This window comes from Leptospira stimsonii (assembly GCF_003545885.1).
Classification (GTDB): Bacteria; Spirochaetota; Leptospiria; order Leptospirales; family Leptospiraceae; genus Leptospira; species Leptospira stimsonii.
This window is the reverse complement of sequence record NZ_QHCT01000001.1, coordinates 1,152,029-1,209,699: the sequence shown is the minus strand read 5'-3', so window position 1 is coordinate 1,209,699 and position 57,671 is coordinate 1,152,029. Positions and strand designations below refer to the sequence as shown.

The window sequence follows — 57,671 nt, the reverse complement described above, 5'->3', positions numbered from 1 at the left end:
TCCGCTGTTGGAGTAAGTGCAATTCTACATTCTATCTAAACTCCGTTTCTTCGAATGGAACTTGTGCCTTTGATGCGGAAAAGGATTTTGAAAACGCAAAACGCTCCGGTTCCTCAAATAGCGGGAATCTTTGGAGACAATGTCAGTCTAATTGTAACACGGGCGCCGATCTCGCCTATCCAAAATTAAAAGGAATTTCTACTACGACAACGTACTGGCCCTACTTATGAAAACCCTAGACGAAATCACAAAAGCTCTCAAGAGCACGTATCTGGATCACGAAGTCGAGGCAAAACTTCCTTTGATTCAAGAAATTCAGAAATTAAAAAAAGAGAAGAATGCGGTTCTCCTCGGACACAACTACATGACCCCGGACGTTTTCCATGGAGTTTCCGATATTACCGGAGATTCTCTCTACCTGAGCAAGGTGGCCGCCGAGACCTCGGCGGAGATCATTCTTTTCAATGGAGTCCATTTTATGGCGGAGACCGCGAAACTTATGTCCCCTGAAAAGAAGGTTCTCATCGCGGACTTAAAAGCAGGTTGTTCGCTTGCGGAAAGTATTACTAGACAGGACGTGATCGATCTTAAGAAAAAATATCCCGGAGTCCCCGTCGTCACCTACGTAAATTGCACCGCCGATGTTAAGGCCGAGACGGATATCTGTTGCACTTCGGCTAACGCACTTCAGGTGGTAGAATCTTTAGAGAGCGATACGGTCATTTTTTTACCCGATCAATATTTGGCAGAGAACGTTCAGAATCTTACGAAGAAAAAAATCATCACACATCCGGGAAGTTGTATGGTTCACGAGATGTATTCCGCGGAGGATATCGAACTTACGAGAAGACAGTTTCCCGGAGTTACCGTAATTTCTCATCCAGAGTGTAAGACGGAAGTCGTGGATCATTCCGATTATTCGGGTTCCACTTCTCAGATGAGCGAGTTCATTCGAAAGTCGGGAGCGAAGGATATTTTTCTGATCACGGAATGTTCGATGGGAGACAATCTTCGTTCGGAATTTCCGGACAGACATTTTGTCTCCACATGTCAGGTCTGCCCTCACATGAAACGAATCACTTTGGAAAAAATCAGGGACGCGCTTCATTACGAACAGTTTGAAATTCATCTCGATCCGGAAGTGATCGAAAAGGGAAGAATGTCCGTTCAGAGAATGTTGGATCTTTCTTTTAAAAAGTAGGAACTCACATTTTACTTTCAAAAAAATAAGGAACTTTGTGAGAATCTTAAAAGTAGGAACTCACACTTTACTTTCAATAGATAAGTAAATTTGTGAAAATCTAAAAAGTAGGAGCTCATACTTTAATTTCAAAGAGATAAGGAACTTTGTGAGAATCTTAAAAGTAGGAATTCACACTTTACTTTCAAAAAAATAAGGAACTTTGTGAGAATTTTAAAAGTAGGAACTCATACTTTAATTTCAAAGAGATAAGGAACTTTGTGAGAATCTTAAAAGTAGGAATTCACACTTTACTTTCAAAAAAATAAGGAACTTTGTGAGAATTTTAAAAGTAGGAACTCATACTTTACGTTCAAAAGATGAGAACTTTGTAAGAATCTAAAAAGTAGGAACTCATACTTCCTATGACAAAAGCAACAATCCTCCGCTAAAGATTCTTCCGGGGATTTGTTTGTCGGAACAAATTTTGAGTGTCACAAAAAAGACTTGCCTTTCAAAAAACGAAAACTCTGAAAAATGAAAATCCACGCCATTTAGAATATTATGATTTAGGAATAAACAAATGTATCGAATCGGAAACGGAATCGATTTTCACAAATTGGAAATCAACGCAGAACGCCCTCTCGTTTTGGGAGGAATCGAATGCGAATCGGAATTCGCTCTCGTAGGCCACTCGGATGCCGACATCATTCTTCATGCAATCTCGGACGCTATCTTGGGAGCTCTGGCTCTCGGCGATATCGGGCAACATTTTCCGGACACCGATCCGAAAATAAAAAACATCGACAGTAAGATCATTCTCTCCAAGTGTTTGGAACTCATGCGTGAGAAAAAATTCGAACTGATCAACGTGGACTGCACCGTGATCGGTGAAAGACCGAAAATCGCACCGCTCAAAGAAAGGATTACAAAATCTTTAAGTAATCTTTTGTCCCTTCCTGCAGATTGTGTTTCTGTCAAGGCGACTACGACCGAAAAAATGGGAGCGCTCGGTCGTCAAGAGGGCCTGGGAACCTTTTGTACGATTCTTCTTGGAAAGAAGAATTCAGTTGAATAGAAACTTTCTTCGAATCCTCGGTGTCCACCGAGTTGTCCCATGACGATCCGCTTTTTTTCGCGAGAATCTATCGTAAAAAATCGAATCCCCTCGTTTCCCTGGTTCGAAAGAATATAAGAATCCTCGTTTTCTTTCGCAACAGATTCAAAAAACGGAAAACCACTAAGTAAGCTTTTCGAAACTTAGAGTCCACTGGAAAGTCGAGGAAGCCGGTCGGCTTTCTTTTGTTAGTCGCACCCGAATTCTTCGCAGAGAAACCCGATGATTATCTTTTCGTAGAATCTTCGAATGCGATCTTCGAAATATCTACCTTTAAAAGATTTCTTTTTTCTTTGATCGTTTTCGGAACCCTCATATCGATCTTATGCAGATTTGCCTTCTGAATGGTAATCTTTCTTCCTTCCAAATTCTCCATCTGAACTTCTTTGTCGTCCTGACCGATCTGCTTTCCGTCGATCGTGGAACCGTCTCTGAGGATCGCACGATCCGTAAACCCGCCGTTCGGATCGGGAACGACCGTTTCCACTTCGATGGAACTTTCGTCAAATCCGAGAATTCGAACCTGGGAAAAAGATTCTCCCGATTTTAAAAACAAAACTACCTTTCCGGTTACAGCCATCTGATACAGGGTCTGATCCACGGATTGTCTTTCCGGATTCCAACTACTCGCGAATAAATTCTCGTCACAGAATTCGATCGTCCTGGTTCTTCTCACGAGGGTGATTGCCCAACCGCCGACTAACGTGACCGCGTAGTCTTTCCAATTTGTGAATTCGGTGATTCTTAAGGTTTGACCGGCTGGAACGCTGGGCTCGGGTTTACGAAACACGGGGGCCAAACCGAACAAAAATGAATAGAGAGGTTCGACGGAAGCGACCTTACACGTTGCATCCGCGGACGCAAGGATCGTCCTGTGAGTTTTATCTTCGCTTAACCTTTGATCGATCTTACAATTCGAAAGAAAAACGAATAAGTAGAATGGCAAAACAATGCAGAATTTAATTTTCATAGGTCCTTTTTGTACTGTTATGATTTATTAATTTTTCGAATGATTAGAATCGGATCGCTAATTCACATTAAAAATATGAAATATTCTTTTTAACTCAAGTTTCTCCGAACACACCGAAGAGCTCTCTTGGATGCTGAGCTTACGAGATTCTTCACTGAAGCGTTAGCAAGCCCTGGTCCGAGCATTGAAATTTTTGCGGCCGTGGTAGCAGTGCAAGAAGTCGTTGTCCAATAGTCCCCGGAAAAAGTTTCCGAAAATAAAGTCGTATCAATTGCAATTCCGGTAAATCCAGGCGAACAGACAATTCCACCGGCGCCTCCCGCAAAACATGGATTTACCGTTTTAAAACCCGGGCAACCAGACATCAAAGACCCATTCGGACCGCTGTATAAATCTGCCGGAGGAGGAGCAATCGGTGAATAAACTCCGGACAACGATTGCATTGCAGGCAAATCGTTTTGCATATTTTGACATGCGGCCATTAAAGGTCCGGAAGTTAAGGAAAAGCCATCGTCACAACTCGCATCCGCAGTGGAACAATACGTGAGAGTATCGGTAATTGCTCCGTAATCATCACCTGCGCTTCCTTTTCCTTGACAGTCATTGAAACCAGGTCTGTAAACTTGACCGTAAGAACATTTCGTCCAATAATTATCCAGACCCGAAGAAAAAATAACTAAGACGCCGTTCACTCGATCTCCGTTCGTAGCTGGTACGACAGAAACAGTATAATCTTTTTTTAATCCGTTTTCGTCGGTGAACGAATAAGTAACGGGTTTGCTAAAATCATTTGCAGTTACGCCAGAGACCTGAGTTACACCGGCAACTTCCAGTTTGGAATTCTCCGGAATGGAAAAAGTCGCTACCAAATTACTTACAATAGCGCCATTCGGAACGGCGACCGTAACCGTGGAATTCGATTCAGCTTCCGTAATCCCGCCGGCACAAATTCCCGAGGCGCAAAAACTAGAAAAGGAAGAAGATAGATCGAACGCGAAGGCTTTGATTCCGTTGGCATTCGGTTTTATTACGGCGGCCAGAGCGATAAACTGTTGTTCAGTGCAATTGGGACAATTTTCTTTTGTTGGAAAAATCGCTTCCGTGACAAATTGAGAGAGAGGATTTAAAAAACAGTTTGTGGAAAAACCACAGAGCAAAATCAAAAAGAGAATACAAAAGATTCTTTTCATTTTATAATTATCCAATGAAAACAGTGTATCCCAGAAATGAGATCTTGCATCTAAAATTCAAAAAGTAGATCGGAAAGTTTATAAAAAATCGATTTTATCCTCCGGAATACGAAAAGACATCGGTGGAATTCTCTTTAGAAGGACGGCTTCTCACTCGTTTGAGTAGTATTTAGAGTGTCGAGTTTGGTCGCTTAACAGAAACGTCAAACCGAAGTCGAGAAACTGGTTCGTCTAACTCGGAACGTCGAAGCTGTAGTTTTCAAAATCATCCGCGGGGATTTTTTTGAAAACGAGCGCATCCGAACCGTCGTTATAGTAGTGTTTTCTTATATGAATTCTTTGAAAGCCGCAGGAAGTATAAAGACCGATCGCTGAAAGATTGTGGGCACTAACCTCTAAGAAAAAAGTCTTTCCCTTTTGTGCGTTTAGCAAAGATTCCAAAAGTCGCTTTGCTCTTCCCTCTCTTCTCTGGGAAGGATGAATGGCGACCTTAAAAATTTCGATTTCTTCTCCGATAATTTTGTAAAGAACGTAACCCAGATCCTTGACCCCGACCCCTTCCGATTCTAAAAAATGGGAAAGTATCATCTCTTCCGTCCAAGCATCCGCTCCAAAACAAGTGTTTTCGAGGAGATAGATCCAGTGCGAATCCGATTTATCGAGTTTTTTTATATCCAAAAGATTGAAACCATTTTCATTTTACCGTCAAATTCTGATTGCCGGAGTCCAATGTTCAATCAAGATTCAGCACCTATCTTATTCGGGAAGATTGAATTCTTCTTAGGAATCTTAAGAATTAAGGAGTTAGTATGAAAAAAATAGGTAAAATCGTATATGCGGTTCCCTTTGCGATTTTCGGATTGTTCCATTTCCTTTCCGCTCCGGCGATGTCCGGTATGGTTCCTCCCTACATTCCGTTTCCGGTGATCTGGGTTTATCTTCTCGGTTTGGCGCTGATCGCGGCGGCGGTCTCCATCATTACAGGAATCAAAACTCATCTCGCGACCATTCTTCTCGCGGTTCTTCTCGGGATTTTTATCGTTTTGGTTCACCTTCCGGGCGCGGCCGCGGGAAATCAAATGTCAACCGTATCCCTTCTCAAAGATCTTTCTTTGCTTGGAGCGGCTCTTTTGATCGCTGGTTCTACGAAAGACTAAGTTCTTTTGAAAAAAAGCGGGGTTTTCACTCCGCTTTTTTCGTTTTTCTTCTCCAACCCACCCTCTTCTTTCCAATCCGAGAACCGTAACATTTAGGGAGATGAGATTTTTTCGGTTAGCCGATAGGAATACTCAGGAAGTCTCACCCGTTTCGAGGAAGTTTCATGTCAAAAAACATTCTACGTGTTCTCATCATTCTTATCGTTTTTCTTTTCGTTTCCTGCGAAAGATCCAAAAACTTCGGTTTTCAAAATCGAGGCGAAAGGCCTCCCACAGTGGAAGATTTGGAAGCCTGGAAAGAAAGATTGGCTCTCAACGAAGCAGAAATCATCGAACTGGAAAAGAAAATATCAACGATGGTACAAAAGACAAGATCCGCGGGCGCCTTGAGTTGGAAAATCGCGCAGGGTTATATGAAAATCGGCGACTATGATATGGGAGTGAAATACTACAACCGCGCCCTCAAGGAAAATAACGAAGGAAAGAAGGTGGAAATCGTAGGAGCCGAACTTCATTTTTTCGAACCTGCGATTCCTTTTTTTGAAAAAGCACTTCTTCTCAAACCAATCGACCAACAGCTGTTATACGAAACGGCTCTCGCTTATGCAAACGCCTCGAAGGACAGGGGTTGGGAAACCGTACGAAGACAGATCGCGATCGATCTTTTTACGCACCTCGCGATCCAAGATCCGAGGGATTCCCGATTTCCGTTTCAATTGGCGTTGATTTATTTCGATTCTTCCATGCCCGATTCTTCTTGGGAAGGTGTGTCCGCCGGGTTCCACGATCAGGACAAGGCGTTGAGAATTCTGGACGATATTCTAAAAAAAGAATTTAGAAACGTTCCCGCTCGTTTTGCAAAAGCTAACTTCTTATACAGACTCGGAAAATCCGAAGACGCAAAGGAAGAATATCTGAAAATCAAAAAGACGATCGAAGAATTGAACGATGCCGGTTTGGTTCGAGAAGGTCTGGATAAGAACGATTCTTATCAAAACGTTCTTCAAAATTTAAAAAAGATCTCCGAGAATTCAGTGAAAGAAGAATGAATCTCCTAGTTTTAGCGGATCCGAAAGTTTCTCAAATTTGTTTTCGGACAAGAATATTCAAAAATTGGAATTCTTGGGGTCAAGCGGAAAACGATTTACGTTCTTCTCTTCCCGAATCGATTTTGAAGAACGCGATGGTTTCCGCAGGAAAAATCTCGGATGAAGTGCATGAACTCGGATTCGATTTTATTTCCTTTTTCGACGAGGAATATCCACCGCTCTTAAAAGAAATCTTTGATCCGCCTCTGATTCTTTTTATAAAGGGAAATCGAAACATTCTTAGAGAGAATTTCGCGGCAGTAGTGGGAACGAGAGAGCCGTCTCCTATTTCCTCTTTCGCTTCGACGTTGCTTCCTTCTTTTCTTAAAACCCAAGGTTTTTTCGGAATCGTTTCCGGTCTCGCGAAAGGTATCGACGCAGTTTCTATGCGTTATGCGCTCGATGAAGGTTTGGCGGTGATCGGAGTTCTTGGAACCGGACCAGAAACGGAATATCCTAACGAAAATAAAAATTTGTATCGGAGCATGAAAGAATCGGATCGCGCTTTGATTCTTACCGAATATCCTCCGGGCCATGTCCCATTAAAATATTCTTTTCCAAAACGAAATCGAATCATCACCGGAATCTGTTCTTCCGTTTTTATTATGGAGGCTCCGGAAAAATCGGGAGCCATTTCTTCCGCACACAACGCTATCGAACAGAATCGTCAGATCTTTATTTTTTCTCATCCGAGCCAAACCCGAAATCAGGGCGGAGAACTTTTGATTCGCGAAGGAGCGGACGTCTTGGATCTGAAAACCATCTCTTTGGGAATGGAAGAAGTCTTTCACTCGAACGAGCTTTTGCCCGATTCTCAATCGGAGATTCCAGGAATGCTTGCAGAACTTTCAAAGAAACGTTTTTCTGGCGAGTGGAATCACATCGGATCCGGTTATTATGCGAGAAAAACGAATTCCCAATCTTTACTCCCGGGCCTTTGATCCAGTTCCTGCCTGGTCGCTCGGTTTTTACAGAATCGTCTTCGGTTTTCTGCTTTTTATATTAGCGTTTCGTTATTTTGCAAACGGATGGATCTCGAGATACTTTTTGGATCCCGTTTTTCACTTTAAATTCTACGGTCTTTCTTGGGTTGGCGTTCTTCCTGCATGGATTTTATATCCGCTTTTTGTTTCGCTTCTTTTTTTCGCGATTTTCATTTCCCTCGGAATCTTCTACAGAATATCCGTTCTTTGTTTTTTTATCATCTTCACTTATATCAATCTTCTCGAAGTCGCGGTTTATTTAAATCATTACTATCTCATCTGCCTGATTCTCTTTTTATTGATTTGGATTCCCGCGGACAGGGGATTGAATATATTTCATATTTTTAGAATATTCAAAAACAAAGCGATTCAGGAAATTGAACCGATTCCCGCCTGGAATTTATATCTTCTTCGATTTCAGATCGGAGTCGTTTATTTTTTCGGTGGAATCGGCAAACTCGTCCCGGATTGGCTTATCGACGCACAACCGGTTCGGATCTGGCTTTTACGAAACTCGGATATCCCGATCTTCGGACCTACACTTTCGATGCCGGCGATGGGGTATCTTTTTAGTTACGCCGGTTTGATTTTCGACCTTACCGTTCCATTCTTACTTTTGAATCGAAAAACGAGAGCATTCGGATATTCATTAGTTCTTATATTTCATTTTTTAACTTGGAAGTTGTTTCCGATCGGAATGTTTCCGTGGGTGATGATTCTGAATGCGACACTTTTCTTTTCGCCGACTTGGCCTGTGGATCTGTTTCGTTTTCTCAAGAACAGAAGTATGCTCCCGAATCGGGAGAATATTCTTCTTTTCTTATGGACTCGTTTTCCGATTCATTTTAGAAAATCGGTTTTCTCTCTTATTGAATCGTTGTTGTTTTTTTTGGAAAAAAAGTCCTTCCAATCGGAGAATTTTCTTTTTTCCAAAGTTACGAATTTAAGAAATAAATTCGGTTTTCTTTTATCGGATCGTTCTTTTCGTTACTTTTGGATTCTTTATATTCTTTTACAGATTCTTTTACCGCTTCGACATTTTCTTTATCCGGGTTATCACCTCTGGACGGAACAAGGATTTCGATTCTCCTGGCAGATCATGCTCGTCCAAAAAAACGGGATCGCTTCCTTTCGCGTCGTAAATCAACAGACCGGTGAAACGACGGTTGTTCTTCCGGAATCCCATCTTAACGAGATCCAAAGGATTATGATGAGTTATCAACCGGATTTAATTCTTCAATTTGCTCATTGGATCGGTGAAAACGAAAAGGCAAGAACAGGCCAGGACGTTTCCGTCTATGCGGACGTGATGGTTTCTTTAAACGGCAGAAAGAGTCAGATTTTGATCGACCCGGAAAGAGACCTTATGAAAGTCACGAATTCCCTCACAAACAAAGAGTGGGTTCTTTCCGGAGACGAGGACTAACGTTAGACGCCAACGAAGGATCGCATCGAAACGGATCGATTTTGAAAACTGTGATGGATGAACTTGATTTTTTCTTCGGGCATCATCGCTCCTAATACGTAAAAGATCGGTTCGAAATGCTCCGTGGAAGGAGCCGCAAGTTTCGCAATGTCTCCCTTCTTTTGAAATTCTAAGATCGCCTTATCGTTTCTGGATTCGAGCGCTTGTCGCACGAATTCGTCAAACTCGATCGCCCAATCCGCAGGTGTGGCGTTCATATTGTGGAAGTCCGCTTTTCCCAGATTGTGAACGATGTTCCCGCTTCCGATGATTAAAGTCCCTTCTTCTCTCAATTGTCTCAACTCCTGCCCGATTCGGTATTGTTGTTCCGCGCTCAGATTAGCGTCGATACTCAATTGAACCACGGGAAGATTCGCTTTTTGAAAAAGAAAGTAAAGGACTCCCCAACTTCCATGATCGATTCCCCGTTCGGAAGTCGTCTGAACTGAAACGGTTTTTACGACTTCTTTCACACGATTCGCTAAGGAAGAATCGCCCTTGGGATGATATTCGATTGCATACAACGCATCCGGGAATCCGTAGAAATCGTAAATTTGCTCCGGTGGATCGGCGATTGTCACATAAGTCCCCCTCGTCTTCCAATGTGCGGAAACGATTAGGATATTCTTCACACCTTCCAAGGTAGAACCAAAGGCTTCCAAACTGCGGGAGAATTCGGTTGGGATGACTAGATTCATCGGAGAACCGTGACCTAAGAATAAAACTGGATTCATACTGTTGATTAGACGAGTTCCTATTTAAAAAGAAACTTACTTTTACCCGATTCAAAAAAATAGAATGTCTTCGTTTTAAATTCTAATATCGTAAAAACAATCTTGAATCGGTTTTCGATCATAATTTTTTTGTATATTCTATTTTGATTGTTTTTGTATAGGATCGACCCGAAATAAGGTTACAAACCTTTTCTTTCCGTTTGATCGATCCTTAGATTATTACTTCCTGAGTCACTTTATTGCATCGATTCAAAATCGACTTTCATCGTTCCAGCCTTCCGCCGGCGAAAACAAAATCCCGATGAACTCGCGGATGGCGTGCGCAACGTCTTTAGAAACAAGAATTACTTACGGACAATCTTGAAGTCGGAAATTCTTGGCGCCTTTAGGTTGCCCCGTATTGAGGAAAGGCGATCATATCCCTAGCGATCTTTTTATCAGAGGTCTTACACTCAGAGCGATCTTGATCTAAACATTTGAGACTCCCGACGATGTGAAAAGGATAAAAAGACTTCCTTCCTGTGTTACGAATCCAGTTGAATCCTATTCGATGTTATCAACGCCTGCCTTTGTGAGGATTCTTTCAGTCGCTCGGATCCGCCGAAACTCACAAGAGAGTCCGGAAGTTCTGACTCTTCGGCATCATCTTCCTCAAACGTGATCTGTAGATCAATCGGAGACTCCGAGGAAGAATTACCTTTGATCCATTTTTAGTTCGTGAGTTGAGTTCGCGGTCGCGTTTTCGAGAGAAGCTAATTCCGATTTTTCTCATTCGGGCCTTACAGTATAGTATGTCATCGTTCCTTCCACAACGAACTTCTTAAAGTCCATCTTTGAAAAAAACTATTTTTGTGAACAAGAGGAAATCTTTAAAGTTTATTGCGACGAGCGCGATTCATTTCGAATTTCATAAAGAAATTATTTTCAAAAAGAATTATGTAGTTCCGAAAAGAATTTATCACTCTAAAACGAAACTACATTTCATACGTTGAATCGAGAAGGGTCGTCGATTGTTCGTGATTTTTAAGGTGTATCCTCCGATTTTGGGCCGGGATAAAATATCGGATTCCATGCAACTTCCCAATAGTAACCTTCCGGATCTTCGAAATAACCGGAGTATCCTCCCCAGAAAACGTCTTGAGGTTGTTTTACGATCTTTGCACCGGCCTTCTGCGCTTGTGCAATCACTTCATCCACTTCTTTTTTTGAAGAACCGTTATAAGCAAGCGTGAATCCTCGAAAACCCGTTCCTTGCGACGGAACACCGATATCAGCGGCGAGTTCGTCCAAGGGAAAGAGTGTGAACCAAGTTCCGTTTAACGTAAAGAAGGCGATATCCCCTTGAAAATCCATCCGAGGAAATCCCAATCCTTCCTGATAAAAACGAACCGCTTTGTCGAAATTTTTTACTCCGAGAGTAATGATATTGATTCTAGGTTGCATAGGAAGAGATCTTTAAGAATTGGAAAGAATTAGAAAAGAAGAATTCGGATCAAAGAGAAGGATTTTTCGTTTTATTCTTATTTCGTTTTTTTTATCGAAGAATTCAGTTCGAAAAGAAAGAAGCGGATACTTCGAAAGGAATTGAAAATCTATTTTCTCAAACCGTATCTCGCCTTTACGAGATTGATTTTCTTTTCCATTTCAGCCCAGAGAGATTCTTTGTTCGGATGAAAAGAAGCGAAAACTCCCTGACGAATCAAGTCAACGATCTCGTCCAAAGAAAAATCCAAAAATCTCCAGAGTTTAAAATACTCATAGGTAAGGTTGACGTTGAAAATTTCAGGATCGTCCGTATTGATACTAAGAGGAAGTCCTTGATCGTAATAATATCGAACCGGGTGATTTTGTTCTTTTCTGACGTATTTTCCGGTGAACACGTTAGACGTCACACAAATCTCGATAGGAATATGTTTTTCCCTGAGGTAACGAACGAGTTCAGGATCTTGGATCGCCGAAGTTCCGTGTCCAATTCTTTCCGCTTTGAGAAGTTCTACGGCTTCCCAGATCGCCCAAGGTCCGTCGTCTTCTCCCGAGTGGGCGACTACACGAAGCCCGGCTTCTCTCGCTTTCTGAAAAACTCCCTGATAGTCTCTCGCCGGTCCCATAAGCTCTGCGCCTCCGAGTCCGATTCCGATAACTTCCGGATGTCTGAGTTTGAGAACACGGTTGAGATTATTCATCGCGTTTTCCGGACCGAAAGAACGCGAGACGTCGACTAACAAGCGTATTGTGATTCCGTCATTCTCTTTCTCCTCTCTGATTCGATTGACGAGATAGTCCACCATCTCGTCGAAGTCCAAGCCGTTCTGGATGAACTTAGAAGGAGCGAAGAATACTTCCGTATAAACGATGTTGTTTGCGCGCATGTATTCCGCAAGACTTCCCACAAAGTAGGAAAAGTCAGCGGGTTCTTTTACAAGAGATTGGATAAAGAAGAATACTTGGATAAATCCGTTGAGATCTTTGAAGTTGAACTTCGCTTCAAACTCTTCGTCGGAAACCGTGATTCCATTCTTCGCCATGAGCTGTTTCATCGTGTCTTTGTTCACGCAAGCTTCGAGGTGGAGATGGATTTCCGTCTTCGGAAGTTCTCTGAGGAAATTGATTACGTCTTGGTCGTCCGGTTTTTCCTTCGAAAGATCTCCGGAAGGAAAAAGTCCTTTGATCGGAACCGGTGTTTCGTGCGGAATCCCGACTGTAGGAGCTCCTAAAATCCAAGAAGGTGGATCCAAGACCTCGAGTTCCATGAGGCCGACTCTTTCGTTTAAGAGTTCGTTGATTTGTTTGTCGAAAGAAATCTGAAGGGAAGAAGAATAAGGACGATCTGCTGGAAGTCGGGACTTGAGACGATTGAGTTCGGTTACATCTCGATCGATGATCCGGATTCTTTCTAAGATCTCTCCAAATGTTAGAGCCACTAAGGCAAAATATATTTCCTATCAAAAGATTTCAATTCTGAATTGAACGCGGGAGTTCCCGCACTTTCTGGCTCTTACATTGTTTTCCGAGTTCCGGAAACGGTATTTTTCTGAAAGAAAAGAAGGAGTTCCTACTTTCAAAGAACTTCTTTGCGTTCCGTTCGAGCCTTTTTTGAAAATCGCGGGAGTTCCCGCATTCTTTGGTTCGATTGGGGATGCTCCTATCATTTTCTTCTTCGTCCGAAAAAGGGTAGGAAGCCCCCTTTCTCGGAGTCTCCCTTGAGTTCCGTTTTCGTTCTTCCGAAAACTTAGGGAGTTCCCGCATTTTTTGGTCTCAAAATTGAATCTCACGGATCGAAAGGGCTTCCAACAGAAGAATGGAGGAAGTTTTATCTCGTCTGACTAAACCGTTCGTTCGAGCAGGCGGTCCCTTCTTCGAAATATAAGGGAGTTCCCGCGCTCTTTCGGTCTTCAAGCATGGCTCCTATCTTTTTCAACCCGCAAGGGACATGCAGGGCTTGGTCCGCCAGGACCGAGCGGGAATCCGCGAGCCCGGAGTGGCCCGGTCCTGCGAATCGAAAGTAGGAACTCCTTCTTTTCCTTTCGGCAGATCCTCCTCTTTCCGCAGATCACGCAGGATGCGGCCGAAAAATTCTTGGGAGTTCCCGCACTTTTCCGATCTTCAAACCAATTTCGAGCTCAGGAAAATTCAAAATCTGCCGAAGTTTAAGAATGCACCGGGGGTTATGTCCGATATGATCACAGCTCGCAAAACCTTTCTTCCCTTCGCGCTCCCTTCCATCTCGGAAAGAGCGATCGAAGAAGTCTCCTCTGTCCTTCGCTCCGGCTGGATTACCTCCGGGCCCAAAGTCAAAGAATTCGAGGAAGAATTTGCCCGTTACACCGGTGCCGATTACGCCCTCGCTCTAAACTCTGCGACCGCGGGGCTCCATCTCGCTCTCGAGGCCATCGGGATGAGTCGTGGCGACGCGGCGATCTGTCCAGCCGTCACTTTCACGGCGACCGCCGAAGTGATCTGCTACTTCGACGCGGAGCCGATCCTCACCGACGTAGATCCCATCTTCAACCTCATGACTCCCGAAACTCTCCGCGCGACGATCGAGAGAGAATGCACGTATCAAAACGGATCCCTCCTTCATAAAAAAACGGGTAAAACCGTCAGAGCGATTCTTCCGGTTCATCTAGCAGGCGTTATCTGCGACATGGAAGGAATTTTAGAGATCGCAAAAGAATATCATCTTTATGTAATAGAAGACGCGGCTCACGCATTTCCCGCGGTTCACAAAGGAAGAAAGATCGGAACCTTCGGCGACTTTACCGTCTTTAGTTTTTATGCTACGAAGGGAATCACAACGGGTGAAGGTGGAATGGTCACTACCAATCATTCTCACTTCGCGGAAAGAATCAAACTCATGCGTCTCCACGGAATCAACCGTGAAACCTACGATCGCCCGGGCTGGTATTACGAAGTAGTTTCCCCCGGTTTTAAATACAACATGACCGACGTCGCCGCCGCTCTGGGAATCGTCCAACTTTCCGAAGCGGACGACCTCTGGAAAAGAAGAATCGAAATCGCGGAGTTATATAAAAAAGAATTCGCTGATCTTCCCTTTCTTCATCTTCCACTTTCCGCTCCGGACGGAGAACATTCCTGGCATCTCTTCCGTGTGGAAGTGGACCGTGCATCCTCCAAAATCGACAGGGATATCTTCGCTTCTGAATTAAAAAAACGGAATATAGGTTCTAGCCTTCACTTCATTCCTCTTTTCGAACATCCTTTCTACAGCGCCCGTTACGAATATAAGAAAGAAAACTTCCCGAATTCGAACGCGATGTATTCCAGATCTCTCTCCCTTCCCCTTTTCCCTGGAATGAAGGAAGAAGACATCCAAGACGTCGTCAAAGCGGTCAAAGAAATCTTCAACGGTATCTAATCCAGATACCGATTGATTTCCAAAGAAAGTTCGTCCGGCTTCTCCATGTGAATTGCGTGTTTTGCGCCGGGAATAAAAACCAGTTTACTCTTCTTTAAGTAAGAATGGAGTTTCTTAGTCATCGATGCGTCCGTGATCGGATCCTCTTTCCCCGATAGGATCAGCGCCGGAATCTTGATCTCCCCTAGTTTTTTTCCCAAGAAAATTTCCTCTTCCCTCTCCAAAGTATTGATCGTCAAAAATTGATTGGGAAGTTCGTTCCAAGATTGGATCAACGCCTTTCTCGCGAGCCTTCCCGGCAATTCGGGAGTTTCGTAGTAAAGGGCCTCTATGAGTTTTACCATATCTTTTTCCGTCTTTGGAAACAGAAGTTCTTTCATCTCGTCTCTTTTCGGATGTGGAATTCCCCCCGGTGCGATCAAAACCAACTTAGAGATTCTTTTCTCCCGATCTCTTAAAGCGATATGCATTGCAATCAATGCACCCATCGAATGACCGCCTAACACGAGATTTTCGAGATCCATCTTCCGGATCGCTTCGTAGATCAAATCCCCGAATACGTCCACTTGATAGAGATATTTCAGATCAGGTAATTTACTCTTTCCGAACCCGGGAATGTCGGGGATAAGAATCCTGTAGTCTTGTCGAATTTTGGGAGCAAGCCTTCTCAATCCGGTGGCGGAATCCAAAAGCCCGTGTATCAAAAGAATCGTCTTTGTTTTCTCCTGATTCTTCTCCAAAAAATAAACCGAGTTACCGCCGGTCTCCACTTCAAGTTCCCGAAAACCGAGAACCTCTTTCATGTATTTCCTTTTTTTCCAATTGTAATACGTGAGAAAGAAACTAAATAATGATTTCATAAAAGCCGATTCTTCATCTTAGAGTTGTGTTTTAATTCCGTCTCGATCCGATAATTTCAATCTACCGTTCGGAATGAATTTTTTGGACGACATTTAGAACAAAAATTCCATCCTCTTCCTCTTTGTAAATCCTTCCCTCACCAAGAATCGGAATTAGTTCTTGCAAAGAATCGGATTCGACCGAAATTCAAATTAGATTCGGAAACGACAAATATATTTGCATTTTTGTCTTACGACTCGAAGGTATCCTACCTATTGAACCGGAATCAGAATGCCTGAATCTCTACTCTCCGTTCTCCATTCTTTCTTCTATCCCGTGAAGGAAGGAATTCTCGCGTTGGATACGGAAACCGAAACCATTCTCTATCTCAATCCGGCATTAGAAAGACTTCTGAATTATTCCATCGATGAGCTCACAGGCAAGCCTCTGGATTTGATCCTCCCAAGTCCGACTCAACCTCGGGAAACGCTTACGGTCAAACGAAACGAACCTCTCAAAGTATACTGGCAACTCCGCGATAAAAACGGAGAAAGAAAATTAGTCAACTTCACGGTCAATACTTCCAATTTTTTAGGGAAGGACGTATTCTTATTTTATTTTACGGATCGATCCGAAATCCAGCAAACCGAACTTCGTCTCTACTACATGCAAAGTGTCTTAAGAACACTTCGACTTCTGAGACAGAATCTACGTTATCTGACATCGGAAAGCCTCGTCTTTCAAAAGCTCTGCGATACCTTGAAGGAGAACCCGCACTACTTTCTTGTCTGGGCTTTCTTTTTTAAGGACGGAGAACTTCAGGTCCTCGGACAAAAGGATCTCAATCCGGATCTAAAACAAAAGATTCATTCTTTTATAACGTCCGATTCTCCTTTCCCTATGCGAAATCTCATCGACTCGAAAGACAATTTTATCATTCACGAATTCGGTAACGGTAAATATCCGGAATGGGAATCCATCTTTTCCGATCATAAATTTCGAAGAAGTCTTTCCATCGGTATCAGAGACAAGGAAAATCTTTTGGGCGGAATCGAAATTCTTTCCCTCGAAGGAATGGCCTTCGACTCAGGAGAAAATTTCCTTTATGAAGAAATCATCTCCGACGTCCATACATCTCTTCAAAATGCGAAAACAGAAAGAACTCGAATCGAAAACTCCAAAAAGCTTCAGTTCCAAGGCGCGCTTCTGAACTCGATCGAAGTCCCGCTGATCTCGACGGACGATGAAGGTTATATCACTTACGGAAATAGAAGTTTGGAGAAAATATTAGGAGTTTATAAAGAAGATTTTATCGATTCCCATATCGGAGAATTTTTGAATCTCAGCCAAGAAGTGATCGATCGTTTTTCTAAAGAAGAATTCAGAACCGAAATTATTATGAAAATCTTTCCGGACATAGAAGCTCCGATGCTTCTTGCTTCCTCTCGAATTCGGGACGAATACGGAAACTCGATCGGAACGATTCTTCTTCTCTTGGATATCTCGGAGCAAAAGAAAAACGAAGAACTCATTCGTTCCTCCGAAATAAAACTTCGGAATCTTTTCTCGGCGATGAACAACGGGATCGTAATCTTAACGCCGAAGGGAATCATCTTGGAAGTGGCGCCGATTCTCAAATTTCTTCTTTTCCAAATCCTAAACGTGAATCCGGGCGAGGACTTCTTCTCTCTTTTCGTAAAATCCGTTTCCAACGAACTTAAAAAAGGAATCGAAAGTTGCCTCACCTCGCAACGTGCGGTCTTCTTGGATCTTCCAATTCAGTTCATCGAAGGCGAAGAAAACTTCTTCTCGATCAAAATTCTTCCTCTTAAAAAATACAGAGACGACGGAGAAGCCGTCATGCTCATCTTCTCAGACGTCACTCAGACAAAACTCTTGGACAAACAACTCTACGAAACCGCTCGTTTCGCTTCCATCGGGGAATTGGCGGCCGGGATCGCGCACGAAGTAAACAACCCTCTTCAAGCGAGTCTCCTTTATCTCGAAGATCTCATCGAAGCGGAAGAATCGGATCCCGCAGAAAGACTCAAGATCTACAAAAGAATCGAAGCCGCAAGCATTCGTATCCGGGACCTCATCAAGTCTCTTCTGGATTTGGGAAGAACCGTCGCAAGAGAAAAGGAATTGGTGTCTCCTTATTATATTCTTCTGAGGGCCTGCGAGCTGATCGAGGTCTCCTGTAAAAAAAACGGAATCGAATTAAAACGAATCGCGAGTCCGGATCTTCCAAAGATTCGAGTCGCTTGGCAAGAGATCGAACAAGTCCTGATCAATTGCCTTGTCAACGCGATCAATGCAATCTCCGAAATGGAAAATAAACCGGCTAACCCGAAAATTACGATCACCGCTCGCAAAGAATTTCATTTGAACCGAGACGGAATTCTTTTTATGATTTCGGATAACGGTCCCGGAATGAGTAAAGAAGTTCTTGATAAAGCGTTTTTACCCCTCTTTACTACGAGAAGAGGCAAACAAGGTACCGGTTTAGGTTTGGCCATTTCTCAGAGGATTATCTCGGAACATAATGGAACAATCTCTCTGGAGTCTTCTCTTGAGAACGGAACTAGGGTTTTGATTCGCCTTCCCATATAGAATGAATTTTTTGGTAAATTAAGGATCTTCTTCAAGGTAAGAATCTAAGTCCGATGGAATCTAAGTATACATCAGTACTCGTTATAGACGACGAATCGGATATCCGAACGGTTCTTGAAAGAGTCATCTCCAGAGAAGGTTATCAAGTATTCCTCGCCAAGGACTACGACTCCGCGATCGAGATCATCCGCAATTACGATATCGACGTCGTCATTTCCGATATCGTTATGAACGGTAAGAATGGAATCGAAGTCACTAAGGAAATTCGAAAGATCAACGAAAACATCCCGGTGATTCTGATGACAGGGAACCCGGATCTGACCACCGCCGAAGAAGCCGTAAGAAATAGAGCTTTCGATTATATTTCAAAACCCATCCGAAGAACGAATATTCTGGAAGTTCTGGAAAAAGCAAAAATCGAAAAGGAATCCAGAGATAGACATACGGAATCCCTGATTCAATCCACCACCGAAAACACAAAACTCGCCCAAAGAGCCAAAGACCTTTATTTACAAAATTATAATATTCTGAACGCCACGAGCGACTGCGTAATTACCCTCAATCAGGATTTGAAATTCTCAAGCCTAAACCAAGCGGCGCTCAACGCATTCGGCTATAAGGAAGAGGAAATCTTAGGAAAACATATCAGCATTCTGATTCCTCCCGGAAGAGAAAGCCTTTATATGGAAAAGGTTGCTTTGCTTCTAAAAAGAAAAGGGAAAAAGCAGATCGCAAGAATCAGCCATTCCGATCTCAAAAGCAAAAGTGGAGAGGTTAGGACTTTTGATATTTCTGTTTGTTATTACGACGTAGAAGGTCAGACCTATTACACTGGAATTGCAAGGGACATTACGAACAAACTCTTGATCTCAGAAAAGCTGATCGACGCTGAAAGAAGGGCATTTTTATCCACGCTTGCCTCGAGTATCGGACACGAAATCAATAATTCTCTTACTGCGATTCAAGGCCATATAGAAATCGCAAAACTTCCGGACTCCACGGATTCGGTTCGGCAAAAAGCGATCCAGATAACATGGGGTCAATTGATCAAATTGAAAACCCTTACCAACAATCTTCTTCAACTTGGAAAACCTGGAGAGAGTTTAAGAAAACATTCGGAACCGATCAACCTCAACGAGTCGGTCGAGAGCGTGATCGACGTGTTTCAAAAAACTTCGCGTCTCAAAAACTGTCAGATTCATTTTAGACCGGAGCCGACACCGGTTTTAGTGGAGTCGAATCAGGATCAACTTTCCCTTTTATTGTCTAATATCATGTTGAATTCCGCGGACGCGACTGGCAACCGAGGGAATATTACAATTTCAGTACGTATTAGAAACCACCATCCGATCGTCTCGATCTTGGACGATGGAATCGGAATGAACGAAGAAGTGATTCAAAAAATTTATCAACCGTATTTTACAACCAAAGGAATCGGAAAAGGAACCGGATTAGGAATGTTCGTTGCAAAAGAAATCGCAGATCAATACGGAATTAGAATCGAAATCGAATCGGAGCCAAACTCAGGAACCGAATTTCGTTTGGTATTTCCGGACAAGGTATAAAAAGAATCATGAACGCTTCCCTCTCTCTGACCGATACAGAACTTAAATTTTTACAATTTTCCGGAAAACTTCCTCAGAAGATAACTCCTATCACTTCGGAGGCATCGGACAGAAAATATTTCCGAGTCGAGTATTCGGATCAAAATCTGATTCTTTGCAAAGACGTTCGATTCCAACACGACTTTATTGAAATCGCTGATTTCTTAAGTCATGAAAATTTTATTGTTCCCGAAATTTACAAAAAAGACCTAATCCACTATTTGATCCTCATGTCCGACGGAGGAGAAAGGGATCTCACTTCCGTAACGGACGACGTAGAATACAGGGACTGGCTCGTCAAATCCTTGGAGCTTCTCGTAAAGCTTCAAAAAACGGATCCGATGCCTCCGGTGAGTTCGCGAGAATTCGACGTGGAAAAATTTCATTTTGAAAGTGAATTCACATATTTTAATTTTCTAAAATTTCGGAAACAGTTCCAGCTTGAAACTCAACTGAGGAGCGAAGTAAAGATTTTTATCGAAGAATGTTCCTCTTATCTGGCGGAATATCCGATTAAGGTTTTCTGTCACAGAGACTTTCATGGACGGAATCTTTTGATCAATTCTCAAAACGAAATTTGTATGATCGATTTTCAGGATGCAAGAATGGGAACTCCTTTCTACGATCTCGCAAGCATCCTTTACGACGCATACAGACCGATTCCTTTCGCTATGAGACAAGGACTCTATCAACTTTTTATTAAGTTGAGCGATCAGAGTTTTCCGCGGTCAAAAGAATGTTATTATCTTCAATGTCTGCAACGTTCTTATAAAGCTCTGGGTTCCTATTTTTATCTCGTTTCAGAAAAGAAGATGGATAAATACAGAGAAAGCGTTCTCGGATGTTTGGACAATCTGATAGAGATCGTTCAGGCCGGATTATTTCCGGATCAGCTTTTTGTTTTCTTTCATCTTCTCAGAGAAGAACTTTTGTCGAATTATTCTTTTATTAAAAATAAATAAGCGGGAACTCTTCTTTGAAATTTTTCATACCAGCCGCAGGCTTCGGAACCAGGATGAAGGAACTCACCCGAGAGATTCCGAAACCTTTGCTTCCGATTAACGGAATTCCGTTGATCTACTACGCGCTCTTTCAGGCTTGGATTCAAAATGCAGAAGGCGCCGTAATCAATCTTCATTACCACGGCGAAAAGATTCGGGAGGTTTTAAAAAAATTCTCTCTTTTCCCTTTGATTTTTTCCGAGGAAAAAAAAGAAATTCTTGGAACCGCAGGTGGGATTCGAACCGGCTTAGAAAAAGCAGGATGGATGGGTGGAACGATCGGGATCATCAACCCTGATTTTCTTTATTTTCCAAATTCCGATTTCTCGCTTCCGACTTCTCTGGAAAACGAAGATTGTCTTCTTTATTTGCTTCCTCAATCGGATTCAACAAGCTATACGGGGCTCGGCTTAGAGAACGGAAAGATCCGTTTCGGTTTTGGAAAATTTTTTTACATCGGAATTTCGATTTTGAATAGTTCCGTTTTAGAGGGAATTTCACCGGAATCGTTCGCGGATTTATCCCAGACTTTTAAAGAATTATCCGAAAAACAAAGATTAGGCGGCGATCTATTCCGCGGAGAAGCCCTGGACTTAGGAGAGAAAGAATATTATCTTTCTCTAAAGGACAGAGATTTTTCTCAAAAATTGGATTCTCGGTGGAAGGAATTTATAAAACTCTGCGATCTTTCTTAAAAACCCTTACAACACCGATAACCCCGAAATTTTAGCGCTGGAGTTCCCGCAAATTTGGTCGTCGAAAGGAAGATTGCCTTAAAAAAGCACGATTACGCGTTCGATTCTTATAGGAGTTCCTACATTCAGAGATTTTTAGGAAACCTTTCGCTAAAGATAGGAAGAAAGACACCAAGCACAGATTCCATTTCCAACCCGAATCGGTTCCGGGACATTCTTTAGTTGAATGTCTTTTGGAATTTCTGAAAAGAAAATTCGATCATCGACCGTTCTTCCACAATAACTGCAGTGACTCGTTTTCCAAGGTAACTCGGCATCCTCATGAACCTCTTTTGGGAAAGGAAGAATCTCTTCGTCGTTCAGAATCTTCTTTCGAATACTTCTATATCCTTCCGCAAAGGGAACCTCAAGACGAGAAGTCTGAATATCAGGGCCAGCACCGATTCGAAGTAGTTCCGGTTTTAATCCGGTTTCCCGGAGCATCAAAATGGAAAGCGCTAATCCGATGTCTCTTCCTTCGGAATCCTCCGGATAGAGATCGTAGTATTCCATGAGATTCTTAAATTCCATCGCCGCGGAGAGATACTTTCTCAGACGTTCTTCCACGAAAGGAATCACTTTAGAATTATGTAATACTTCAGCGGCTAAACCGGTATCATTATGATAAATGGTAACTTTTAGAAAAAGTCCTTTCTCTTTCAGGGATTCTCGAACGACTTTTGAATCAAATGTATATAAGAATTTTCTAAATTCTTCTTCACTGGATTCGTAGTGGTTTTGATCCATCAGATCCAATCCTTGTTCGGAAGAATAAAGCTCCCTGAGATTGGACATCGCCGATCGTAGGAGCATCTCTTGAATCACCGAATAAACGACCGGTGTAAGTTCGGTTTTGTTATAATTTTCGAGACAGAGTTTTAGAAACTTCTCAAGATTCAAACGAAAACAATCGTTGAGAATATATCCGGTTAATTCGATTCGTTTACCGGTCTCTATCGCTCTGAGGAGACGGGTCCATCTTTTAAATTCTTGATCCATTTCGCTTTCGGAAAAAATTCCATCGAAAAAGTATCCCAGTTTTTAAAGAAAGAAAACCTATTTTTAAATCAGTTCGGAAAAAGAATTTGGGAAGAGATTTCCCTTCCTGAGAGAAACAAACTTTTTTGGAAATTTCTTACCGATTCCTATTAAGATTGCCAAAAAAAAGAATGCCAACCCCAATCTTGAGAATGAGTAGTTTCCCAAGATCGGGATTGGCACAATTTGGAGATCCGTAAGTTGCAAACAGTAATAAGGACGAGATAGTTTATTCCCGAGGTTTTGGAGAAGGGCCTCGAGCTTTGCTTTGTATTTCAAAGTTGGAACTCTTAAGAGAGAGAATAACTTTGCTGAGGAAACGAGTGCGGGAACTGCCGCGTTTTTTCGTCTTTTCCCAAAGAACCATGATCCCAAGGCTTCGGGGCTTTTCTGAGAATTGTGCGGGAACTCCCCCGCTTTTCCAAAAGGTTTACGATTTTCTGAGGTTCCCCTTTTCGAGACTTCAAAAAAAAGAGTATTACGGAGAGGATTTGAAAGCTCCACCGCACTTTTCTGATAAAATCTCCGTGAAGAGACACTCTCTTCCATGAGAGATTCATAAGAAAAAGCAAGACTGGCGATAGCAGACGCAACCCGAACTTGATTGTAGGACATATTTCCCCCGTAAGGACAAAACTAGAAAGAAAAACTAGTTAAGAAAGGACGGGCGGAGGTAAATTCAACAGGTTTAGAGTTTGGATGTTACAGAAGTGGAATTGGAACCTATCCTGGAGGGAAGTGATTTTGCCCTTGAAAACGAATAGAATATTTTTATGGGTAAGAGAGAGAAAGCTGAAAAGGAATTCGGATTCCTCCTCTAACTGAACTAACTCTTTATATTCGGATTCAATCCCGTCTATTGTTTGTTTTTGGGTAGGCAACTTCCCAGGAAGATTGCTGGAAAAAGCAATGGAAAATAATAGAAACAAAAACGCCAAAGCGCAGGCGGTTAGAGGAGAACCGATTTTGTTTCTTTGCCCCTTCATAAACTTCATCGCGCTCTAAATTTTAAAAAGTGTCAAGCAGGAAATAAAAATTCAACAAAAAGATCGGAATCCATTCACTTATAAAGGAAAAACTAATACGATCTGATTAGGGAGAATTCACTAGTTTCCGAGAATTCTCTTTCGCAGAAATTCCCCTTCTCGTTCAAAGCCTTCTTTATTCAGGAGCGCGAACATATTCTTCTTATACGCCTCCACCCCGGGTTGATCGAAAGGATTCACTCCCAAGGCGTATCCGGAAATCGCACAAGAATATTCAAAAAAATACATAACTTCTCCCAAAGATTCGGGAGTTATATCCGGAAAAACCAATTCTAAACAAGGAACGCCACCAGCCGAATGTGCCAAGAGCGTTCCCAACCGCGCCTGTTCGTTTACATGCTCGATCGTATTTCCTGATAGAAAGTTCAAAGAATCCAGATTTTCCTTTGTCGAAGAAAGGATAAGGTCGGAATGAATTCGAGCAGGACTCAAGACCGTCTCGAATAGAATCCGTTTCCCTTCCTGAACATATTGACCCAAAGAATGAAGATCGGTCGTAAAATCCATCGATGCCGGAAAAATTCCTTTGTTCTCCTTTCCTTCGCTTTCCCCGAATAGTTGTTTCCACCATTCGGAAAGATAACGAAGAGAAGGATTAAAATTTGCTAATACTTCCACAAATCTTCCGGAGGATAAGAAATAATTCCTTAAGGCGGCATAATGCATCGCCGGATTTTTAAGCGGATCATTCTCGGAATGTAAAATATCCAGAATATTCTTAAATCCTAATATAAATTTTCGAATGGGAATCCCTGCAACCGCAAGTGGAAACAATCCTACGGGAGTTAAGACGGAATATCTTCCTCCTACGGAATCCGGAATCGCAAAACTATCGAAACCTTCCGCGTCCGCGAACGTTTTGAGAGCGCCCTTGCTGGAATCGGTCGTTGCGACCACTCTTGAAGAGGCGCCTTTTCCGTATTTCCGCACGAGGAGATCCCAAAAAAGGCGGAACGCGATCGCGGGCTCCGTCGTTGTTCCAGACTTGGAAATCACGTTGATGGAAAAATCCCGTCCTTCGAGATAATCAAGGAGTTCGGAAAGATATCTAGATTCTAAATGATGTCCCGCAAAGATGACTTCGGGACTTCCCTTTTTTGGGGAACGAAAAAAAGGAAGACTTGCCTCTAAGACCGCCCGAGATCCCAGATAAGAACCTCCGATTCCGATCACAACGACAACTTCCGAAGAAGAACGGATTCTCTCAGAGGTTTGTATGATTCTTTCTATTTCCGAATTTTGGATTTCACTCGGAAGATTCAACCAGCCTAAAAACTCGTTTCCTTTTCCCTGAAACGAATGTAACGTTTTTCTCGCCGATTCGGCACCTTTCAAAAAGGTTTCGAATTCTTGCGAATGAATAAACGTGGAAGCGAATCTTGTTTCTAATCGGATCATAATGAATTACAAAATCTCTTTTTTCAGTTACATCTCGGATTCATTTTGGAGAATTCCGAGATTCTAAAATATTTATCGGTCCACGGATTCCATCATCAACTGACGATTTGAATTCTTCTTTGAAAATCCTTCTAAAAAACGGGACGCTGGAACAGTTTAGAAAAATGAAAATGACGGGCAAGAAAAAAGCAAATTGAAAGAGAGGAGAAAAATATGGAGAAGGATTGACGAGAAAGGAAGCGTATATCAATCTTTCCGGGATTTTTAAAAGAAACAATCTACAATGGACAAAGAAGAACTCACAAGAATTCTTAAAAAAGAATTTTCCTCATCACCCGAAGAAGAACCGATCCGATTCTTCTCCGCTCCCGGAAGAATCAATCTAATCGGTGAACACGTCGATTACGCTGGAGGAATCGTTCTTCCGGCCGCAATAGACGTTTCCATTCGAATCGCGATTCGAAAAAACCGAGGTTCCTTGTTTAGGATTTTTTCGGCGGAATCCGGAGAGAAGGTCGAAGCGGAGATCATCACTTACAACTCGAAAAGTTCCTGGGTCAATTATGTATTCGGAGTCATTGAAGAATTTAGAAAACTCGGAATGGAACCTGCTCCCTTTGATCTCGTCGTCTGGGGAAATATTCCGCAAGGCGCCGGACTTTCGTCTTCTGCGGCCTTTGAAGTCGCCGTCGCCTTTGCAATCTCTGAAATTCATTCTTGGAAAATCAGAAGAGAAGAAATCGCTCTTTTAGGACAAAGAGCTGAGAATCGATTCGTAGGAGTGAATTGCGGAATCATGGATCAGTTCGTCATCGCGACAGCTAAAGAAGGCTATTGTATCGCCCTCGATACGGAAACCTTAAGATACGAATATCATGAGATGCAATTGGACGACTCCGAATTCTATCTAATCGATTGTAAGGTGAAACATTCTCTCAAGGACAGCGCTTATAATGAAAGAAGAATGGAAGTAGAATCCGCCTTCTTGAAGATCAAAAAAGGAAAACCTTTTCTCAAAAGCCTCTACCAAGCAGATTTGGAAGATTTAGAAAATGAAACCTTCGGTTTAAATCCTATCGAGAAGAAGAGAGCCAAACACGTTGTCACCGAAAGGTTGAGGACTTCGAAAGCGATCGCAAATTTGAAAGAAGGAAACTCCGAAATCGTTGGAGAAATTCTTTTTGAATGCCATCATTCTCTCTCTAAAGATTATGAAGTCTCGTGTGAAGAAACGGATTTTATAGTCGAACAATTAAAGAAAGAAGGAGTTCTCGGTGCGAGGATGATCGGCGGCGGGTTCGGAGGTTGCGTTTTGATACTGGACAAAAAAGGGAGAAAGGATATACTGTTTGAGAAAATTAAAACGCTCTACCGGAAAGAATTCAATAACGATCCCCAACTCTACACTTTCCGAATTTCAGACGGCGTTAAAGAATTCTAAAGAAAGAATTTTATTGGAACGAAGGGAGAAACGAGATGGGAGCAGATGATTCTCTGGACCTCGACGGTGAGGAAGTAGGTTTTTCAATCAATGAACTGAACGTAAATCTTCAGAAAGAAGATATCCCGGATAATTTCCCAAAAGAAGCGGTCGCTTTGAAGATCAGCGGGGAAATCAATCTCTATTCTGCTCATGCCCTCAAGGAGAAAATTTTCGATCTGATCGATAAGGGTTTTATTTATATTTTTGTGAATATGGAAAACATTCGTTATATTGATTCTTCAGGTCTCGCGGTTTTTATGAGCACACACGCAAAATTAGTGAAGAACGGAAAGGGAGGGGTTGCGATTTTTTCTCCTTCTTCTCAAGTTAATAAAATCTTGGAATTAACCAAATTAAAATCTTTGATTCGGGTTACCGGAACTCTCAAAGATGCGATGAATATCCTTCTCAATTGATTCCCCGAGAGAATGAATAAAAAGAAAATAGAATATTCTAAACATCTAAATCATTTACTCAGTTGCACAAAATGTCCTAAGATGGAAGGAAGACCTGTCCATGGCTGTGTTCCTTCCTCTAAAATCATCAGTATCGGTCAAGCCCCCGGGATTCACGAGGAACGTTTCGGGAAACCTTTTTCATACACGGCTGGGAAAACGCTTTTCGGTTGGTTTCGAAAGATCGGAATCGAAGAGGAAGTTTTTCGGAAGAAAGTGAATATGTCCGCGGTCTGCAGATGTTTTCCCGGAAAAGCGAAGAGTGGAGATCGAAAACCAAATCCCGAGGAAGTTCAGAATTGCTCGGAATTTTTGGAATTCGAAGTTCGTTTTCATAAACCTCGACTTGTCATTCCTATCGGAAAACTCGCCATCGATCAATTGTTCGAGAGTCGTAGTTACAAGTTAGAGGATGTGATCGGTGGACGATTTTCGCGGGAACTCTACGGTGTTCAGGTGGATTGGGTTCCACTGCCGCATCCGTCTGGACTGAATGTGTGGAATCACACGGAGACTGGGAAGAAATTGATTCAAAAGGCTTTGGATCTTTTAAAAAAACATCCTGCAATGAAAGAAGAATTCGATTTGTGAACAAGAATACTGCGGGAACTCTTTCTTTCTCGCGAAGAAACTCGCAAAATTGGATGTGTTTTTTTGTTTTTCAGCATCTTTTCAGAGTAAAGAATAGTTCTTACAGACCAAGCCCTGCATAGAAATCTAATAGTTCTTGATGAAAAATGAGACTATAGAATTTCGATAACATAAATTCTTACTTTGAATCTTCTGGTCTTACTTTTTTCAAAATATCACAATACTTAACAAAGGGTTTCGGGCGGGAACTCATGTAAAAGTTGAGCCATTCTCTTAGAGCATTTATTTTTAAAATCTATCATCCAGACTAAGATTAGTCTTTGATTGGTATTTAGAAAGGTAGGTTTATCTGGAAGTGAATTTTCCATTCTTTCAGAATTCTCCCATTTTAAGAGTAGATGGTAAAGAAAGCAATTCGAGACGCCGTGCGATCTTGAAAGAATTGTCAATTCTTCCCAAAAGATGGGTTTGATTCTTACATTGATTTTAAGAAGGCCACTTCCCTTTTCTTGATAAAGAGAGGTTGCCGTTTTCTTGTGGATTCTCTTACATTTAAGAATCTTGTTTCTAAATTTTTTTAAAAGGAATTCTAAGTTCTTACCGATTCTTCTTCGATCCTCAGGCTTGAGTTTATTAAAGAAGATTTCCGGAATTAAAAACGAACAGGTGATCTTGGAACTCTCGAACGCTGAAGATAAGATTTCATCTCTTTCTCTGTAATTTCCCATATCCATTCCGGTTCTCGGGGAATGAATCGCATGATGTATCTTCTAAAAAAATGTGACCTCCTTTTGATTTTTTTTTTGGAAAATTGAAATTCCGTACGTTTTATTTTAGGAGTTCCCGCAAAGCCATATCTATCGTTGGATATGAAAATAAAAACCCGGCTTTCTGAAGCTTTTCTGAGCCCACATCTTGACCTTTTAGAATGACATCAGCGCCTTCCCCAAACAACCCATATAAGAGCGTTGCGGGAACTCTAAAAAAAGCAGGTCTGTTTAAAATTCTTCCAAGAATCTCAGAAAAGAAGCGATTACTCACTGGATTCGGTGAAACCAGATTGAATACTCCAGAAAGATTTGGGTCTCGAATTATATAAAGAATAGAATCTACTAAATCCTTTAAATGAATCCAACTCAATATTTGCTCTCCTGATCCGATAGGACCCCCAAACCCAAGCCTAAATGGCGGAAGCATACTTTTTAATGCCCCACCCTCAGGGCTCAATACAACGCCAGTTCTCATGATTACCTGACGAATTCCTAATTTAGAAATCGCACTAGTGGCCTTCTCCCAGTCCTCACAGAGATTGGCTAAATAATCCGATCCTGCAGTTGAAAATTCGGAAAAAAAAGGAGAATTTTTCTCATAGGATCCATAATAACCGATTGCTGAGCCTTGTAAGAAAAATTTTAAAGGAGTTCCCGCAATTTTCGAAATGGATTTCACCAATTTCTCCGTATAATCTACACGGGAGCGACGAATTTCCTCTTTAACTTTTTGACTCCACCGAACACCAGCGATTGGAGATCCCGCTAAATTTACGAACCCGTCCAAGCCTTCTAAATCTTTTACATTGGGGAGGTCAGTATTAATGATTTCTAAGTTAGTTTTTCCAGAGAAAAAACCTGGAATGCCGGGTGAACGCGTAAAGATTTTTACACGAAACCCATTTTCTAACAAATTAAATGTAAGGTATCTACCGATTAGTCCAGTCCCACCCGAAATTCCAACTTTCATACTTTTTCCTTTTTCTATCCCTAGGATAATTGTACTCTTACTTCCGCGAATCCTGATTGATATATCAAGGGAGTTCCCGCAACTTTGACTCTGTGGTTAATAAAAAGAGCATTTTAATTGCCCTAACGCTCATCCTTCCCGCCTCGATTATAATAGGAAATATCCTTCTTTTTAATTCAACGAAAGACAAAATCAAAGTTTTTGAGACTAAACCACCATTCTTAGCATTTGACTTCACAAATTCCTACCTGAAGGAAAGAGATTCCAGAATTGGGAATCTCTTAGATGGAAATCCAACTACTACTTGGACCAAGGTTCGCGATTCCACTCGAAAGGAAGATTTTCAGTTGGAATTAAGACAAACTCATCACTTAAGTCAAGGTAAACCGAGAATTTCAGATTGGAAGTATCTTCAAATCAAGGCCTGTCCGGAAACCCAGGAAAATCTAAAAATAGATTTGGTGCTTAGAGAATCCATTGATATGGATAAAGAATTGAGAATGCCGAAAGATGAAATCAGAGGGGAACTATTCTTAGAATTTTCAAAAACAAAGCATTTAAAAATTCCTTTAAAGCCTTACTATAAAGCTGAGGAAAGTGAGGAGTTCCCGCAAAAAATGTTCATTTGGACAATCTTCGGAACCTGGAAGCAAGATCATAAGAATCAGCGAAAAAAGGAAAGGCTCTGCCTGGAGGATATCTGGCTCAGTGAAGACTGATTCACGGTGAAAAACGAGGGAGTTCCCGCAAAAAAAGACTGGGGAGAACGACGGGGATCGAACCCGCGACAGCCAGTACCACAAACTGGAGCTCTACCAACTGAGCTACGTTCTCCATCTCTTGTTTGTCCTTTGGTGACCCGAGAGGGATTCGAACCCCCGACCCACTGCTTAGAAGGCAGTTGCTCTATCCAACTGAGCTACCGAGTCTTGGGAGGATTGGAAAATCGGGATGATAGGATTTGAACCTACGACCCTCTGCTCCCAAGGCAGATGCGCTACCCCTGCGCTACATCCCGTTTCCGACTCCATGTTTTTAAAAACACCCGCAGTGTCAAGAAGACTCTTCAACTTTTTCGATATGCCTCAGAATCTCCGGATGTGTCGGAGCTTTCCGAAGAGCCTTCTGCAAAGCCTTGATCGCCTCTTCCTTTTTACCCGCTTTTGAGAGGAGAATTCCGAAAGAATCCAAATACGCCGGATTTTCCGGTTCTTCCTTGAGGACCGACTTCAGACAATCGGCCGCTAATTTCCATTCTTCCGGACTTGCTTCTCGATTGTTCAAGAGAAGATAACCAAGAGAATTTAAAGAATTCTTATACTCCGGACGAAGTCTCAGAATTCTCTTATGAGTTTCGATCGCCTCGGCGATTTTCCCGGATTTTTCGAGGGCGAAGGCTTTCATGGAAAGAATTCGAATATCATCGACTTGAAGTTTGAGTCTCTCGTCACATTTATCGAGAGCCTTTTTGAATTCTTTGTTTTGAATCAAAGAATAGATCATCATAAGAATGGAATTTTCTCTTTCTCCGAATCTCGGAAATTTTTCTAAGAGATCTTCTAAAATCGAAATGCACTTTTTAAAGTTATCCGTTCTCGCACAACAAATTGCAAAATTGTAATATAGCTCAGGATCATCGTTCCCTGAAGAAATCTCCCGATCGATCAGAGTCAGGGCGAAAAGAAAATTCTCTTTGTTGATCTCTTGAAGAATTCTTTTCTTCGCGGAAGAGGATTTCTTTTTGTTTTCCTTCTCAGACATTCTTCCCTACGGATTCGGAGAGTTCTTTTAAAAGAGAAGAATCCGTTTGATCCAAAGACAAAGGAGTGAGAGAAATCAAACCGGAGAAGAATGCGGAGAAGTCGGTTCCTTCCTCTTCGGAGTGCCCCAACTCGGAACCTCCTAAATAGAAGTCGGCGATTCCACCGATAATGTTTTTTTTGGAATAAGTGTCTTCATAGGTTCTTCTTCCTAACTTTGTAATTCGAAGATTTTCCATCGAAGAAACAAAGTCCGGAGGAATATTGATATTGTAAACCGTTCCCGTTTTCAAAACGGCAGAATAGCTATTTATGAATTCTAAAACAAATTCAGCTTCTTGAATATAATCGTAATCACGATTTATATTTCCCGAACTGACAGCAAGGGAAAGACGATTGTGAATCGCTCCGTGTCTCGCGGCGCCGACCGTCCCGGAATAATGAACGTCGTGACCCATGTTTACCCCGCGGTTAATTCCGGATAAAACCAAGTCGATTTTCGGGAAAATTTCACCGTGCAAACCGATGTTCACACAATCGGCCGGATAACCGTCTACGATATAATGATTATCGTTGATCTTCTCGACTCTCATCGAATCGTAAATCGACAACGCCATCGAAGTGGCGGATCTTTCACGAAGGGGTGCGATTAAGAATGTATTGTGTTCTTTTTGAAGAACCTTTTCGAGAGCCTTAATTCCCGACGAAGCGATTCCGTCGTCATTCGTAATCAATATATTCATAATATCAAATGTAGAATGGTTCCGGAAATATAGAAATAAAAGACAAAAGGAAAAATTCCGGAAATCAAAATCGAAGTCAGGGAAAAACGAAATGCATCGGAAGTTTTCAGATCATAGATAAACTGAATTCCTCTGGAAACGATTACTACGTAGTAGGCGATCAAAAAAAGAAGAATCAAGAAGTACCCGATTCCTCCGGTCAAACCCGTTTCACGAAGAAGAATCGCCAAGGGAGTAAAGAATACAAAGACCGACATCGCAAAACGACAGAGATTATGAGAGAAGCGCACGTTTCCGGTTCTTTCTTTCTTTTGCGCGTGATAGTCGATCACAGCTCCGAGAATCAGCGGAAGCGTGGAGATCATGGAAAGATTTGCCAGAAAAGCAAACGCGATCAACCCCATCGATCCGCTCGTATAAGGCGGTGATAAATACGTCGCTCCTACGGAAATGCTCAGTGCGCTAGGAATCAGAATCATCCAAGAAAAAAGATTCAGCGTTTTTTCCGGAATATTGGAAAGTGCGACTTCAAGACGAATCGGTTCGTAAAGAACCGCTTCGAGAACTTCGATGATTGTATTGAGTAGATCTTTCAAAGGATTCTTACCTAAGCGCTTGCGGAAGAATGATGAGAACCGGAGAATTCTTAAATTCTTTAAAGAAAATTCTTTCACTCGAAAAGGAATTCATCTTCGCACCTAACATCATAAAAAGTCTATCAAACGGAGACTCTTCTTCTTCATAAAGAGGAATCTCACCGTCGTATTGACAGAGCCTAGATAATTCTTCCAATGCTTCCTTTCTTCCGCCGATTTCGTCCACGAGTTTGTTTCGAAACGCATCCTGTCCGGAATAGATTCTTCCTTCCGCCAAAGTCTGAACGGATTTTACGGTCTGGTTTCTTCCTTTCGCGACGTCTTGTATGAATTCGTTGTAAGTATCAGAGAGCATCTTCTGAATCATCTCATCTTCTTCGGGAGTCGAATCTCGGAAGAGCGACAATGAATCTTTGTATTTCCCCTCTTTATAAACTCTCATCTTCACTCCGTAACGATCGAGAAGACCTTTGACGTTAGGCGCCATCGCTATGACTCCGATCGATCCGGTGATCGTTCCGGAGAGAGCGAAGATTTTATCGGCGGAGGCCGCGATATAATATCCGCCCGATGCCGCCATGTCTTTCATGGAAACTACGATCTTTCGAGTTTTTCGAAGACGCATGAGCTCGTTGTAAATTTCTTGGGAAGCTCCTACGGTTCCTCCGGGAGAGTTGATTTCGATTAAGATTCCCTTAATATTCGGATTTTGTTCTATATCTCGGAGCTTCTGAAGAATACTTTCCGCGCCGGTAGATTCGAACGTCGAATGTCCGGAATGAATCTCCCCATCGATTTTGATCAGCGCCGCTCCAATCGGGGCAGTACTAAAAAAAGTTCCACCGGAAGTTTTGGAGTATTTCGAAGTGGTCGTTGAGAGGGAAATGTTTACGAGTCCGACGAGGACGGACAAAATTGTAAGAACAAATGTGATCGCTAAAGCAAGACGGTTTCTTTCCACACTTGAGATCAGATTCTTCCCTTTCTAGAGTGTCAATGAAATAAGAATCGATGATCTTCTGTAGAGAATCGGAAATTGTGGGGAGTTCCCGCAAATTCCCGCTTCGAAGAAGGGGAATTTTGGTCCTTCCGGGGTAAAAGGGCCCTTCTTCGTTTTTTTAATCACGATTATGTGACATAATTTTACTGCTTCAAGTGCAGTCCTCGATGCAAGTCAAAACTCTTCCGAAGTTTTTTTGTGGAGTTCCCGCAATATCAAGCTTGACTACAAAACGAACATTTCAGAGAACTGACCAGTCAGTCAGAATATATGAAATCAATTATCGAATCTTTCATCAAAAATCGTCTCTTTATGTATCTCGGAATGGTCTTCATTCTTCTTTCGGGTCTTATATCCCTTTTAGGGCTTCGCCGAGATGCATTCCCAAACGTAGACTTGAAACAGATGGTCATTTCTACCAAGTTCCCGGGCGCTTCTCCGGCAGACGTCGAGCTCCGAGTTACCTATCCAATCGAACAGCGCCTCAAAGAAATCGACGGAATCGATGAGATCCGCTCTTTTTCCAGAAACTCCGTCTCTGATATCGACGTCCGAGTCAGTCTGGAAGAAAAAGACCCGGAGAAAGTTCTCAACGAGATCCGACGCGCAGTGGACAATGCCATGTCGGAGTTCCCACCGCAAGTAACGGAAAAACCGAAGATGACCGAAAGGAAATCCGGTTCTTTTCCAATCATTGAGTTTTCGATTTCCGGAGGAAAAGACGAAATCGAACTCCATACGACTGCGGAATTTATCGAACTCGAACTGGAAAAGATCCCGGGGGTTGCGAGAGTAGACGTTTTCGGAAAGAGGGATCGAGAATGGCAAATATTAGTAAATGCAAATAAACTAAAACAATATTCATTAGATTTATCTGATATTGTTGGGACAATTCGGAACAGAAATATCAACCTTCCTGCCGGATCCGTGGACTCCGAAAATTCATTCGACCTAAGAATCGATGGAGAATTCAAGGAACCTTCCGAAATCGGGAAAATTCCCACTCGAACAAATGAAATCTTTTCCACCGTAAAATTAGGGGATCTCGCAAGGGTCGAAGATACGTTCGAATATCCACGATTCTTGGCGATCGCAAACGGAAGACAAGGACTCGTTCTTTCAGTGATCAAAAAGGAAAGGGCCGATGCGATCGAAGTAGCGGAAACGGTTCACAAAAGATTAAATACCCTCTCCACTTCCTATCCTTCCGGCATGAAGACATTCGTATTAAACGACGAGGCTAAAAGAACGAAAAACCGTCTCAACGTAGTTTCATCCAATGCTTTGATAGGGTTTATCATCGTCTTCGGGATTCTTTTTCTGTTCTTAGATTTCAGAACTGCAACTCTTACTTCCCTGTCTCTTCCACTTTCGATGCTTATGACGTTTGCAGTTCTCCCGTTTTTTGACGTTTCGTTTAACATGATCTCGATGATGGGATTGATCATCTCTCTTGGAATGCTCGTGGACAACTCGATCGTCATCTCCGAAAATATTTACACATATCTAGATCAAAAGAATGATTCCCATACGGCGTCTCTCCGCGGAACCGTGGAGATGATCGTTCCTATCTTCGGATCCTATCTCACGACCGTGACCGCGTTTCTTCCAATGCTTTTTATGACTGGAATCATGGGAAAATTCATCTGGGAAATTCCTCTCGTTGTGATCGTTGCTCTGACTGCAAGCCTCATCGAATCCTTCTTATTCTTACCAGCAAGAATCGCCGCGTTTGCAAAGACGCCGGAACAACTGAAAATCAAAAGTAAGTTCAGGCAAAAAATGGATTCTTATTTCGAGTCTCTGGAAACTTCTTTCTCCAGACTCGTTTCGTTTAACATCAAACACAAAAAAGCTTCCTTCGCTTTTATCATTCTTCTCGTATTCGGCTCCTGTGGAGCGATGTCTCAGATGGATTTCATTCTTTTCCCGAAAGAAGACATCGAGATCATCATGATCAAAGCTGAGTTTTCTCCGACTTCCAGAATCTTTCAGACTCGTGAAAAGATGAAGTATATGGAAGCGATCGTCCAAAAGATCCCAAAAGAAGAATTGGTAAGTTACTCGACAAAGATCGGGGTTCAGCAGACGGACCCGGACGATCCTCTTTCTCGATTCGGCGAGAACTTAGCGGTGATTCTTATTTATCTCACTCCGGAAGTAAAACGAGAACGGAAGGCGTCCGAAATTCTTCGTTCCATCGAACCCGAACTTCGTAAGACTCCGGGCATCAGCGATCTTTTCCTGGAAGAATTCGGAAACGCACCTCCGATTGGAGCTCCGATTACGATCTCCATTCAAGGAAGAGATTACGAAACTCTAAAGAAGATTTCCAACGAACTTCAGACATTCTTAAAATCCATTCCTGGAGTGTTTTCGGTTCGAGATGATTATCGCTTCGGCCGTAAACAGATGTACATTCAATTGGACGAGGGACTCGAAAGTTTCACCGGGGTTTCGACTCTTTCCGCGGCCAACGCGTTACGCGCCGCTTACGACGGAGAACGCGCCGGTTCGATCAGAAAAGGAAGAACCAAAATTTATCTTAGAGTCGTCTATGACCGCGACTTCCGTAAGAATCCGAACGAAATCAAATCGATTCCGCTTCGTAACAAGGCGGGTAACATAACGCACCTCGCGAAAATTTCCCGTATGGATCTGATCGAATCTCCGGAGCTTCTTGCGCACAAGGACTTCGAACGTGCGATCACCGTAAACGGAGACGTTAAGTTAGACGAAATCACGGCCCACGACGCGAATCAAAAGGTCGCAGACGAATTCAAACCCTTGATCGAAAGACAATATCCCGGTATTTCCATCTCTTTCGGCGGAGAAGAAAAGGATACGCAGAGATCGATGGCTTCTCTTGGAAAAGCAGGAATCATCGCGATCTTCGGAATTTTCGGAATTCTTGCTTTGACGATTCGAAGTTTTTGGAAACCGATTCTGATCTTAAGCACGATTCCTTTGGGAATCATTGGGATCGTAATCGGATTTCCTCTTTCCGGAAAATCGATCAGCTTCTTAGCGATGATCGGGATTATAGGATTGGCGGGCGTTCTCGTAAACGCTTCCATCGTACTCGTAGATTGTATCGATTCGATCAAAAAGGGATCCAAAGCGAGTATGGATGAAATTCTGATCGAAGCGAGTCAAAGAAGATTCAGGCCGATTCTTCTCACAACGCTCACGACTGTCGCGGGTCTTCTGCCCACCGCATACAGCCTTGGCGGTTCCGATCCGGTTTTGATTCCTATGACCTTGGCCTTGGGTTGGGGATTGGGATTTGGAACGTTCGGAAGTCTTCTCTATGTTCCTGTGACACTTTCTGTCTTTCACGAACTCGGTTCCAAGTTCTCAAACAAAAACGGAAAGAAGAAGTAAGAACTTGAAACTTCTCCCCCAAGAAGAATCGAAAATCCGCCCGAGAAAAAAAACGTTTCTCGGGTTTTCTTCTTCTATCTCTTCCAAAAAAGAATCTAAAAAATCTTTCGAAACAAAGGAGAAACTTTTAGAAGCGACTCTTTTTGTTTTCGGGAGCAAGGGGTTTCACGAAGCAAGAGTGGAAGACATAACTGCTCAAGCCGGATTTGCAAAAGGAACTTTTTACGAACACTTCGACAGCAAAGACGATCTTATCTATATTCTTATCGATTACGCCGCGAGAAAGGATCTAGAGATCACTCAGTCTCTTTTTCAACGCTGTAAGAGTTCGATCGCGATTCGAGATCAGTATTTAAAACCGATTCTTCTCGATATACAATCCAAAAAAGAACTCAACCGAGTCTGTTATCAATTCCTCACGAACGAAATTCTTACGAAGGAAAAACTTCAGAAAAAAACCGATTACTACAACCGACTCTATCAAAGATATCATAGAAGAAGTATCAAACTCGCGCAAAAGCTGAATCTTCTGAATCCGAATTTCGATACGGAAGAAATCTACGTCATGTTTCGATACCTGATCGACGGCTTTACCATCAATCAGGCGTATTCTTTTTTTTGTTCCAAAAGCGGCGATGTGGAGATCAACTCGATTCTAAAACTCTTCGATCAATCGCTGTTAGTAACGAATTCGAATTCCGATCAATAATCCTGTCTGTAAATCGCACCGCCTGAAACGTTCTCCGGAGAAGTTGTTCCTGTCCAAAAGTTGGCCTGGAACTGAAGATAGACGGTTCTTGAGTCGCGATTATCCGGAGTTCCGAAGAAATAATTTTTTGCCGAATTGCTGTGCATCTGTTGATAGAAAAGTTGAACCTTAAAGAGATGATAGTCGCCTAACAAGTTTATACCGGCCCAATAGATATAATAGGCTTCACCTGGTTCAAAGGTATGGTTTTGATTCCAGTCGCCTTTCATAAACTCCACTTTGACGACAGGCATGATGTATTTGGAATCCCAGAGGTGAAAATTGTAGCCGATCATTCCATGATAACCCATAACTTGATTGGCGGCAGAACCGGAAAATTTACTCCAAGCTCCGTTTAGATAAAGCCCCTTCCAAGTAAAAGTCATGTCATAGGTATGACCGACGATTCCAAGATTTGGTCTTCCGGGAGTTGTGATCGAAGGATCGGCGAGATAATCGGAACGAAGTCCAGTCGGATCGATTCCATTCGTAGGAGTCGTTTGTTGAAGAATCAGTTTGGTTGGAGTTTGATCCTTGTATAAGAATTCTATGGGCACGGGTTGAGATGTTTTCACCTGAGTGGTTTGAGCTACGGCGGCACCGAAGGAAAGTTTCGCGTCGTCTTGAAAGATTTCGTCTCCTTCCACCCAACCGATATCTTTTTCTTTTTTGATCAACCCGCCAAAGACGTTGTATTGAACTCTTCCGTAAAAAATCGGAGCGAGGAGTTGTGGAAGATTTTGGCGAGCGGCCGTATTGTCTTGTCTTCTACCGTAACCGTAGTCACCGCCACCGCCGTGACCGTTACCGATAAAACCGTGAAGAGAAAGATATCTCGTATATTTTTTATCAATGGCTTCCAGAGGATGAATCGCGAACATCGCGCCTAAATCAAACTGAGGAAGAACGTTCGTCACGATGGATCGTTCCAGAGAAATGAAGTTCGCCGAACTTTGTATATATTCTCTGTTAAACGGAACGTTAATTTGGCCCAAGGTCAAACGGGAACTCAGGATCGGAATATTGATCCAGACAACGGCTTCGTGAATGATCCCGCGCGAATCGTTCAAAGTAACATCTTGGACGTCTCCAGTGGTTTTGTCCTTAGTCACTTTTAGGAATTGGCTATTAAGCGCGTTTTCCAGACGAAGCTGAGTCGCAAAACCCCACCATTTCGCACCTTGGTAAAAGAAACCGAGACGTAATCTACGAAAGTTCGCGTCTACGGTGTTGAAATCTTCATTGCCCGAGAAAGCCGATTGTCTGTCCCCGCTGACTCCCCGAAACTGAGTTCTAGCGGCAATGACCAACTTTTCTTCGTTCAAATTTTCGGGTCTGTGTTTGAAATGATTCGGAAGCTGCATTTCTTTGCGATCCGGAAAGTTATTCTTATCCACGGTATCAATTTTGGTCCGATTCGGTCCCGGCTTGGTATAAATCAAACCGGTCTCATTGTCTTCGTAAAATTCCCTTTTCGGTTTTTCTTGGGATTTGGAAGAATCCGTTCCGGTCGTCACGGTCGCGGCTTGCGGTTTGACAGGAGCTTGTGTGGTCTCCGGGGCCGGTAAATTCTTCTCTTGAGCCATTAAGGATGTCTGGCTCAGGACCAAAGCTCCAAAAATCTGAAAACCGATTTGTAATAATCTAAGCCTTAATTTACGATTCTTTTCTTTTCTTTTCATCCTAAGATACCGGAATGTAATCCATCCGTTCTCCGTTCGTATTCTTTGTAACTGATGCCCACTTTATATTTCATTTACATTACAATCTGATTAGGGAAATGTTTCATTTTGATTACGAAAACCGAAGTCGACCGAAATCGTATTTGAATCGTAAAAATCCGGGAGGAGTGGATTTCTTACATGCTAGGACCAAAGTAAGAAGTCTTCCTCGGTCTAGAAGCAGTGTCTAAAGAACATGGCAAACCGGACGAAGAAGAGAAAGGAGAATCAAGAAGGAAACTTCTACGTGGATTCTTCCTGTATCGATTGCGAAACCTGTAGAATCCTTGCGCCTGCAACTTTTTCCGAAAAAAACGGGGCTTCGTTTGTTTGGAAACAACCTGAGAACGATTCCGAAACGATTTCAGCCCTCCGTGCGCTGATCGCCTGCCCTACTACGTCCATCGGAACCGAGGACAGAATGGACCTCGGGGAAGCAAAAGAAAGCTTTCCGAGCAAGATTGAAGGAAATGTCTATTACTGCGGTTATCATTCCAAAGATTCGTACGGAGCTTTTTCCTATTTGATTCTGAGAGAAAACGGAAATGTCCTGATCGATTCTCCGCGATTCGTGCCTTCGCTCGCAGAGAAGATAAAAAAACTCGGAGGGATTCGATATCATTTCTTAACCCACCAAGACGACGTCGCCGATCACGAAAAGTTCAGGGAAGAATTCAATTGCGAAAGAATCATCCATGAGGGGGATCTACGTGCGGTTCCCTCTGCGGAAATCATACTTCGGGGAAACGAAATCTTCGAACTCGGGGAAGATATAAGAATCATTCCCACACCGGGCCATACCAAGGGCCACGCCGTATTATTGTATCGGGAAGAATTTCTTTTTACGGGAGATCATCTCGCTTACGATCCGGAGAAGAATCGGCTGATCGCATTTCGAAACGTCTGCTGGTATTCCTGGCCAGAACAAAAAAAATCGATGGAAAGATTGAGGAACGTTACCTTCGAACGAATTCTACCCGGGCACGGATATCCTTTGCAAAAGAATCCGAAGGAAATGCAAATGCTTTTGTCGAATTGTATCGAATGGATGGGAAAAAGATAGAATCAATTTGATTCCTTTTCCAAAACGGAATCGATTTCGGCTTCCTTTTTTATTACGAGTTCTTGAATCGAGAGGATAAGCCATCTCGTTTCCTTACGAAACTCCGATTCTCTTTGAAGAATCGCAGAAGGGAGGGACCATCTACTATTGTATTCTTTGATTGCGATCTTTAGGTTTGTCGCCTTCCTAAGAGATTCTTCATGGAAAGAACGTTCCGCATTCGAAAGCAAATCTTTTACACTGGGGAAAACAAGATTCTCCTCCATGTTTCTATGAAGATTCAATCTGGCTGACAAACCGGCGAGTTCGTGGGAGAGGATTTCGATACATTCTGAAATTTCAGACTCCAATCGGCTTTCGATTTCATTCAACCGATTGAGTATTTCAATGTGCTGATTTTTATAGAATTCGATGTCCAATCTTTGCACCATCCTTGTTTCAAAGAAAGATTCGAATCAAAGCCTAACGTTCATCGAAGATGTTCGAGAACGACTCCGAGTCGAAGTCTTGGTAAGAATTTTTCAATTTGAACGTGAAAGAATCAACCTCAGATCTCAAAGGTGAGAAAGCGGGATTTTCAACGGATTGAAGATAGAATCTTAAAAAGCTTTCTTAGGAAAGATATTTTTTATTTATAAGAAAATAATTTCACTCGAAGATTTTAAAATGAAATCGATTTTCCATTTGATTCTGGAAATTGCCTCTTTTTAGAATTGTAAACTTATAACAGCGAATATTTTGATTTATAGTACGTATTTCATTATAGTATTTTAACGATAAAATGCTAAGCATGGACATACAAATGGAGAATCTATCTCCGTCTTTACAAAAGTCTTTGTTGTATTTTTCCGATCAATCAATCGAAGCCATTGTAGTTTTGGATCGACAATGGAAAGTGATCTACTCCAATTCTAAGTTTCAAAAATTTCTGACCTCTCCTCATTTTAGAATTTTCTTCGAAAAATTAATTCCAGTTCTTAGGAGCAAAAAAACTTGGGAAAAGGATTTCGGAATGACTTCTATTTTACAGGAGAACGACATCGATGATCCGTTCTTCTTGAACGAAGCGAATTTAGAACTCCAGTGGACGATTCATGACTTGGATCATTCTTACATGATTCGTTTTCGTCCGGCAAACTCGGGTGCACCGAAAAAGGAATTCGAAAGGAGTTACTTTGACAAAATCACGAATCTTCCTAACAAAAAATTCTTCCTAAAACATTTCCAAGAACTCGTTTCTCAGAACTTTTCGGATGTCGACGAACACTTCCTATTCTTCTTATCTTTTTCAAACCCGGACTCGGTTGTTTCCAAAGAGGAAAATTCTTACTTTGAGACCATTTCGAGGAAAGTCGCGGAAAGACTCAAAAAGTATCTCCACCCGAATGATTTGATTTTTAAGTTCGAAGGAGATTGTTTTCTGATTTCCTCGGTGCAAATCGATTCCGAGTCGAAATCCGAGTGGTTCTGTGATTGTTTGATTCTTCTTTTCAATTTTCCCTTTTCGTATGAAGAAAGGGAATTCCATCTCAACGTAAATATTGGTTACTCACGTTTTGAAACGTCCGCGGGCGCTGATTTGAACGCGATTCGTATCCTAAAAGAATCCTTACATCGTTCTTTTTTGATCGGCCCGAATTCTCACTATTATTTTGATCAGAACGCGATTTCGGCAACATCCGAAAAAGCGAAAATCGAAATCGACCTTCGAAAGGTCTTAAACCGAAAGGAATTGGAAATTCATTTTCAACCGATCGTAGATATGCGGGAAAATAGAATTTTTTCGATGGAGACTCTCGTTCGTTGGAATCATCCAAAAAAAGGAAAACTCCTTCCCGGAAGTTTTATCGCAATCGCTGAGAATTCGAGTTTTATAAAGACGATCGGAGAATGGATGATTTGGGAAACCTTTCGCTACTATGAAAATTCGATTTTAGAATCCAAAAATATTTCTCTGTCGCTTAACATTTCACCGAAACAGTTAGGTGATAAGAATATAGTTCTTCTTCTGAAAGAGGCGAGCGCATTTTATAAGATTCAGCCGGAGCGTATCATTCTTGAAATTATAGAAAATTCATTCGATTCTTCCGACGCTCAAATCGGGAAAGTGGTGAATTCGTTGAGGGATTTCGGTTTTAAATTCGCGCTCGATGATTTCGGTAAGGGATATTCTTCTTTGGGAAGATTGATTCATCTTCCGATAGATTACATCAAACTCGATAAGATTTTTCTTTTTAATTTTTTTCAAACCTCCACAAGGACGATCATTACTTCTTTGGTAAATCTGATTCAAGCGATGGGAAAGGCGATCATCGTGGAAGGTGTAGAAAACGAAATGCAACACAATCTTTTGCAGGAACTCAATTGCGATTTCGGTCAGGGTTATTTTTATTCTTATCCGTTGGAGATCCTACAAGCGGAAGAACTGGTTCTGAACGAAAAGATCTTTTCCGTTTGAATTGTTAAAGTATTCGATGAGAAGGGGTCTTCTGTTTTGAAACGGGATTTTGCGGGAACTCCACACATTTACGCTCCAAGCGGAGGAATCTTCCTTAGACGAAGACGTCGATCCCGCTGAAACTCTTAGCTACACTTCCTCTGGAATTTTTTTGTCCGACAAAGGAAACTGGATCGACCGGGTCCATCGATAGCAAGGGGTCTTCTGTTTTGAAACGGAATTTTGCGGGAACTCCACACATTTCCGCTTCAAGCGGAGGAATCTTCCTTAAACGAAGACGTCGATCCCACTCAAACTGTTGGCTTCACTTCCTCTGGAATTTTTTTGTCCGACAAAGGAAACCGGATCGACCGGGTCCTTCGATGGCAGGGGTTCTTCTGTTTTGATACGGAATTTTGCGGGAACTCCACGCATTTCCGCTCCAAGCGGAGGAATCATTCTCAACTCGTAGACGTTTCCACAAGAAAGCCTCCGAGATTTCCAAAAAAAATTTCAGTAGTGAATCACTGATTTTAGTTTTTCAGGACTTCCCGAAAAACTCCCCTTTTTTGCAAAATCCTGAGAAGAATTTACTAAATCCAAATATCCGTCTCGAAAGGAAGAGAGGTCCTTCTCTGCGTTCGGGGCTTTTTTTCCGGAAACGTCGGAGAGGGAAGCCAAGGAAAAAATCTCGAAAGCTAAGTCAGAAATATAAATTCGATTGAGATCTAACTCTTCCGGACTGGATTTTTCGAGAATCCCTTTCAAAAGATCCGCCTTTTTGCGAATGGTTTCGGATGCTTCAGTCGTCGTATCGGTCAACTCTTCCACATATTTAAAGAAAGCGTTTGCGACTTTCTCCCTCTTAAAACCCCTCAATACATGTTCGCTTAACAATAAATGGGTTCCTTCCCAAGTTTCATTTATGATGGAATCATTATGGAGTCTCGGAAGCGCAGAAAAATCTCCCACAATTCCATTTCCTCCCAGGACTAAAATAGAATTGTAAGTGATCTCGGTCGATATAGAAGAACATTTATATTTCAAAAGAGGGGCCAAAACTTCTCCCGCCAATTTCAAATTTTCTGGAGTATGATAGTGTCTGAAAACAGAAGTCAACATTGCAGTGTGTTTTAATCTCTGGTCGCTGAGTTGTTTTAGAAGCGAAGGGAATTCCAAAATTTTACTTCCGTAAGCGGATCTAAACTTCGCATATTCGTACGCTTCCATCCAAGCCCTTCTTGAGATTCCGGAAGCGGCAAGCGACACATGAAGTCTAGAAATTCCGATCACATATTTAATTAGATTGGCGATTCCGTGTGCGGGTCTTCCAAGAGCCTCCGCCTCGACTCCGTCATAAATAATTTCAACGGTGAGTTTTCCTCTCGATCCGATAATATCTTTTTTACGAAGAATATGATGTCCGTTTAACGTTCCGTCGTCTTTGATTCTTGGAACGAGAAAAAGGCCGATCGTGTTCGTATCTTCCACTCTCGCGGTGGTGACCCAAAGATCTCCCGGATTGGAGCAGAACCATTTTTCTCCAGTGAGAATCCACTTCCCATTCTCCTGTTTTCTTGCGATCGTTCGATTTGCACTCACGTTCGAACCACCGACCCGTTCCGTCACATACTGACCGGCCATAAAGTGGGAATCGCTTCCTTCACCTGCGACCAAAGGCAAATACTTAGCTTTTTGTTCGGGAGTCCCCAACGCTTCTAAAACTTTAATCATACCTTCTGTCATCGCAAGTGGACAAGTAACTCCACCTTCTCCGTTTTGATTCGCGAGATAGGCAAGCGCATAACGATGAAGATCGGTGAAAGAATGTTTCCAAGAAGAATGATAGTTTAAGTTTACGATTCCATAATCATAGGAAATTTTTCTAGATTGCTTTTGTTCGTTTGAATAAACGATCTGATCGATACGATTTCCTGTTCGATCGTATTTTACGACTTCTCCGTATTTGCCTTCCTTATGAGAGGCTTCCGTAAGTTCGTCTAAGATTCCTCCCACAAGAGCCCCGTAACCCAAAAGGTGATCCTGCATAGCCTTCTTATGAGTGGAGTCATAACCCTGGGAATACTTTTCCACAAGAGTCTGCAATACTCGATCTTCTTCGTAAAAATTCTTTCCTCGATTTCCTTTATAATCGGAAATATCAAAGGGGGCAAGTCCTGGATTTACGGTTGGATTATTCAAAGTATTCTCTCCTCGTTCACTGAATTCTTCTAAACGAAATATCTTATCTTTTATTCTTTTTAAAAAATCGATTTTAGGAAAGTATAACTTCGCCCGGGTTTGTGCGCGAGCGAAAAAAGGGAAGAGTCGGAAACGAACTAACGTGTTTTAAATTTAGTATGTAAAGAGTCGAAATGAAATCCGAAAAAACAATCGGACTCAGATCGTAATCTCATCCAAAATTTGTTCGGAAAGTTGTATATTAAGAATTTGGTCTCTCAGTTTGGATAAGAGTTCTTGCTCTTCCAGCTTAGCTCCACTCGAAGTCTGGAGATAAAAAGAATCATACGCATAATCGGCGCTTGTCGATACTCTCAAGTATCTCACTTTCAAATTTAGATGAAGGATGATTTGAAGAATTCTATAAACCAAACCGACAACGTCCGGCATTCTAACTTCCATAATTGTCACGTCTGGAAGATCGGAATTGTAGAACATGACCGATCGATTTACGATACTTTCCGGAGTCGGCTTTCTGGGATTCCAATCCGCTCTCTGAAACGCGATACTTTCCCTTTTCAAATTTCCGGAAGCAATCGCTTTTAGCTTTGCTTGAATACGATCCATTCTATCGGAAGGAAGATTTCCACCACCCGCGGAATCAGTAACTTGGACAGAAGTGATCCAATATTCTCCGAGAGTATAACTTTTCATTCCTAAAAGACTAAGGCCTTCGGACGAAACGGCACAGGAAAGATCCAAAAGAATTTCAGGTTGATTGACCGTAACGACGTCGATCGTAACGAAAGCGGGATCCTGTTCCCAATCAAAGATCAATCCTTGAACGGGATCCTGTGCAAGAGTCCCAATCGCTTTAAAATTCTTTAATATTTTACGATTGGAAACCGTATTTAGGTAGGAAGAAGGAGTCACCTCGTTTGCGAACTGGACGATCTTATCGGAAATTTTCTCTTCCAAACTTTCCTTCCCGATAAGATATTTTTTTAGATCCTGCAGATTTACGTCTCGATCCGGACCGACCTCTCCGAAATTTCCATTGGAGTCGCTGATCAGATATGGAATTGTATTTTGATACAAGGTGTTTAGGATGGAACTTTTCCAATTCGTTAGAACGCCCGAACCGACGGATTTTGTGTCGATAACGGTGAGAATATAAAGCTTTCTTAATCTTTCTCTGCTTCCCACCGTCCTAGCAAAATCGAAAACCAAATTCGGGTCTCCGATATCTCTTTTGGAACTCAGCTCGGACATAAGAGTGTGTTTTTCCACGAGAAAACGACAGAGATCTCGATCCTCTTCGCTTAAGCCCAGTCGATCTCCTACGGAAGAAACAAGTTCTGCACCATACTGGGAATGATCTCCTTCCTTTACCTTACCCGCGTCGTGTAACAAAATTGCTAATGCGAGAAGCTCGATCTTAGAACATTCTTTGTAGGCCTTTTGAACCTCGACATCCTGAAATTCTCCTTTATCAAGAAGATCCAACTCGTGTAAGATCAGAAGTGTGTGTTCGTCGACCGTGAACTCATGATGATAGCTGAAGAGCGGAAAGTTTGTACAGGCTCCGAACTCCGGAAGAATCGCTCCTAACACTCCCGACTCATGCATAAGTTTCAGAACTCTTCCCCGTTGTGAAGGAGTTCTAAGAATTTTTAGGAATTCATCGTTCACTTCGGGAGAATATTTGAAGTCATCGTCCAAAAAGTTGGAAGCAAAACGAAACTCATTCAGAAGTGTTCCGGAAACTTGAAGATCCTTTTCTTGGATCATTCGAAAAGAAATCATCACATCTCGGTAGATCGTGTGCGGATTCGTAAAAAGAGTTCCCATGACTGGCGGAAAAACGGTTCTTCCGATTTTAAAAAAGTGAAGGTCTTCATAAGGAAAACTTTCTCCTTCCGAACTTTTTCTCTTCTCTATGATCGAGTCTAAATAAGTGCGAATGATGAAGTAAATATTCTTCTGATGTCCGTACAATACGTACATGAACTTTTCCACGGAGGAAAGCTCGGTCTTTTTACCGAAGCCCAAGTATTCGGCGACTTCCTGTTGGAGATTGAGGTCGAGTCGGTCGGTCTTTCTTGCCGTGATCACGTGCATAGAAATGCGAGTTCTTAAGAGAAAGTCGTATGCTTCCTGCAAAAGCTGAATCTCCCCTCTTTGAAATACCGGAAGAATCGAAAGACCTCCCAAGGAAGGAAGATTACGAACCGATTTTTCCATCCAGAACATATATTGAATGTCTCGGAGACCGCAGAGATCCGTCTTAAGATTCGGTTCGCTTAACAAAATCGGTCGTTCTTCCTTGAGAAATCGTGAGGAAAGAATTTCTTCTTTCGCTTGGTTATAATTTTTGGTTCTTTTTTCCGGAAGTTTTTCCAAAAAATCCGTTTTGAATTTCTCAAAGAGAGTCCTTGAACCTGCGAGAAAACGCGCATCCAGAAACGCGTGATACGAAGACATGTCGTCGAGGTATTGAAAACATTCTTTAATCGTTCGGCAGGAATGTCCGACTTCTTTTCCGGAATCGTAGAGATAGGTATTGATTTTAGAGATCAGAGCGGAAAGACGTTCCTCTTTGATTCCATTGTGAAGATACAAGAGATCAATATCGGAGTGCGGGGCCATCTCCATTCTTCCGTAACCACCCATCGCGACTAAACAGATCTCATCTCCGGATTTGAATTCTACACCCGAGGTTTCGAACTTGGAAAGGATAAAAGAATCTACGATATGAGTGAGTTGTCGAGAAACAAGCCGACCTCCGACGTTCTTACTTTTTTCCAGAAGTCTTTGAAAACTATAAGAGATATCTAATTGTAAGGGCATCTAAATTCCTAAAAATAAATTCAATCTGGGAGATTCAATCCATCGGTTCCGAATTCCACGGAGATTTTTTTTTGATTTCGTAAATCATTTTTTTGAGCTCGTTTATTTGGTCCGACAAAGGATCGGATTGAAAAAAAGCTTGGCACCGAACGAAAGTCATCGCTGAAGAAAAACCCATTCTCAGAACTACAAACGATTCCTGGAAAAGAAGCCTGTCGGAAATACGACAAACCTTCCGTAAAATTCGCGCGCCCCACCCTGATCTTGGGTGGTGGGGTGCGGTGGTGGGAAAATTCGGGAGACTTTTCTCTATCAGAAAACCATAATTTTGCAAGTAAAAAGTCTCCTTCCTTGATTGTAGGAATTCCCACAGACCTTCTTTAAGTTCTAGGATTCCTCAAAGCACGCCCAAAAAAATGCAGGTGTAACAGCTCTTATAAGAGATTCTTTGTGTTTTCAATCCGGGCAAAGTTCCGAACAAAAAAACGAAACCATTCGCTTCAACGTTTGCATCTGGGTACCATTGAATTCTATCTCAATTCACTTTGAAGGCTTCCTGGTTTCTTATTTTAACTTTTCTCCGGGTTTCGCATCTTTGTGAGGAACGAACAAACTCAAGGATTCTCCTTCACCGGAAGCAAGGAGCATCGCTTCCGAAATTCCGAACTTCATCTTTCTCGGTTTGAGATTCGCCACAACCACAACTTTTAGACCTTTCAGAACTTCCGGTTGATAAGCGACTTTAATTCCCGCGAAGACGTTTTTGATTCCGAGTTCTCCGAGATCCACTTTCACGTTTACGAGTTTGTCCGCACCTTCCACCGGACTCGCTTCTACGATTTGACCGACTCTCAACTCGACTTTTGCGAGGTCGTCGATCGAAATTTCTAACCTCTCCTCGGGTGCGCCATTTGCCACTTTCGCTTCTTCTTCTTTTTTGGAATGTTCCGTAACGGATTGTTTGTTTTCTTCTAACATTGCGTTGATCGCCTTTTCATCCACACGTTTTGTGATCATCTCGTACGGATTTACTTTCGTATTTTCTAATGCCTTAAATTCTTCCGGTTCTAATTCTTTAAACTTCGGGGCTTCCTTCAAACCTAACAAAGAGTAGATTTTTTCGGAAACCTTCGGAACGACCGGATACAAATAAACGGCGAGAATTCGACTCGCGTTTAAAACGGTGGTTACGACTTCTCGGGTCTTTTCCGGATTCTCCTTGATCAGTTTCCAAGGAGCGTTGTCGTTCACGTAACGGTTTACCGTATCTCCCAGACGAGTAATTTCTCTCATCACTCTCGCGTAGTTCTTCTGTTCGTATGCGTTTTTTATAATCTCTTGAACGGATTGTTCTCCGGTTCCGGCTTTGATCGGTTGATTGAGTAATTCGTTTAACAATTCTTTCCCTTCTTTCGGAAGGGTTCCTAACGTTCGATCCAACTGATCCAAGATGCTCGTGGAAATTCTGGACACAAGATTGACCAAATTTCCGACAAGATCGGAATTCACTCGGGCGGCGTAGTCGTCAAAGGAAAGATCCAGGTCGTCCATCCCGGGACTTAATTTCCCCGCGAGATAAAATCTTAGGTGTTCCGGATCCAGATACTTTGTATAAGTACTCGCGTTGATAAACGTTCCGCGGGACTTGGACATCTTTTCTCCGTTGACGGTGATAAAACCGTGAACGTGAACATTCTTCGGAGTTTGGTATCCGCTCCCGTGTAACATCGCCGGCCAAAACAAAGCATGAAAGTATAATATATCTTTTCCGATAAAGTGAACGATCTCAGCGTTCTCATCCTTCCAAAAAGAATCGAATTTCTTCCAATCACCTTGAAAGAATTTTAAAGAAGAAGCCATGTAGCCGATTGGAGCGTCGAGCCAAACGTAAAAGTATTTATTCTTCTCTTCCGGAATTTCAAAACCAAAGTATGGTCCGTCTCGAGATATGTCCCACTGTTGCAGACCGGCATCGAACCATTCTCTCAATTTTTTTTGCACGCCTTCGGTTACGTGATTTCCCGCTTCGATCCATTCTTTTAAGAATTTTTGGAAGTCTTCCAACTTAAAAAAGATATGATCCGAATTCTTAAGAACCGGAGCGGTTCCACAAAGAGCGCAGTGGGAATCGATCAAATCTTTTGGATTATAAGTCTTACCGCAGACTTCGCAGTTGTCCCCATATTGATCCTTGGATTTACAATTCGGACAAGTCCCTTTGATAAAACGATCGGGAAGAAACATCTGATCGTGTTCGCAATAGGATTGTTCGATTCCTCTTCGAGCGATATGACCGTTCTTTTTGAGTTGTAAATAAATTTTTTCCGAAATAATTTTATTCTCTTCTGAGTTCGTGGAATAATAATTATCATATTCGATTCCGAAGGCTGTCAGATCTCGGAAATGTTCCTTTTGAACTCTTTCGATCAGTTGCTCGGGAGTAATTCCTTCTTTACGAGCCGCGAGCATTACCGGAGTGCCGTGTGTATCGTCAGCGCAGAAAAAATAACATTCGTTCCCTTTCGCTTTTTGAAAACGAACCCAGATATCCGTCTGAATACCTTCCAACACGTGCCCTAAGTGAATCGGACCGTTTGCATAAGGAAGCGCCGATGTTACCAATATCTTTCTTTGGTTTTCTTTAAGAGAAGAGTTCACAAAAGTCAGGTTCTTAAAATTTAGGTCAAAATCAACGTCTTTCTTTTCAGTTTTTCATTGCAAATCCAATGGTTAGGATAGAATTTTCTGAAAACCTGGAGGAACTCCCGATGCCAATGGAGAATCTTTCATCCCTTGCAAGCAAAGTCCTGCCGGGGCATGAATTCTATGAAAAGTTCAGAGAAGAATTAGACCCCGAACAAGAAATCTTTCAACTGAAGATGAATTATGCCAAGGTCCTCGTCAGTGTTTGGTCTTATTCCTGCATGGCGGACGGAATCTTTCATCAGAAAGAAGGAAGTCTCGTTGGTCAGATGGTAAAAGCACTTTTTGAAGAAGGTTGTATCTTCTTCGATCATCAAGGCGAAAAAACTTCCATCATCAGCGAACTATCCGATGTGTTTGAAAATCCTCTTCCCGTAAAAACGATCCGAAACTTTTCGGAAGGAAATCCGATCATGGCCGCGGGTTTTTACGAAGACGCTTGTGTCATCGTTTCGATGGACGGCGCGCTTACAAAAAAAGAAAGAGAATTTTTAGACGATTTAGCAAAAGAACTCGAGATATCTTCGATGGATAAGAAGAATATCGAGAGCAGAACACACGGTAAGAAGAAGTAAGCCCCGCCTTTTGAAGCAGATTCGTTTCTTACAGATCAGATCCTTGTTTCCCGGAAAACCTTTACGATGAACTGGGTCTGGGAAACGTTGTTCTATCTTTTGATCCTTTATGCCGGACTTCAGTTCTTGATGTCCGGTCCGATCATCCAATTGTTAGTAAACTTTTTTTCATTTCGACATTTCAAATTCAAATGGACCTCGTCCGGAATTCTTCTTCCGCTCTTTTACGTGATATCCAAAAACTGCACGATAGAATTTCCCGGAATTCTTAAAACCGATCAGGTTTACACGAGAATCGCTTCGCTGAACTTTCAGATCGATTTTTTCTCACTCTTCAAAGGTAAGCTGAGAATTCCTTCTTCTTACTTTGGAAACTTCCACATGGATTATACCAACATCATCAGTCCTCACAAAAAAATAGGACTCATGCCCAAACGTGGAAGAATCATATTCCAAAATATGAAAATAGAAAACGGATCGATTTCGATCGTAGATAAAACTCTGACTCCAACCTATTCGATTCAACTTAGGGATATCGCGATCGAAGGCGGATACATGGATTCGGGTTCTCCGCTGGAACTACTCTTTAGAACCAAGAGCGGCTCCTGTAGACTTGGAAAAAGAGGAAACCTTAGAATCGGCGTATTGGCCGGAGAGACAAGGGGATTTCTATCGTTAAGCGACATCACATGGTCCGAACTCGCTGGTCTTCAAGTGATTCCCCTTCCCTTTCTCAAGAACAGAGTGCAAATCTACGTGGAATTCAAACATATCAACGAAGATCAAACGACCGTCGAAGGAACACTCATTCATTTTGCGCCGAACTCGAACGACAAGCCGGAACAAAGTTATCCGTTTCAATTTGTGATCGATTGGAAAAATTACAATCTTCCCTTCGATCTTGCGCTCCGAGAACTGATCTTAGAATTATTCTTAAAAATCAAACTCAAAGGTGTGATGACAAGAACGATTCAGAGCGTCGCAAAAGGACTTTACGCGATCATCGGAAGGAACCGAAAACGTTAGACGAAATCGAAACATGATCCGAGTAGAACGGGAAGGATCCTGATTGTCCTAAAATCTAAGAATTTCGTATCGAAAAAACGTGGTCCCGACAAACGGAATCATACCGAAAATAACTTGGAATCGGACTTCAAGTCCGTCCGACTAAAAATCCAGATAAATCCGTCATCTCCGAAGTAGGTTTTTGAACCCCACCCCGAATTTTAGAATCTATTCTATTCATTCGATTTTTCTCAAAAAAAAGAATTTGGATCCAAGCGGCCTCATCTCAAAAACAAACTTTCAGCGTCCTATGGAGAATCTGTTCCAAAACACAAGATTGCGGAAACTCACACAAAATCCGTCCGGATCAGGGGAAAGGAGCGGATCTCACAAAAGTCCTATGAGACAAAATTTGTGGGAACTCACCCAATGAATTAGAATGTACGAAACGAAATTTTTCTCTTTTCGAGTTTTGAGACAAGCCAACATTCTGATTTAAAAAGAATCAAAAATAAAATCCGCTACCGAGCCGGGATGGATTCAATTTTTTTTAACCAAAAAATATCTTTGCTAAAAGAAAACCAAATTCTTACAAATCGGAATCGAACCTACTTAACGAAAAGATTAGCCTTTTTCAGAATTCATCGCTCGATGCAGAGGTAACGTTTAAATCCGGTTGTGCAAGGAATTTGAGTGGATCCGTCTCCCGCTAAACCAAAGCCAGTCGCATTGTTCGTCCAATCATCGCAATTCACATTGATCGTCCAATTCGTATTAAAGCCGGACCAAAAGTCACTGGCCGGATTCCCGGTGCTATTATAAAGGGTGTTATAGGGAATCAGACCGTTGTTATCCGACATGGCGATGAATGCGTTATTGTCAGCGCGGTAATATTTCGTATTTTTCGCGATCGGCCAGTCGGCGTTTCCAGGAACTCGGGTCGCAACACCAGCAAGAATCTTAGAATAAAAACCGACTTCCCAACTGCAAGCCGCGTCACCTCCGAAAATACTCACGTGACTCCCGCCATACTGCATGTTTCCAGCGGACGCCCTCGAAATCGATCCGATCTTCTTGTCATTATTGAGAATCTTTAAGTTAAAAGAAACGGCGAGATTGGAAGGAGTAACGGCCACGTTCAAAGTATAGATTTGATCAAAATAATCCGAAGCTCCGGTCGGAGTTAAATCACTCGCCGTTACGGTAACGGAATCCGGATTTGCAAAATTCATATCGTAACTTTCAGGACCTGGATTAAAATGATCGATGGTCGCCGTCGTTGATAGGCCGACATGGGCCACAGGATCATTGGGACCTGTGGGGCCGCTCAGAGAAATATCGAAGTCCAAAGCCGTTCCGTCTTCATTGATTTCGATCGTTTCTCCCGGAATTTTACCGTTGATCACGACTGTCGAACAGTACACGACAAGATTGGAAACATCGGAAGAAGCCGTTCCGGATGGATTCTCCGTCGTTCCCAAAAAAATCTTACAAGAATGATCCGGAGCCGGGGATTTCACACTCAACTGATATGCCTGATTTTGCGGAATCCGATTCGCAAATTGAAATCCGCTATTGCCGGAAAGAGAAAGAATTTCATCGTTTAATCGAATCTGAACCGTTCCGGAAACTAAACCTTGCAAAACTCCGCTGAACTGAAACCCCGATGTAGTGGAGGAAGCCGAAGCAGAAGAACTTTCTGCAACTTCTTGCACGATTGTCATCAATGCTCCACTCGGACCATCGAGGGAAAAGCGTTCCGCTTGCGCGCAGGAAATCCAAACGCTCAAAAGGAAAATAGATAAGATAACTTTATAAAATGAAATTCGCTTCATGGAATCTAATATTTCTATCACTTTGATTTTACTTTATAGACAAATCGATCCGACAATTTTGTGACTTTTTTTCATTCTTGAAATTTCAATCAGAACGGGAAAAAAATTTTACTCGGCTCACTCGATTCCTATATTTTTCAGAGAGAATTTTCATTCGAATTCTTCTCCGAAAAATATAGACTTGAGAATTGTGGAAATCGAAGATTCAACATAACTTCCTTCCTAGTATAATGAAGGGAGAATGTAGATCCTCTTATATGGAATGCGAGTATCTTGAATCAAGATCTCCCATTTCATCTTCGTTGTTTTTATAATTCGTTAGATTCTCTTCTCTGAACGCTTTCGGAGATTTTTTTGTCTCTTTTAAAAACGCTCTGTGAAATGCGGAAGAAGAACTAAATCCCACAGCCATTCCAATCGAAAGAATCGATCGATCCGGTTCTTCCAGAAGCATCACTTTTGCTTCCTTGACCCTGTGGTGATTGATAAATGAATTAAAATTCATTCCCATGTGCTCATTTAAGAACGCGGACAAATGATGAACCGAAAGTCCCATTTCGGAAGCCAATGACGGAAGTCTCAACTCTTCATCCAGATGGATCTTTTCGTTCTGCATCAACTCGTTGAGCTTGCTTTCAACCTTTTCTATATTCAAATCTTCTAAAAGAGATCGTTTTTCTAAATTTGATTCTCTCTGTTCGAAATTCTTATCGGAAGCCAATTCTCTCGAGCCGGAATTCCCTTTTGAGACGTTTTCGTTTGCACGCTGATGAAATTCCGCAACAACCGGGATAAATTCGCTCAATATAATCGGTGAAAGAATTAAAAAGTAATAGTTGATCGTGCTCATCGGTTCGATGATCTTCGCACCTTCGAAATACCGAATCACTTCCGTGAGTTTGATGACAAGTAACACGCTGATCGCAGGAAGAATTTTCACTAAATTTCCCCGATTTTCGGAGGAACGTAGCGGGACCAACACCTGAAAAAGAAGGTAGGCGAAGAATAAGAAGCTTCCTAAGGAAACCATTTCCGATAAATTCGGAATCTTAAATTCGTCCAAAAGATCCCAAATCACCACAATCGCCGCGGTCGCCGCAAAGCTACGAAGTAACAATTTTCTCAGAGAGGAAAAATCTGCTTCGTTCATTTGAGAACCACCATTCTTTGCCGCTACGGTTAAATTCATAAAAAAGAATATCACCGTTACGGAGAAGAACGCATAAAAATATTGAGCGAGCTTTTTTGCCAGAGCAAACTCAGTGATAAAAATAGTAGCCGCGAACGACCAAAACAGAGAGGCCATCAAAAAAAACAGCACCGACGCGCCGAACCTCTTGCTACGATCCCTCTTAAACAGTCCAAATACCGCGATGATAAAATAGAGCATCGCGGCTAAAGAGTAGTATTTAACCTCTTCCACATCCGAATCCTTAAGTAGTTATTTATTTGTATTTTTACCAGATATTTTGGTAACAAGGGCATTCCGAGCTTTTGCTCATTTTTCTTATTTCTTGAGAATTATAAATCGTCACTTCTCAAAAAAAAATTAATTTCACGCTTTCGGCAGGAATTCTCTACGATTTCCAAAGCAAAAGTCGCACAAAAAAATACCCAAAGACGGAGAAAAGGAGGAAACATACTGATTTATAGGAATGATTATTGATTAATAACGCAATAGATTTGTAAGAAAATTTGCGAATCATACCAGTTCCGATCGAATGAACACCAAAGGATTCGGAATGTGAGGAGATGATTTTCGATCGTAAAAAAATCTCTCCTTATAAAAAAGAAAGCTTCATACTATAAAACCATATTTTTACACAGACTTTGTATGAAATGGCAAACTTTTTCAACAGTGTTGCCTTTGTTCTTCGCATCATAGACGACAACGACACGCCTCCTCTCCAACTTATAAGCAAAGAATTCCTTAATTATAGGCGGTGACGTATTATTGGGAAAAAAGAAGTAAATTAACTCCACATCACTCAAATTTTGCGGATGGAAATGTTGTGGAGGATCTTCTCATGATCAAACAAAGAAAGAAACAACATGCGAAAATAAAAATAGAAACTCATTGTTTATACAATCTTATTCTTGGAATGAGTTTGTTTTCGATTTTTCTAAATTGTTTGCCTGGAGAAGGAAAGAAAGGAATGAATTTTTTCTTCCTTCCAAGCTCCAGCCTTTCCTTTCCAATTGGAGATTCTTCGACTGGAACAACCACAGCTCCAGCGCTCACACCCGTCGCTCCTACGGGAACGCTCACCTATTCTTCTGCAACGACCTTCTATGTAAGCGGGAATGGCGGCAATTCTTACTACGATATTTCCTGGTCTTCCGATATGAACGGACAGTATGAACTTCGTCTCGGAGCAACCAATTGTACGGATGGAACAGTAGATAGTAACGCGACCGTCACCGCTTCCACTTCCAATGCAAATCGAATTCAAGCTTCTTCTTTAAGCGCAGGTTCCAACGCGGTCAAACTTTGCCTAAAAAGCCCGGACGGCGCGAGCGTATGGGATATGAAAAGCGCGAGTGCAATCCGCGATGATGCCGCTCCAGCGCCGGGATTTTCACCGGCGGCCGGAACCTACGGATTGGCAATTCCTAATATAACCCTTTCTTGCACCGATACCGGCGCCGCTGGTTGCCTTGCAACGGCTTATACAACGGATGGAACTACTCCTGATATCAATGCGGATGGAACCGTTCCTTCGGGTTCTACACTTTATTCCGCGGCGTTTGCAATTCCAAACAACGCGACCACCGATGTGAAAGCCATTTCGATCGACAAAGCAGGCAACAAAAGCGCCGTCTCCACGAGTCAATACGTCGTTGCTGTGGGAAATCCTACGATTACGATCAATTCCGTTTCGAAAAATTATTTGCGAAGCGCGGACAATAGCGTGATCAAATGGCAATCGGATCTCGCAGGAACGTACGAATTCCGTTTGGGTGGATCCAATTGTTCTTCCGGTACGAACGGTACGGCTCTTGCACCAGCAATCACCGGAAGCGCCGTCGCCGCAACGGAAGTCACGTCCACGATTCCCGGTACTTCTTTAGCAGTCGGAGCCAACACGATTCGAGTTTGTCTTACTACTTCCGGTAGCAACGTAGGATTTAATTCTTCAACTTTAAATATCGATAATACGGCGCCTACAGTTAGTTCTGTTACTCCGGCGAATAATACTTCAAACGTAAGCGTGGATCAAAATACCTTTGATTTTGTTTTTAGTGAAGCGATGAATACGAGCGTCACTCCGCTTCCAGAACACCATGATAGTGGAGTGAGCGGTTTTCCTCAAATCGCTTGGCCTACGATGACTGGTTCTTGGTCGGCGGATGGATTGACATACACTCTTAAACTAAATAGCAAGTTACCCGAATTTCACAATTTCTATCTTCAGTTTAACGATTCCGACTTTAAGGATCGTGCCGGAAATACGGTTACGGGCGGATTCGTCGTCTCCAATCTTATCAAACTCAATTATCGCTCAGGTGTGGAATCAAATCCAACAATCATTTCGAGAACCTTACAAAGCGCATGTTATGACGTTTCCGGTACCACGATTGCGTGTGCATCATCCGGACAGGATTCGGAATTCAATTCTACGAGCCCTTACGGTCTTGGAACTCCAACGACCTTAGCAGGATATCCGAATGACTATGTTACGCAGGATACACTGAATGGAAAATTTTGGAAAACCTGTCCGCCGGCGTTCGTTTGGTCGGGAGGTACTTGTGTGCAAGATGGAGTC

At 42.2% G+C, this 57,671-nt stretch carries 47 protein-coding genes and 3 tRNA genes (2 of these 50 running past the window's edge); 23 read left to right on the top strand and 27 right to left on the bottom strand.

Annotated elements, in window-relative coordinates; all coding sequences use genetic code 11:
• The 3 genes from DLM75_RS05875 to ispF form a co-directional block, all read left to right on the top strand.
• On the top strand, positions 1 to 230 hold the 3' end of the coding sequence (locus DLM75_RS05875) for a hypothetical protein (protein WP_118967532.1). The gene continues 277 nt to the left of window position 1, outside the view; the window shows 230 of its 507 coding nt (coding positions 278-507); the start codon falls outside the window, past its left edge; it ends in the stop codon at positions 228 to 230.
• Positions 227 to 1,201, top strand: a complete 975-nt coding sequence (gene nadA, locus DLM75_RS05870) for a quinolinate synthase NadA (RefSeq protein WP_118967531.1) — start codon at positions 227 to 229, stop codon at positions 1,199 to 1,201. The genes DLM75_RS05875 and nadA overlap by 4 nt, the downstream gene beginning before the upstream one ends.
• Before the next feature lie 562 nt (positions 1,202 to 1,763).
• Positions 1,764 to 2,258 (top strand): 2-C-methyl-D-erythritol 2,4-cyclodiphosphate synthase, encoded by a 495-nt coding sequence (gene ispF / locus DLM75_RS05865; RefSeq protein ID WP_118967530.1) that lies wholly within the window; start codon positions 1,764 to 1,766, stop codon positions 2,256 to 2,258.
• Between the two features lie 265 nt (positions 2,259 to 2,523).
• Here ispF and DLM75_RS05860 read toward each other — a convergent pair whose 3' ends face one another.
• From DLM75_RS05860 to DLM75_RS05850, 3 genes are all read right to left on the bottom strand, one after another.
• The gene (locus DLM75_RS05860; RefSeq protein WP_118967529.1) at positions 2,524 to 3,267 is read right to left on the bottom strand and encodes an LIC_13076 family protein; all 744 of its coding nucleotides are present in this window, start codon (positions 3,265 to 3,267) and stop codon (positions 2,524 to 2,526) included.
• An 89-nt stretch (positions 3,268 to 3,356) separates the two neighbouring features.
• Positions 3,357 to 4,457, bottom strand: a complete 1,101-nt coding sequence (locus tag DLM75_RS05855) for a glycoside hydrolase xylanase (protein ID WP_118967528.1) — start codon at positions 4,455 to 4,457, stop codon at positions 3,357 to 3,359.
• A 231-nt stretch (positions 4,458 to 4,688) separates the two neighbouring features.
• On the bottom strand, positions 4,689 to 5,135 hold the full coding sequence (locus tag DLM75_RS05850) for a GNAT family N-acetyltransferase (RefSeq protein WP_118967527.1): 447 nt from the start codon (positions 5,133 to 5,135) through the stop codon (positions 4,689 to 4,691).
• A gap of 131 nt (positions 5,136 to 5,266) precedes the next feature.
• Between DLM75_RS05850 and DLM75_RS05845 the strand changes: the two genes are divergently transcribed.
• From DLM75_RS05845 to DLM75_RS05830, 4 genes are all read left to right on the top strand, one after another.
• Complete coding sequence (locus DLM75_RS05845) at positions 5,267 to 5,614, top strand: DoxX family protein (RefSeq protein ID WP_118967526.1); 348 nt, start codon at positions 5,267 to 5,269, stop codon at positions 5,612 to 5,614.
• 164 nt (positions 5,615 to 5,778) lie between these two features.
• Complete coding sequence (locus DLM75_RS05840; protein WP_118967525.1) at positions 5,779 to 6,663, top strand: tetratricopeptide repeat protein; 885 nt, start codon at positions 5,779 to 5,781, stop codon at positions 6,661 to 6,663.
• Positions 6,660 to 7,643, top strand: coding sequence for a DNA-processing protein DprA (locus DLM75_RS05835; protein ID WP_118967524.1), 984 nt, complete (start codon positions 6,660 to 6,662; stop codon positions 7,641 to 7,643). The genes DLM75_RS05840 and DLM75_RS05835 overlap by 4 nt, the downstream gene beginning before the upstream one ends.
• Complete coding sequence (locus tag DLM75_RS05830) at positions 7,600 to 9,111, top strand: HTTM domain-containing protein (protein WP_118967523.1); 1,512 nt, start codon at positions 7,600 to 7,602, stop codon at positions 9,109 to 9,111. The genes DLM75_RS05835 and DLM75_RS05830 overlap by 44 nt, the downstream gene beginning before the upstream one ends.
• A gap of 2 nt (positions 9,112 to 9,113) precedes the next feature.
• Here the strand turns inward: DLM75_RS05830 and ygiD are convergent, their stop codons facing one another.
• The 3 genes from ygiD to add form a co-directional block, all read right to left on the bottom strand.
• Positions 9,114 to 9,884, bottom strand: a complete 771-nt coding sequence (ygiD, locus tag DLM75_RS05825; RefSeq protein ID WP_118967522.1) for a 4,5-DOPA-extradiol-dioxygenase — start codon at positions 9,882 to 9,884, stop codon at positions 9,114 to 9,116.
• Positions 9,885 to 10,907: 1,023 nt separating this feature from the next.
• The gene (locus tag DLM75_RS05820) at positions 10,908 to 11,327 is read right to left on the bottom strand and encodes a VOC family protein (protein ID WP_118967521.1); all 420 of its coding nucleotides are present in this window, start codon (positions 11,325 to 11,327) and stop codon (positions 10,908 to 10,910) included.
• A 149-nt stretch (positions 11,328 to 11,476) separates the two neighbouring features.
• Positions 11,477 to 12,805, bottom strand: a complete 1,329-nt coding sequence (gene add, locus DLM75_RS05815) for an adenosine deaminase (protein ID WP_118967520.1) — start codon at positions 12,803 to 12,805, stop codon at positions 11,477 to 11,479.
• A gap of 746 nt (positions 12,806 to 13,551) precedes the next feature.
• On the opposite strand from add, the gene DLM75_RS05805 reads away from it, so the two are divergent.
• Positions 13,552 to 14,760: a DegT/DnrJ/EryC1/StrS family aminotransferase gene (locus tag DLM75_RS05805; protein WP_174715070.1), complete on the top strand. Its 1,209-nt coding sequence runs from the start codon at positions 13,552 to 13,554 to the stop codon at positions 14,758 to 14,760.
• Here DLM75_RS05805 and DLM75_RS05800 read toward each other — a convergent pair.
• A complete protein-coding gene (locus tag DLM75_RS05800; protein WP_429945429.1) occupies positions 14,757 to 15,563 on the bottom strand; it encodes an alpha/beta fold hydrolase in 807 nt (268 codons plus the stop codon). The two genes, DLM75_RS05805 and DLM75_RS05800, sit on opposite strands and share 4 nt — an antisense overlap.
• Positions 15,564 to 15,891: 328 nt before the next feature.
• On the opposite strand from DLM75_RS05800, the gene DLM75_RS05795 reads away from it, so the two are divergent.
• Genes DLM75_RS05795 through DLM75_RS05780 form a run of 4 tightly spaced genes read left to right on the top strand, consistent with a single transcriptional unit; the run spans position 15,892 to position 21,513 of the window.
• Positions 15,892 to 18,213, top strand: coding sequence for an ATP-binding protein (locus DLM75_RS05795; RefSeq protein WP_118967517.1), 2,322 nt, complete (start codon positions 15,892 to 15,894; stop codon positions 18,211 to 18,213).
• Positions 18,214 to 18,266: 53 nt separating this feature from the next.
• Entirely contained in the window at positions 18,267 to 19,778 is a 1,512-nt protein-coding gene (locus DLM75_RS05790; RefSeq protein WP_118967516.1) for a hybrid sensor histidine kinase/response regulator, read from the top strand.
• Positions 19,779 to 19,786: 8 nt separating this feature from the next.
• Positions 19,787 to 20,779, top strand: a complete 993-nt coding sequence (locus DLM75_RS05785) for an aminoglycoside phosphotransferase family protein (protein ID WP_118967515.1) — start codon at positions 19,787 to 19,789, stop codon at positions 20,777 to 20,779.
• 14 nt (positions 20,780 to 20,793) lie between these two features.
• Positions 20,794 to 21,513: a sugar phosphate nucleotidyltransferase gene (locus DLM75_RS05780; RefSeq protein ID WP_118967514.1), complete on the top strand. Its 720-nt coding sequence runs from the start codon at positions 20,794 to 20,796 to the stop codon at positions 21,511 to 21,513.
• Positions 21,514 to 21,663: 150 nt separating this feature from the next.
• Here DLM75_RS05780 and DLM75_RS05775 read toward each other — a convergent pair whose 3' ends face one another.
• The 3 genes from DLM75_RS05775 to DLM75_RS05760 all read right to left on the bottom strand — a co-directional run bounded on the left by DLM75_RS05775 (position 21,664) and on the right by DLM75_RS05760 (position 25,034).
• Complete coding sequence (locus DLM75_RS05775; RefSeq protein ID WP_118967513.1) at positions 21,664 to 22,551, bottom strand: hypothetical protein; 888 nt, start codon at positions 22,549 to 22,551, stop codon at positions 21,664 to 21,666.
• Positions 22,552 to 23,243: 692 nt separating this feature from the next.
• A complete protein-coding gene (locus tag DLM75_RS05765; RefSeq protein WP_118967511.1) occupies positions 23,244 to 23,576 on the bottom strand; it encodes a hypothetical protein in 333 nt (110 codons plus the stop codon).
• Between the two features lie 120 nt (positions 23,577 to 23,696).
• Entirely contained in the window at positions 23,697 to 25,034 is a 1,338-nt protein-coding gene (locus DLM75_RS05760) for a glucose-6-phosphate isomerase (protein WP_118967510.1), read from the bottom strand.
• A gap of 283 nt (positions 25,035 to 25,317) precedes the next feature.
• Here DLM75_RS05760 and galK point away from each other — a divergent pair, with 283 nt between their 5' ends.
• Genes galK through DLM75_RS05740 form a run of 3 tightly spaced genes read left to right on the top strand, consistent with a single transcriptional unit; the run spans position 25,318 to position 27,563 of the window.
• Positions 25,318 to 26,475: a galactokinase gene (galK, locus tag DLM75_RS05750; protein ID WP_118967508.1), complete on the top strand. Its 1,158-nt coding sequence runs from the start codon at positions 25,318 to 25,320 to the stop codon at positions 26,473 to 26,475.
• A 35-nt stretch (positions 26,476 to 26,510) separates the two neighbouring features.
• Positions 26,511 to 26,933, top strand: coding sequence for an STAS domain-containing protein (locus DLM75_RS05745; protein ID WP_118967507.1), 423 nt, complete (start codon positions 26,511 to 26,513; stop codon positions 26,931 to 26,933).
• Positions 26,934 to 26,945: 12 nt separating this feature from the next.
• Complete coding sequence (locus tag DLM75_RS05740) at positions 26,946 to 27,563, top strand: uracil-DNA glycosylase family protein (RefSeq protein ID WP_118967506.1); 618 nt, start codon at positions 26,946 to 26,948, stop codon at positions 27,561 to 27,563.
• Positions 27,564 to 27,787: 224 nt separating this feature from the next.
• Here DLM75_RS05740 and DLM75_RS24975 read toward each other — a convergent pair whose 3' ends face one another.
• Positions 27,788 to 28,291, bottom strand: a complete 504-nt coding sequence (locus DLM75_RS24975; RefSeq protein ID WP_158586449.1) for a DUF1564 family protein — start codon at positions 28,289 to 28,291, stop codon at positions 27,788 to 27,790.
• 100 nt (positions 28,292 to 28,391) lie between these two features.
• Positions 28,392 to 29,303 carry a TIGR01777 family oxidoreductase gene (locus tag DLM75_RS05730; protein ID WP_118967504.1) on the bottom strand — a complete coding sequence of 304 codons (912 nt, stop codon included), beginning with the start codon at positions 29,301 to 29,303 and terminating at the stop codon, positions 28,392 to 28,394.
• A gap of 56 nt (positions 29,304 to 29,359) precedes the next feature.
• Between DLM75_RS05730 and DLM75_RS05725 the strand changes: the two genes are divergently transcribed.
• On the top strand, positions 29,360 to 30,022 hold the full coding sequence (locus DLM75_RS05725) for a hypothetical protein (protein ID WP_425529192.1): 663 nt from the start codon (positions 29,360 to 29,362) through the stop codon (positions 30,020 to 30,022).
• 39 nt (positions 30,023 to 30,061) lie between these two features.
• Here the strand turns inward: DLM75_RS05725 and DLM75_RS05720 are convergent.
• The 7 genes from DLM75_RS05720 to sppA all read right to left on the bottom strand — a co-directional run bounded on the left by DLM75_RS05720 (position 30,062) and on the right by sppA (position 33,363).
• A tRNA-His gene (locus tag DLM75_RS05720) sits at positions 30,062 to 30,137 on the bottom strand.
• An 18-nt stretch (positions 30,138 to 30,155) separates the two neighbouring features.
• A tRNA-Arg gene (locus DLM75_RS05715) sits at positions 30,156 to 30,232 on the bottom strand.
• A 17-nt stretch (positions 30,233 to 30,249) separates the two neighbouring features.
• A tRNA-Pro gene (locus tag DLM75_RS05710) sits at positions 30,250 to 30,321 on the bottom strand.
• Positions 30,322 to 30,356: 35 nt separating this feature from the next.
• Positions 30,357 to 31,064, bottom strand: a complete 708-nt coding sequence (locus tag DLM75_RS05705; RefSeq protein ID WP_118967503.1) for a tetratricopeptide repeat protein — start codon at positions 31,062 to 31,064, stop codon at positions 30,357 to 30,359.
• A complete protein-coding gene (gene surE / locus DLM75_RS05700) occupies positions 31,057 to 31,806 on the bottom strand; it encodes a 5'/3'-nucleotidase SurE (protein ID WP_118967502.1) in 750 nt (249 codons plus the stop codon). The genes DLM75_RS05705 and surE overlap by 8 nt, the downstream gene beginning before the upstream one ends.
• A complete protein-coding gene (locus DLM75_RS05695) occupies positions 31,803 to 32,402 on the bottom strand; it encodes a hypothetical protein (protein WP_118967501.1) in 600 nt (199 codons plus the stop codon). Before DLM75_RS05695 ends, surE begins: the two co-directional genes overlap by 4 nt.
• Before the next feature lie 7 nt (positions 32,403 to 32,409).
• Complete coding sequence (gene sppA / locus DLM75_RS05690; protein WP_118967500.1) at positions 32,410 to 33,363, bottom strand: signal peptide peptidase SppA; 954 nt, start codon at positions 33,361 to 33,363, stop codon at positions 32,410 to 32,412.
• 309 nt (positions 33,364 to 33,672) lie between these two features.
• Here sppA and DLM75_RS05685 point away from each other — a divergent pair, with 309 nt between their 5' ends.
• Both DLM75_RS05685 and DLM75_RS05680 read left to right on the top strand, forming a co-directional pair.
• On the top strand, positions 33,673 to 36,786 hold the full coding sequence (locus tag DLM75_RS05685; RefSeq protein WP_118967499.1) for an efflux RND transporter permease subunit: 3,114 nt from the start codon (positions 33,673 to 33,675) through the stop codon (positions 36,784 to 36,786).
• Positions 36,787 to 36,790: 4 nt separating this feature from the next.
• On the top strand, positions 36,791 to 37,495 hold the full coding sequence (locus tag DLM75_RS05680) for a TetR/AcrR family transcriptional regulator (RefSeq protein WP_158586448.1): 705 nt from the start codon (positions 36,791 to 36,793) through the stop codon (positions 37,493 to 37,495).
• On the opposite strand, the gene DLM75_RS05675 is transcribed toward DLM75_RS05680, so the two are convergent.
• Positions 37,489 to 39,216 (bottom strand): hypothetical protein, encoded by a 1,728-nt coding sequence (locus DLM75_RS05675; protein WP_118967497.1) that lies wholly within the window; start codon positions 39,214 to 39,216, stop codon positions 37,489 to 37,491. The two genes, DLM75_RS05680 and DLM75_RS05675, sit on opposite strands and share 7 nt — an antisense overlap.
• 235 nt (positions 39,217 to 39,451) lie before the next feature.
• Here DLM75_RS05675 and DLM75_RS05670 point away from each other — a divergent pair, with 235 nt between their 5' ends.
• A complete protein-coding gene (locus tag DLM75_RS05670; protein ID WP_118967496.1) occupies positions 39,452 to 40,318 on the top strand; it encodes an MBL fold metallo-hydrolase in 867 nt (288 codons plus the stop codon).
• Between the two features lie 2 nt (positions 40,319 to 40,320).
• On the opposite strand, the gene DLM75_RS05665 is transcribed toward DLM75_RS05670, so the two are convergent.
• The gene (locus DLM75_RS05665) at positions 40,321 to 40,737 is read right to left on the bottom strand and encodes a hemerythrin HHE cation-binding domain protein (protein WP_118967495.1); all 417 of its coding nucleotides are present in this window, start codon (positions 40,735 to 40,737) and stop codon (positions 40,321 to 40,323) included.
• 371 nt (positions 40,738 to 41,108) lie between these two features.
• Here DLM75_RS05665 and DLM75_RS05660 point away from each other — a divergent pair, with 371 nt between their 5' ends.
• A complete protein-coding gene (locus DLM75_RS05660) occupies positions 41,109 to 42,776 on the top strand; it encodes a GGDEF domain-containing phosphodiesterase (protein ID WP_118967494.1) in 1,668 nt (555 codons plus the stop codon).
• A gap of 267 nt (positions 42,777 to 43,043) precedes the next feature.
• Here the strand turns inward: DLM75_RS05660 and DLM75_RS24220 are convergent, their stop codons facing one another.
• The 4 genes from DLM75_RS24220 to metG form a co-directional block, all read right to left on the bottom strand.
• Positions 43,044 to 43,214: a hypothetical protein gene (locus tag DLM75_RS24220; RefSeq protein ID WP_158586447.1), complete on the bottom strand. Its 171-nt coding sequence runs from the start codon at positions 43,212 to 43,214 to the stop codon at positions 43,044 to 43,046.
• Between the two features lie 54 nt (positions 43,215 to 43,268).
• Positions 43,269 to 44,957, bottom strand: a complete 1,689-nt coding sequence (locus tag DLM75_RS05655) for an acyl-CoA dehydrogenase family protein (protein WP_118967493.1) — start codon at positions 44,955 to 44,957, stop codon at positions 43,269 to 43,271.
• 198 nt (positions 44,958 to 45,155) lie between these two features.
• Complete coding sequence (locus DLM75_RS05650) at positions 45,156 to 47,786, bottom strand: [protein-PII] uridylyltransferase family protein (RefSeq protein WP_118967492.1); 2,631 nt, start codon at positions 47,784 to 47,786, stop codon at positions 45,156 to 45,158.
• Positions 47,787 to 48,350: 564 nt separating this feature from the next.
• A complete protein-coding gene (gene metG, locus DLM75_RS05645; RefSeq protein WP_118967491.1) occupies positions 48,351 to 50,444 on the bottom strand; it encodes a methionine--tRNA ligase in 2,094 nt (697 codons plus the stop codon).
• A gap of 116 nt (positions 50,445 to 50,560) precedes the next feature.
• On the opposite strand from metG, the gene DLM75_RS05640 reads away from it, so the two are divergent.
• Positions 50,561 to 51,064 (top strand): tellurite resistance TerB family protein, encoded by a 504-nt coding sequence (locus tag DLM75_RS05640; RefSeq protein ID WP_429945418.1) that lies wholly within the window; start codon positions 50,561 to 50,563, stop codon positions 51,062 to 51,064.
• Between the two features lie 66 nt (positions 51,065 to 51,130).
• Entirely contained in the window at positions 51,131 to 52,090 is a 960-nt protein-coding gene (locus DLM75_RS05635; RefSeq protein ID WP_118967489.1) for a hypothetical protein, read from the top strand.
• 620 nt (positions 52,091 to 52,710) lie between these two features.
• Here DLM75_RS05635 and DLM75_RS05625 read toward each other — a convergent pair.
• Both DLM75_RS05625 and DLM75_RS05620 read right to left on the bottom strand, forming a co-directional pair.
• Positions 52,711 to 53,904, bottom strand: a complete 1,194-nt coding sequence (locus tag DLM75_RS05625; protein ID WP_118967487.1) for a DUF1554 domain-containing protein — start codon at positions 53,902 to 53,904, stop codon at positions 52,711 to 52,713.
• A gap of 253 nt (positions 53,905 to 54,157) precedes the next feature.
• Complete coding sequence (locus tag DLM75_RS05620; protein WP_118967486.1) at positions 54,158 to 55,327, bottom strand: AraC family transcriptional regulator; 1,170 nt, start codon at positions 55,325 to 55,327, stop codon at positions 54,158 to 54,160.
• A gap of 733 nt (positions 55,328 to 56,060) precedes the next feature.
• Here DLM75_RS05620 and DLM75_RS05615 point away from each other — a divergent pair.
• Positions 56,061 to 57,671, top strand: the 5' portion of a protein-coding gene (locus DLM75_RS05615; RefSeq protein ID WP_158586446.1) for an Lcl domain-containing protein. It continues 456 nt past the right edge of the window; only the first 1,611 of its 2,067 coding nucleotides appear in the window; the start codon lies at positions 56,061 to 56,063; its stop codon lies off the right edge, out of view.

Excerpts from the sequence above, each read along its gene's own strand:
- DLM75_RS05840 (WP_118967525.1), top strand. The coding sequence starts at position 5,779 with ATGTCAAAAAACATTCTACGTGTTCTCATCATTCTTATCGTTTTTCTT.
- DLM75_RS05635 (WP_118967489.1), top strand. The coding sequence starts at position 51,131 with ATGAACTGGGTCTGGGAAACGTTGTTCTATCTTTTGATCCTTTATGCC.
- DLM75_RS05820 (WP_118967521.1), bottom strand. The coding sequence starts at position 11,327 with ATGCAACCTAGAATCAATATCATTACTCTCGGAGTAAAAAATTTCGAC.
- DLM75_RS05675 (WP_118967497.1), bottom strand. The coding sequence starts at position 39,216 with ATGAAAAGAAAAGAAAAGAATCGTAAATTAAGGCTTAGATTATTACAA.
- DLM75_RS05790 (WP_118967516.1), top strand. The coding sequence starts at position 18,267 with ATGGAATCTAAGTATACATCAGTACTCGTTATAGACGACGAATCGGAT.
- DLM75_RS05830 (WP_118967523.1), top strand. The coding sequence starts at position 7,600 with ATGCGAGAAAAACGAATTCCCAATCTTTACTCCCGGGCCTTTGATCCA.
- DLM75_RS05765 (WP_118967511.1), bottom strand. The coding sequence starts at position 23,576 with ATGAAGGGGCAAAGAAACAAAATCGGTTCTCCTCTAACCGCCTGCGCT.
- DLM75_RS05785 (WP_118967515.1), top strand. The coding sequence starts at position 19,787 with ATGAACGCTTCCCTCTCTCTGACCGATACAGAACTTAAATTTTTACAA.
- DLM75_RS05650 (WP_118967492.1), bottom strand. The coding sequence starts at position 47,786 with ATGCCCTTACAATTAGATATCTCTTATAGTTTTCAAAGACTTCTGGAA.
- ygiD (WP_118967522.1), bottom strand. The coding sequence starts at position 9,884 with ATGAATCCAGTTTTATTCTTAGGTCACGGTTCTCCGATGAATCTAGTC.
- DLM75_RS05800 (WP_429945429.1), bottom strand. The coding sequence starts at position 15,563 with ATGAAAGAGGTTCTCGGTTTTCGGGAACTTGAAGTGGAGACCGGCGGT.
- DLM75_RS05760 (WP_118967510.1), bottom strand. The coding sequence starts at position 25,034 with ATGATCCGATTAGAAACAAGATTCGCTTCCACGTTTATTCATTCGCAA.
- DLM75_RS05670 (WP_118967496.1), top strand. The coding sequence starts at position 39,452 with ATGGCAAACCGGACGAAGAAGAGAAAGGAGAATCAAGAAGGAAACTTC.
- DLM75_RS24975 (WP_158586449.1), bottom strand. The coding sequence starts at position 28,291 with ATGGGAAATTACAGAGAAAGAGATGAAATCTTATCTTCAGCGTTCGAG.
- DLM75_RS05660 (WP_118967494.1), top strand. The coding sequence starts at position 41,109 with ATGGACATACAAATGGAGAATCTATCTCCGTCTTTACAAAAGTCTTTG.
- DLM75_RS05775 (WP_118967513.1), bottom strand. The coding sequence starts at position 22,551 with ATGGATCAAGAATTTAAAAGATGGACCCGTCTCCTCAGAGCGATAGAG.
- DLM75_RS05845 (WP_118967526.1), top strand. The coding sequence starts at position 5,267 with ATGAAAAAAATAGGTAAAATCGTATATGCGGTTCCCTTTGCGATTTTC.
- DLM75_RS24220 (WP_158586447.1), bottom strand. The coding sequence starts at position 43,214 with ATGATTCCTCCGCTTGGAGCGGAAATGCGTGGAGTTCCCGCAAAATTC.
- DLM75_RS05745 (WP_118967507.1), top strand. The coding sequence starts at position 26,511 with ATGGGAGCAGATGATTCTCTGGACCTCGACGGTGAGGAAGTAGGTTTT.
- galK (WP_118967508.1), top strand. The coding sequence starts at position 25,318 with ATGGACAAAGAAGAACTCACAAGAATTCTTAAAAAAGAATTTTCCTCA.
- surE (WP_118967502.1), bottom strand. The coding sequence starts at position 31,806 with ATGAATATATTGATTACGAATGACGACGGAATCGCTTCGTCGGGAATT.
- DLM75_RS05740 (WP_118967506.1), top strand. The coding sequence starts at position 26,946 with ATGAATAAAAAGAAAATAGAATATTCTAAACATCTAAATCATTTACTC.
- DLM75_RS05705 (WP_118967503.1), bottom strand. The coding sequence starts at position 31,064 with ATGTCTGAGAAGGAAAACAAAAAGAAATCCTCTTCCGCGAAGAAAAGA.
- DLM75_RS05625 (WP_118967487.1), bottom strand. The coding sequence starts at position 53,904 with ATGAAGCGAATTTCATTTTATAAAGTTATCTTATCTATTTTCCTTTTG.
- DLM75_RS05805 (WP_174715070.1), top strand. The coding sequence starts at position 13,552 with ATGTCCGATATGATCACAGCTCGCAAAACCTTTCTTCCCTTCGCGCTC.
- DLM75_RS05640 (WP_429945418.1), top strand. The coding sequence starts at position 50,561 with ATGGAGAATCTTTCATCCCTTGCAAGCAAAGTCCTGCCGGGGCATGAA.
- ispF (WP_118967530.1), top strand. The coding sequence starts at position 1,764 with ATGTATCGAATCGGAAACGGAATCGATTTTCACAAATTGGAAATCAAC.
- DLM75_RS05795 (WP_118967517.1), top strand. The coding sequence starts at position 15,892 with ATGCCTGAATCTCTACTCTCCGTTCTCCATTCTTTCTTCTATCCCGTG.
- nadA (WP_118967531.1), top strand. The coding sequence starts at position 227 with ATGAAAACCCTAGACGAAATCACAAAAGCTCTCAAGAGCACGTATCTG.
- DLM75_RS05730 (WP_118967504.1), bottom strand. The coding sequence starts at position 29,303 with ATGAAAGTTGGAATTTCGGGTGGGACTGGACTAATCGGTAGATACCTT.
- DLM75_RS05835 (WP_118967524.1), top strand. The coding sequence starts at position 6,660 with ATGAATCTCCTAGTTTTAGCGGATCCGAAAGTTTCTCAAATTTGTTTT.
- DLM75_RS05860 (WP_118967529.1), bottom strand. The coding sequence starts at position 3,267 with ATGAAAATTAAATTCTGCATTGTTTTGCCATTCTACTTATTCGTTTTT.
- DLM75_RS05685 (WP_118967499.1), top strand. The coding sequence starts at position 33,673 with ATGAAATCAATTATCGAATCTTTCATCAAAAATCGTCTCTTTATGTAT.
- DLM75_RS05855 (WP_118967528.1), bottom strand. The coding sequence starts at position 4,457 with ATGAAAAGAATCTTTTGTATTCTCTTTTTGATTTTGCTCTGTGGTTTT.